This window comes from Xanthomonas sp. LMG 8993 (genome assembly GCF_009835065.2).
Classification (GTDB): Bacteria; Pseudomonadota; Gammaproteobacteria; order Xanthomonadales; family Xanthomonadaceae; genus Xanthomonas; species Xanthomonas arboricola.
Genome location: NZ_QVIF02000010.1, coordinates 56,094 through 113,764, shown reverse-complemented (window position 1 = coordinate 113,764; position 57,671 = coordinate 56,094). Strand labels below are relative to the sequence as shown.

Below are 57,671 nucleotides of genomic sequence, written 5' to 3'. Positions count from 1 at the left end.
CCGTTGATGAAGCTGGCGCGCTCGGAGCACAGGAAGGCAACCGCCGAGGCCACTTCCTCGGGGCGGCCGCGTCGCTTGAGAACCATGCCGGGACGCTCTTCGTCCAGGAACGATTCGATCGCCTGCTCGAACGTGGTTCCGTTTTCGCTGGCGCGCTTTTGCATCATCTTGTCGGTCATCGGGGTTGCGATGAAAGCGGGCGACACCGTATTGACCAGCACGTTGTCCGGTCCGTAGGCCTTGGACAGGCCCTTGGCCAGGCTGAGGATTCCTGCCTTCGATGCGCAGTAGGCCAGCTCGTCCACGTAGGGCTGCACGGCGTCTTCCGAGGCGAACAGCACGATCCGGCCCCATTGATTGCGGCGCATCGCGGGAATGGCCTGGCGGCACATGCGCACTGCGCCCATCAGGTTGATGTCCAGCGTTTCGAGCCAGCCAGCGTCGCTGACCTCCAGGAAGTCGCCGGTTGCGCCGGTGACGCCCGCTGCGTTGATGTAGATGTCGGGGTCGCCCAGTTGTTCACGCACCTGCGTCCAGATGGCGGCGACGTCCTGCTCGCGCGTGACGTCGCCCTCGATGGCAATGATCTGCCCCAGGCCCGATAGCTCGGCCACTGCCTGGTCGAGCGTACCGTCCGGAAGATCGGTGATCGCCACGCGCACGCCAGCTTCGAGCAGCTGCCGCGCAGTCTCCTTGCCCATTCCCGAGTCGCCGCCACTGATGAGGGCGATCCGATTGTTGATTCCGAGATCCATGCTGAACTCCTGGTGGTAGAGAGAGGTGGTGGTAGGCACGCAACTAGCGGGCGAGAAAACGCTCCGCCGTGCGCAGGCCAAGTGCCATCTGTGTCAGCGCGGGATTGGCTGCCAGCGCACTTGGAAAAATCGAGTTGTCGCAGATGTAGAGGTTGGCGATATCGAATGCGCGGCCGTCCGGGTCGACCACGGCCTGCTCCGGATCTGTGCCCATCCGGCAGGTGCCCAGCGTGTGTGCGGAACGGGCGGCAGCGAAAATGCGTTGTGCACCGGCCGCCTCCCAGATTGCGTGCAGCGATGCGCGCGCGTGGGCATCGATCGCGCGTTCATTGGGTCCGTAGCTGAAGTCGATACGCGCTTTGCGCTGGCCGAAGGCATCGCGCTCGTCGGACAGGCTCAGCCGGTTGACGTCCTGCGGCAGGCATTCGCCATTGATGCCGATGCCGGCCAGGCGGTTGTAGCGCGCCATGGTCGATACGAGCTCCCTCCCCCACAGGCCTGCGCCACGTGCCAGGGTGTTGGCCAGGGTGATCGGCTGCACGCCCAGGCTCTGCACCAGATAGCCGCCGATGAAATCGGCATTGGTCGGGCGCAGCATGTCCTCGGTGATCAGCGACGAGGGGTAGCCGCGGTTCATGCGCATGTCCGCATCGAACTCCCCCCACACCTGGGTGGCCACATGCGCCATGAAATTGCGCCCGACCTGACCGCTGGAGTTGGCCAGCCCCAGGTTGAGCAGCAAGCGCGGTGTTTCCACGCCGCCTGCGCACAGGAACAGGCTTGTGCAACGCTGGCGCAGTTCGCGTCCGTCCTGTTGATAGACCACCGCGCTGACCATGCCACGCGCATCGCGCTCGACATCGACGACCCGGCAGCCGGGTCGCAACTGGGCACCGTGCGCGCGCGCCAGCGGTAGCCAGGTGGTATCGACGCTCACCTTGGCGCCATTGCTGCAACCTTGATGACAGGCGCCGCAGTTGTTGCAGGCCGCGCGCATGCCGTAGTCCGGCTGCGCATGCGCTCTGGTCACCAACGCGGCAGGGGCATCGGTGGCGGTGATGCCGAGCGTGCGGCAACCGCGCTCCATCGCGTTGGCCGACGCATTGCGCTGCGGCGGGGCATAGGCGTAGCTGCGCTCGGGATCCCACGGATAGTGCGCCGGCCCGGAGACGCCGATGAACTCCTCCACGCGGCGGATATAGGACAGCAGCTCTTCATGCGCGATCGGCCAGTCCATGCTGCGCTGCCCAGTGTGCGTCGACAGACTCAGATCGCGCTTGTCCGGACGCGGGCAGAAGGCGCCCCAGTGCAGGGTCGAACCACCCAGGCCAGAACCGGAATTGTTGGCGCCGAATGCGGTGGGCGTCTGCCCGCCGCTCAGGCGCTCTTCCATCCAGTAGATGCCGGTGGTCAACTCATCGGGCAGATGGGAGGCGGGGCTGAAGGCCGCACCCGCTTCCAGCACCACCACCGACAGACCTGCCTGTGCAAGCCGTGCGGCCAGCGGGCCGCCGCCTGCACCGCTGCCTACCACCACCACATCGACTGCAGCGTCGTGGATGCCCGGGTTCATCGCAGGCCTTCGGCAGGAAGCTGCCAGGCTTCCTGCCGGTCGGCTGCGGTGTGCTGATAGCCCAGGCTGTCGATACCAACACCGCCAACCGCAAAGCCGTCGTAGCCCAATGCGGCCATCGTGGTGGGAAGGCTGACCCAGGTCCGCACGGCTTCGGCGCGCACATCCTCGAACCAATGCGCCAGCTGCGCTGCATCCAGCCCATGGGCCGAGGAATCGCCAGCCGTCGCGCGCGACACCTCGCGCAGCCAACGGTCCTGGATCTCCGCAGGCAGGCCAGCGAAGCCATTGCTCAGCGCGTCGAGCGTGTCGAGCCCCAGCGGCATCGCCAGCCGATCGGGTGGCAACGCGGCATGGCGCCAACCATCTCCTGCGCCCTCGGCAAGCTGGACGTCGATCCGCCGTGCAATCCCGCGCGCATCCCCTGCCCCATCCAATACACGCGCAACGACTGCGCCGAGTATCTCCAGTTGAGGCTGGCTCAGCACGCCTCGCGCATCTGCGGGTGGGCCGGCATGCCGGCTGAGCAGCAGCTTGCGCATGCGCGGGGCAACCCGGTCTGCATTGAGCAGCCTGACGAAGTCATCGGGCAGGCACGTGTCCATGCTGCGCTCCACATGCGCTGCGATCAGCTGCGCCAGGTGTTGCGGTTGTTCGTAGGGGATCAGGTGCGCGGCATCGGCCACGATGGCGAGACGCGCATCGTGATAATGCGGGGCGTTCAACGCGGTTTGCGCGGCTTCGCCGAGGTCGCCATCCTCACTGCCGGCGAGGATCAACGCCGGCACGTGCATGCAGCCGGCCTGGGCGCTGTAGTCCTCACGACTGGCGTGCGCAAGCCAGGCGATCCATGCTTTTGCACTGGTTCGCAGCACATCGTTTACAGCCGCGTCCCTCACAGGCGCAGGCAAACTCTCCGCACAGTTGTCGTCGATGAACTGCTCGGCTTCTTGCCGGGTGGGATGGCCCTTTTCGAACCACGCCAGCATGGCCTGTCGGCGTGACTCCTCCATCGGCTCTGGCGCTGGCGGCGACGCCGCGACCAGGATCACGCCGGCCAGGCCGGCAAGCCCGGCTACGCCCTCGCGTGCCTGCGCCGCTGCCAGGGTGGCGATCTTTCCGCCCATGCTGTGTCCGATCACAAACCAGCAGGTCGGTTGCCGCCGAATCACCTCATCGACAAACCAGGCAACCAGTGCGGCGGTGTCGATATGCTGCAGCGGCGGCGCGTCTCCAAAGCCGGGAATATCGAGCGCCACACAGTCGAAACGCGCCTCCAGTCGCTCAATCACGCCAGACCACTCGTTGCTGCTGGACCCAAGCGCGTGCAGGAAGAACAGCGTCGGCTTCGCCATGTAACACCTCTCTCCATCAGGCGCGCATGATGACCGGCGCTTTGTCCATGCCTCGTGCAGATGAGTCCGACATCGTGTGATGACGTGAGGCTCGTCGCTTGTCCGGGAACACCACCCATCGCATCCCGATCGGCATGCCTGCAAGGCGGCAGATCAGCGTCACACATGCGGGCTTGTCGCACGCACTATCTGCCAGCGTGCCGTTGCAACTGCATCGGGTTCAGCGGACAAGCATCTGCATCTGCATCGCTCGCCCGATGGCTTCAATGGACCACGACACCTCACACCAGATCGCGATAATCCTGCAGGATCACCATCACCAACTGGCTGCGCGAGCGCACGTCGAGCTTGTTGAACAGCTGCTGGAAGGTGGCCTTGATCGCGCTTTCCGAACTGCCGAGCTGGCGTGCGATTAACTTGTTGGACTGCCCGCGCAGCAGGCCACGCAGCACTTCGCGCTCACGGTCGGTAAAACTGGGCCGGCTTTCCTGGGTGCCCTGGGCGACCAGCGATTGCAGATAACGCTGGTCGATCAGCACACGGCCCATCGCCACCGCATGGATGCTGTCGATCAGTTCATCGGTGGAGACATCCTTGCGGCAGATACCGGACACGCCGAGCCGGATCAAGGCCAGTGCGTCGCGCTCGGGCAGGCCGGCGGTGACGACCAGCGTGGCCGGACGGCGCGCCTGCTCGGCCTGGCGCCGCATGTAGTCCAGCGCGTTGTACTCGCCCATGTCGTAGTCGAGGATGACCACGTCCGGCATCAGCGAGGCGATCTGTACGATGGCCTGCGCCAATGCGCCGGACTGCCCGACCACCTCGAAACGGGCGTCGGCACCGAGCAGGCGCAGCAGGCCCTCGCGGAACAGCGTGTGGTCGTCCAGCAGATAGAGGCGCACCGGTGCGCGCCGCGACTCATCCATCCAGCGCCTCCGCATATGCTGCGTGCGCCAGCGGCAGATGCAGCTCGAAACAGGCGCCTTCGCCGCCGGGCGCGTAACGCAGCAGACCGCCCTGGTTGGCCATCAGCGCACGCGAGATGTACAGCCCCAGCCCGGAGCCGTCGCTGTCGCTGCGGAACGGCTGGAACAGGCGGCCCGGCTCGGCAATGCCGGGCCCGGTGTCGCGCACGCTCAGCACCGCACGCTCCTGCTCCAGGCGCGCACTGACGATCAACTGGCGGCGTTGCGGCGGCAGCGCCTGCACCGCACGCAGCGAATTGCGCGCCAGATTGAGCAGCACCTGCAGCAATGCATGGCGGTCGCCGTGCACCGAGGGGAAGTCGGCCGCGATCTGGATCACCAGTTGGCCCTCGACGTCCTCCCAGTCCGAACGGATGATCACATCCAGCTCGCTGCACAGCGTCTGCAGCCGCGTTTCATGCGCGTCGTCGGGCAGCTGCCGCCGCAGGTTGAAGGACGCCAGCTCCATCAGTGCCGCCACCAGGCTGCGCAATGCGGCCAGATCCGGATCAGCGCCCATCGCAGGATGCCGCGCCAGGTTGGAAGTGACCACGCCCGCGGCCGAACACAGGTTGCGGATCTCGTGCGACACCGCGCCGGCCAGCAGGCGATTGTTCTTCAGCACATCGTCGAAGTGCGCCGATTCGCGCGCGCGCACTTCCTCGCTGGTGTCGACCAGGATCGCGGCCAGGTGACGCTCGGCGCTGTCTTCGTAGACCGAGAACCAGGTGGTGGCCGGGAAGCGGGTACCGTCGCTGCGGCAGCCCCAGGTGCTGGCGGAGGTGCGCATGCCATCCAGGTTGGCGCTCATGCTCAGCGCATCGTCCAGCAGCGGCAGGAACTCGCGCACCGCGCGGCCTTCCAGCCCGCCCTCCTCGGCCATGTCCAGGATCTCGTGCGCGGCGCGGTTAGCTGCCACGATGCGGCCGTCGCCGGCCACGGTCAGCAAGGCCGCCGGGCTGCTCTCGGCAAGCAGCCGCAATTGCCGCTCCAGCCGCCGGCGCAGCCGCTGTTCGGCACGCAGCTGCACGTAATGGGCCAGGATCACCCGGCGGGTGCGGCTGATTTCGGCCACGAGCAACCCGCAGCCGGCATAGGCAATCGTCGCCATGAAAAAGCGCAGTGCCTGTTCGACCGGGGTTTCGTCGGTGACGAACAGGCCGCGCAGCACCGCACAGGCAATCGCCGCGATGACGATGTCGCGTCGCGATAGCACCGTGGCCGCCAGCACCACCGGCAGGATGTACAGCAGCCCCAGCGATACGCCCAGGTGCGAGTACCACTCCGCCCACACCAGAGAGGCCAGCATCGCCAGCGACGCCCATAGCGTCGGGCCGCGATTGAGCTTGACCACCTGTCCGCGCCACTTGAATGGCAGTCTCAGTCTGTCCATTGGCTACCCATGCACCTGCGCTGCAATGCCGCTCCTCTGTTGCGGTGGTTGATGCCACAGCATCGTGGCCAGGGCTGCGGATTTCACCTATCGAAAGATAGGCCGGCCGCATCGTTCGGACGGTGCGCGCACTGTCCAACGCTGGCGCAAGGATGGCAGACACGACCGTGGAGGCTGGGTGTAATGCATCCACCCCACGTCGATACTGCCTCTCCCATGATCACCCGCGATACGTTTCCGTTGCGACGCATCTGGCCCAAGACCTACAAGCGCCTGCTGGTGTTGCTGGCGTTCGACTGCGCCGTGGCCGTGCTCTACACCTTCTTCGGCTGGCAGTGGCTGTCGATCGAAGCCTTGCCGCTGGCCCAGCTCGGCTCGGCGCTCACCATCTTCCTGGCGTTCCGCGCCAATGCGGCCTATGGCCGCTGGTGGGAAGCGCGCCAACTCTGGGGCGCGCTGGTGAACACCTCGCGCGCCATCGCACGCCAGGCCCTGACCGCGCTGGATGTGGACCCGGCCGACCCGCGCCAGGCTGCACTGCGCGACGATATCGTGGTGCACCAGGTCGCCTTCGTGCACGCCTTGCGCTGTCACCTGCGCCGGCAGAACCCGTTCCCCGAGCTGGCCGGGCTGCTCGGCCAGGCACGCGCCGACGACCTGCGCGGCTACGCCAACATCCCCAACGCGCTGACCCTGCGGCTGGGCCAGCAACTGCAGCAGGCGCGCGACTGGGGCATGCTCGACAGCCTGCGCTGGTCGTCGCTGGACGCCAACCTCACCACGCTGGCCAATATCCAGGGCGCCTGCGAACGCATCAAGAACACCCCGCTGCCGCGGCAGTTCTCCTCGCTGCCGCGCACGCTGGTGAACATGTATTGCTGGCTGGTGCCGCTGGGCCTGATCGCCGGCATGGGCCTGGCCATGCCGATCGCCTCGGTGCTGATCAGCTTCACCCTGATCGCCATCGACAGCGCCAGCAGCGCCATCGAAGACCCGTTCGAGAACACCGTGCACGACACCCCGATGACCGCACTGTCGCGCGGCATCGAACTCACCCTGCGCGAGATGCTGGGCCAGCGCGTACCGCTGCGTGAAGTGCGCGCCATCGACGGTTTCATCTACTGACCACGGAGCCAGCCATGCAGACCACCCCCACCCACCTGATCTTTGCCACCAATTTTTCCGAGACCTGCCATGCCGCCATCCCGACCGTGGCGCAACTGGTGGACCGCCTGCGCGCACGCCTGACCATCCTGCACGTGCACGCCAAGGGCAAGCGTGCGCAGGCCCAGCAGTCGCTGGACGCGTTTTTTGCCGAGGCCTCCAATTACCCGGGCTGCGAGCGCGCACTTGCCGGCGGCCCGGCCGCCGCCGGCATCGTCTCATTCTGCCGCAGCCGCGACGACGCGCTGCTGATCATGCCGCCGTCCGAGCGCACCGGCCTGCCGCGCCCGCTGCATGTGTCGCTGCGCGCGCGGGTGCTGCAACGCGTGGCCACGCCCATGCTCACCCTGCCCTATGCCGATGCGATCCCGCGCGATGGCGCTGTCGGCGGTCACGTGGCCTGCTGGATCACCGGCCGCGAAACCAGCCTGGAATCGCTGCGCGATGCCGCCGCCCTGGCGCGTCGCCGCGGCGCCGACCTGCATCTGCTGCACGTCGTGCCGGAAGTCAGCGAAGGCCTGCTGGTGGACAGCCTGTTCAACGACAAGCCGCTGAGCGAAGACGCGGCTGCCAGTTGGCTCGGCGACCTGGTCCAGCAGCTGCCCGACGAGGACCTGCGCGTGCGCATCCACGTGGCCGTCGGCAATCCGCGGCGCGAGATCGCCGGCCTGCTCAAACGCGCCTGCGCCGATGTGCTGGTGGTCGAACACGACGCCGTCGTCCGCCGCGGCGTCTGGCGTTCCTCGCTGCAGTCGGCACTGGCAAAGACGCCGTGTGTGCTGATCTGCCTGCCGCCACCCCACCTGCGCCGCCCGATCCTGGGCGCTGGCGGCGACCACGCCGACGCCGCGCCCGGCCGCAGCCTGGCCAGGCGGCTCTTGCGCGTGTGAGGCAACCGAGTGCTCGGCGCGCGGCTGGCTGGGCATCTGCAGTCGTCAGCTGTGCAAGGGATGGCTTGCCTCATCGCGGCATGCATCCCTGAGCGCGGGGCGGTTCTACCGACGTCACGACGCGGCGGCGCGTGCCCGCACCGGCGTGTTCGAGGACGCGCAACCGCGCCTGCCATCCATGTGTTGATCGGTTCATCGATCAGCACTTTCGCAGCGTTGTCTGCACCTCGGTGGTGGATCTTTCCAGGCGATAACGCGTCCACGCAGGCCGGCGCGCAGGCTGGCGCGCGCAAGCTGGAGGCAGCGCCCTACCCCTTGAGCACAAGCGAGGCGTTCGGATACCTCTCGCACATGAAGTCCACGAAGGCGCGCACCTTCGGGGCAGCCAGGCGCCTGGACGTGTGCAACACCCACAGCGCCGGCTCCGCGCCAGCGATGGTGCCCCACTGCACCAGTTCGCCACGCGCGAGCTGGTTCCAGGCGATCGACTGCGGAATGAGCGCGACGCCACCGCCTGCCATCGCCGCGTCGCGGACCATCAGGAACGAGGAAAACCGCAGTCGTGGAATGGGTTCCAGGACCAGACGTCCGTCATCGAGCGTCCATGTGGTCGGCTGGAAGCTCGACATCACCACAGCGGGCATGGATGTGACCGCGCCGCCGGTCGGCATGGCGATGCCGGGGGCGGCAACGACCACCAGCCGATCCCTGGCGAAGCAGCGCCCGACCAGGCTGCTGTCCGGGCTGGGGTTGATGCGGATCGCCACATCGAACTGCTCTTCCACCAGATCGACCGTGCGGTCCTCGGCCACCACCTCCAGCGTGATCTCCGGATAGGCCGCGCAGAACTCTGCGCCGATGCGCCCCATCGCCAGTTGCGAGAACAGCACCGGCGATGCCACCCGCAAGCGCCCACGCGGGCTCGAGAGCCCCTCGCGTGCGGCTGCCATGGCCTCGGCCACCTCGCTCAACGGCACTTCGGTGCGCTCCATCAGCAGCTGCCCGGCCTCGGTGAGCCTGAGGCCACGTGCGCCGCGCTCGACCAGTCGCACTCCCAGTTGCTCCTCCAGCTCGGCGATGCGACGCGACAGGGTCGCCTTAGATCTGCCGCTGGCACGGCTCGCCTTTCCCAGACCCTGGTTCGCCGCGACCAGCGCGAAATCGATCAATGCATTGAGATCCATGGTGTTCCACATTTGAAACCAGGCGTCTACATCTTGGCGTCTTCGTATTGTGGGTGCAACGGCCTATCGTCTCGTCACCGCAACGCCAAGCGCAGCGGACATGTCGCACTGACGCCTCTTTCATCCATAGCAGGAGATTCACATGAGCATTCTCGTTACCGGTGCCACCGGCACCATCGGTTCTCTGATCACCCAGGGCCTGGCCGACGCAGGCGCCAAGGTCAAGGCACTGGTTCGCCAACCCGGCAAGCGCACTTTCCCGACCGGTGTCACCGAAGTGGTCGCAGACCTCACCGACGTCGCGTCGATGCGCGGCGCGTTGTCGTCGGTGCGCACATTGTTCCTGTTGAATGCGGTCACTCCCGACGAAGTGACGCAGGCGCTGATCGCCTTGAATCTTGCCAAGGAAGCAGGGATCGAGCGCATCGTGTACCTGTCGGTGATCCATGCCGACAGGTTCACCAACGTGCCGCACTTCACCGGCAAGCACACGGTCGAGCGCATGATCGAAAGCCTCGATATTGCTGCCACGATTCTGCGCCCGGCGTATTTCATGCAGAACGAAGCGATGATCCAGCAGACGATTCAACAGTACGCCGTCTACCCGATGCCGATCGGCTCGGCAGGTGTGGCCATGATCGATGCGCGCGACATCGCCGACATCGCGGTTGCCGAGTTGCTGCGCCGCGACCGCGCACCCGCCGCACTTGAGCGTGTCACGCTCGAACTGGTCGGCCCGCATGCAGTGACGGGCCCTTCCGCCGCGAAGGTCTGGAGTGCGGCGCTTGGGCGCGAGATCGCCTACGCGGGCGACGACGTGGCTGCCTTCGAAGCGCAGATGGCCGCCTACGGCCCCTCCTGGCTGGCCTATGACATGCGCCTGATGATGGCCGGCATCCAGACCCACGGCATGCAGGCGGCCGACGGCGCGATAGAAAAGCTGCAGGCCATGCTGGGGCGTCCGCTGCGCACCTACGAAGACTTCGTGCGCGAGGCGACGGCCCGGGCCTGAGCGCAGGTGGCGCGGCAGGCGTGGCGATCACGGGGCAGGATGTCATGCCGCTACATGGCACCTGCGCGTCTGGGGCAGACTATGCAGATGGACACGATTCGGCCGTATCAATCTCGGGACTTCGACGCCTGCATGGCGCTCTTCGATGCGAATGTGCCGGTGTTCTTCAGCGCCGGTGAACGTGCCGACTTCGCCGGCTTCCTGAGCCATCACGCCGCGGCGTGGCACTACCAACTGCTAGAGCGCGGCAACGCTGTCGCTGGCTGCGCCGGCTACGCAATCGGCGGCGATGGCACAACGGCGAGCTTGTGCTGGGGCATGGTCCACCCGCGCCTGCACCGCTGCGGCGTGGGGACGCAGTTGCTCCTGGCCCGGCTTGAAGCATTGCGCCAGATGCCGGATGTCCGGCGTGTCCTGTTGGATACCAGTCAACATACCCGGCTGTTCTACGCCCGCTTCGGCTTTGTGGTGCAGCAAGTGACGGTGGATGGCTATGCGCCCGGACTGGAGCGCTGGGATATGGCACTCGATCTGTAGTGCTAGGTGCCACGTGCAGCAGCGTTCGAGCTGTGCAGTAGCGATCTTGTTCACGGCGTATGGATGCCCGGCGGTCGTGCATACAAACAGCCTCGCCGTACCACCGCTATTTCGGGCTGGTCACCAAGTACCCGCGACCGAACACGACTCTCTGAGCACTTCCTACTGCTGAAGCAACATGCTTATCGCGCTGCGTCCTTGTTCACCTGCGCGCGTGCGAGCGCGCTGGCCGATACCAGCAGATCCGGCAGTTCCTGGCGGAAGGCCTCGGCTTGCCCGGCCTGCAAGATCCCGTGAAAGCTTGCGTTGTCGAACACCGGCCTGCCCTGCAGGAAGAAGCCATCGCGGCCTTGCACGACGAAATGGAAACACGCCTGCCAGCGCGGGTCCGGGCTGGCCGATAACTGCACTACCACCTCGCTGCCGGCTGATGCGGTGCTTGCCGGGGTGACCGTGATCGTTCGCGCGGTGATCTGACTGCTGTTCATGCCGACCATGATCACGCTTGGGACGTGGTGGCGGAGTGAGCCGGTGATGGCACGACATGACATCCGGAGCGGAAGCGCCGACTGACCAACGTATCGAGACACCGGCCAGCGCGCATGCCTGACACCAGCGACGATGGTGCCAACCGTTGCAACCGCGCTGGCACGTTTCTTCCGGCGTGCCGGCAACGTTGCCGACGTCCTTGCGAGTTCGCCTTTGCCGACACTGCGTGCAGACACAAGATGCCGGCCAGGCGACGCAGCGGCAGATCGATGCGCATCGCGCCAGCAACGCTTGCGCTGGACGCTGCATTGCGCGCCGCCGACGACGGAATGATTGGATGGGTCATTCATGCAGCGGCTGCCTGTCAATCGGCACAGACCAGACATCAAGAGCAGCGCGGATGCGAGCAGCGTCTTCAGTATCGTGCTGACGTCGTCGCGCTGCCAGTCGGTTTTTTCCTGACCGGCGTGAATAAAAACGCACGCTAAATACGAGCCGAGATGATTGGTTCAAGTTTCCGATTTTTGCGTCGTTATCACGTTGCCGAGGCATTCACGCGAACATCACGCGACCTGCCGCCGGTGCCACCCACTGGACATCAGGACGACCCGCATGACCGCCTATTTGCAACGCTATAACGTCGGGCGCCGTCTCGGCGTCGCCTTCGGCATCCTGATTCTGTTGTCGGGCCTGCTGGTGGCAACCGGCCTGGTCACCATGGCCAAAGCACGACAGCAATTCGATTTCATCGTGCTTGACCGCATGGCCAAGATCCAGATCGGCAACGGCATGCTGGATGCCAACTCATCGATCCTGATCGCGCTGGGCACCTATGCCATGGCCACCAGCGACGAACTCAACAACGAAGCGCTGGCCACCATCAAGGCGCAGCGCCAGCGCTACAACGACCTGCGGGCCAAGCTCGATACGCTGCCCAGCTCCGAGGAAGGTCGCAAGATTCGCGCCGAGATGGACGCGCGACGCGCCATCTCGGGCAAGATCAACGACCAGGTCATGGCGCTTGCCGCTCAAAACGACAACGCGCCTGCGCAAGCCTTGCTCAGCGAAAAGGCACGCCCGGCGACGATGGCGTGGCAGGACAAGATCCGCGAACTGGTGACCCGTCAGGAAGGCCAGAGCCAGCAAGCCTATGCCGATGCGGTAGCGTCGATGAATCGCGGCAAGCTGCTGATCATCTTCGGTGGCATTGCCGTGGTGGTGATCAGCAGCCTGCTCGCCTGGCTCATCACCCGCAGCCTGACCCAGCCGCTTGCACGCGCCACCAACGCCGCAGAGGCGATTGCCAACGGCCAGCTGGACAACGACGTGGAAAGCGACGCCAAGGATGAAACCGGCCGCCTGTTGCGTGCCATGCGTGGCATGCAGAAGCAGTTGCAATCCTTGCTCGACGCGCAGAGCGACATGGCCAGGCGACACGATGATGGCCAGACCAGTTTCCGCATCGATGCTGCGGCGTTTCCTGGCGACTACGGCCGCATGGCCAAGGACACCAATACGCTGGTGGCGTCGCATCTGGCGGTGCAGACCAACCTGGCACGCATCATGGGGCGCTACGCCATCGGCGACCTCAGCGAGAGCATGGACCGCCTGCCCGGCGAGAAGGCGGTGCTGACGCAGACCATGGACGAGGTAAAGGCCAACCTGTCCGCGATGAACCGCGAGATCAAGCAGCTGGCGCAATCCGCAGCCAACGGCGACTTCAGCGCACGCGGCGATGCCGAGCGTTTCCAGTACGACTTCCATGTGATGGTCGATAGCCTCAACCAGTTGATGGCCACTGCCGACGGCAACCTGCAATCGCTGTCGTCGCTGCTGCGGTCCATCGCCGCAGGCGACCTCACCGCGCGGATGACCGGCGACTTCAAGGGCGTTTTCGCGCAGATGCGTGATGATGCCAACGCCACTGCCGCGCAGCTGGCCGAGATTGTCGGCCGTATCCAGCACTCGGCCGTGTCGATCAATTCTGCCGCCAGCGAAATCGCTGCCGGCAATCAGGACCTGTCGCAGCGTACCGAACAGCAGGCCGCCAACCTGGAAGAAACCGCCGCGTCGATGGAAGAGCTGACCTCCACCGTGCGCCAGAATGCCGAACACGCCCGTCAGGCCAATCAACTGGCAATCGGTGCGGCAGGCGTGGCATCGCAGGGCGGCGAGATCGTGAGCAAGGTGGTGGGCACCATGGCCGGTATCGAGGCCTCGTCCAAGAAGATTGCCGACATCATCTCCGTCATCGACGGGATCTCGTTCCAGACCAACATCCTGGCCTTGAATGCGGCGGTGGAAGCGGCACGTGCCGGCGAACAGGGCCGCGGCTTTGCGGTGGTGGCATCGGAAGTGCGCACGCTGGCCCAGCGCTCCACCGCTGCGGCGAAGGAGATCAAGAGCCTGATCGACGATTCGGTCGAGCGGGTCGCCGAAGGCTCGACCTTGGTGCATACCGCAGGCGCCACGATGGCCGAGATCGTAGCCAGCGTGCAGCGCGTGACCGACATCATGGGCGAGATTTCCGCGGCGTCGCAGGAACAGTCGGCCGGTATCGAGCAGGTCAATACCACCGTGACGCAGATGGACGAAACCACGCAGCAGAACGCCGCACTGGTGGAAGAAGCCACCGCCGCCGCACGCTCGATGGAAGAGCAGGCCGTGCAGCTGACACAGGCGGTATCGGTGTTCAAGATCAGCGAGGGCAGCACGCGCACCACGCGGCCGGCACCGCCGGTTGCGGCCAAGCTCAGCGAGATTGCCGGCCGGCCCGCCGCCGTCAAAAGCTTGCCACGCCAGGCACCTGCAGCGAAACGCGCAGTGGCTGCAGGCACCTCGCACGATGCAAGCGACTGGCAGGAGTTCTGATCTGCGGCATCGCAAACGGCCCGGCTCGTCCGGGCCGTTTGCGTTTGAGCGCTGAGCGCATCTGCAACCGACCCATGCGCCAAAGTGCTCCATTACCGCAGGTACGAGCACGTGCACGAGGCCTTAACCCGCCCGGCCTATGCTGCGCCGGGCTGGACCGCACGCGGCGCTCTGTTGCGCTGAATATCGATCGCCGTTGTCGTCCATGCCTCCGGAAGATCATAGACATCGCAAAGGAGACTGTATGAAGAAGCTGCACACGCTTATGGCTGTCGGTTGCCTGCTGGGTCTGAGTTCGCCTGCATTTGCCGAGATCGCCAATCTGACCAATAGCGCCGATGGCGCCAATCGCGACGCGGGTATCGCGGCGGTAAAGCAGAAATTGCAGGACGCCTGCAAGTCGCGCAACGGTACCGTGGATCTGGATTCGTTCGAGGTGGTGTTCGAGAGGACCAGCAAGAACCCGGACGTCCCAAAGCCCTATTATGTCGACGCGAAAATCAAATGCGATCTGCCCTAAGCGCGGCCAACACAACGCGCCTGGCAGTGCCGAAGCGCGTCCATCGCGCATCGAGCACATAGATCACCACAAGGCCCCGCAGACGCGGGGCTTTGTTTTTGCTGCGGCCGGCCCTGCGCGTCGGGCGGCGCTTGAAGAGCGTCGATCCCTTCCTGTTAGTGAAAAACCGCATTGCGGCACGCTACGCGTTGATCGTCGCTCGCCTGCGCAACTTGGCAGACAGGCGGGCTCGCATCAGCTGCAATACCTGCTGCATTGGCAATGCGGCGGTGAACAGGGTGCATGATCGTACGCCGCTTCTGCCAGCGCGCCTTGGCTGCTGCAGACGCCCCGCCCGCTACCCCAGCTGTGCCCGCGCCGCATCCAGGGTGGTCATGATCTGGATCACTTCATCCAGCGGATGGAGTGGAGATTCCTTGCGCCCTTCCCCGATGTAACGCGCCGCGGCTGTCGCTTGCCACGACAGGCCCCCGTAGCCGCTGATTCCGGTCGGATCCATCCACACTGCGGGCGTGCCGGCGTGGTCGCTGCCGACCAGGCTCAGCGCTGTCGGGTTGTGGAACTCGCCGGCAAGGTCGATGCGGCCCTGGCTGCCGGTGACATAGGCGGTGGAACTGCTGCGGGCCACGATGGAACTGATCAGCGTGGATTGCGCGGTGCCGCCGTGCGACAGCACCATGGTCGAGAAGGCATCCACGCCGGTGTCGGTCAGCGCGCCGGTGGTCGTGATCGCGGTCGGTGCGCCCAGGATCATCGAAGAGAACTGCACCGCATACACGCCCAGGTCCAGCAGCGCGCCGCCGCCGAGCGCAGGATTGCGCTGGCGGTGCGTCGCATCGTCAGGGCCGCGTTGGCTCAGATCGGCGAACACATGGCGAAGCTCGCCCAACGCGCCATCGGCCAGCAGTTTCCGCAGCACCGAGGTATGCGGCAGGTAGCGGCTCCACATGGCTTCCATCAGGAACAGACCGCGCTGCCGCGCCTCCTGCACCAGCACGCGTGCATCGTCGGCGCAGGTGGTCATGGGCTTTTCGATCAACACATGTTTGCCCGCGCGCAGCGCCAGCAAGCCCTGCTGCAGATGTTCGCTGTGCGGGGTGGCGATATAGACGATGTCGACATCGTGGTCTTCGACCAGCGCCTCGTAGCTGTCATAGGCGCGCTGCATCGCCCAGGTGCTCGCAAAGGCCTCGGCACGCGCACGCGTGCGCGAGGCCACTGCGAATGGTCGTTGCCCGGTATGGCGGCGCAGCGCGCTCACGAACGCCGAGGCGATCGCTCCAGGCCCCAGCACTCCCCACCGCAACGCTGGCTCGCCACGCTGCGGCAGGAACAGCTCGGGCTCGGGAAACACTGTGGGCGTCATGCGCTTGGCCTCCTGGATAGCATGTGCGCGCATCCTAGCAAAGCGGGAGCAGCGTTCCCGGTGTGCCCGCCTGCGCAGCGCCATCGTGCGGTGGGAGAAACCGATCACGGCAGGCGTAACTTGCAGCGTCCTCTGTCGCCTGGCCGAAGACATGCCTGCAATCCACGTGCAGACGTTCCGGCGCATCGGCATGGCTGCAGAAGGCGATGCGGCCGTCGGGCCGCACCAGGATCGACGCGCCGGCATGCACCGTCCAATCGGCGGTGGGCGCAGCGCCATCCAGATCCGAGAATGCGCTCGCGTCGTCGGGCTGCGGCAGGGCCGCGGTTGCCTTCTGAATATCGATTTGCGCAGCAAGTTGCAGTGATTTCCTTGCGCTTCTGTTCGCTTCTCACGTCGAGAACCGTTGTCACGCGTCACACCCCTTGCACCTTGCGCTGCTTAGCGTGGCCCGATGAGCGCACGTATTTCATCGCACACCCTTGCCTTTGCATCGCACACGGGCTCAGCCCGCACCGACGGACTCAAGCAGTCGATTGCGGACAAGTGGCTACACATACATCCGACGCTGCCACTTCCCGGGCGTGGTCGCACCCTGGGGCGCTGGCAGACGCTTGCCGATATCGCGGCAGACGACCTGTGCGCGGCCAAGTTCCTGGAAGCGCATTACGACGCGCAAGCCATCTGTGCCGATCTGGGTGTGGACCTCATCACGCCGACCCAGCGTTGGGCGGTGTGGGCGGCCGAGCCGCCTGGCTCGGATATGCGTTTTTCCGGACAAGTGCTTAACGGCACCAAGGCATGGTGTTCGGGTGCCGCCCAAGTGACGCATGCGCTGGTGACGACGCGCCATGCAGGCGCCAGTTGCCTGTTTGCCGTGGCGCTGGATCAGCCCGGCATTCAGATCGACAGCAGTGCGTGGCAGGCAGTCGGCATGCAAGGCATCGAGACGGCCAATGTTCGCTTCTCCGATACGCCAGCGCGGCAGATTGGCGCAGGTGATGCGTACTTGACCCGACCTGGATTCTGGCACGGCGGTGCCGGCATCGCCGCGTGCTGGTTCGGCGCCACCGTTGCGGTTGCCGATGTGCTGCGTGCCTCTGCGCGTGTGAGCAAGGATCCGCATGCCGCCGCGCATCTGGGCGCCATCGATACAGGCCTGGCATCTGCAGCTGCGTTGTTGCGTCAGCTGGCAACGCGCATCGACGCGCAGCCGGAACAGGCACATCTGCGTGGCGTCCTGCAGGTACGCAGCGTGGTCGAAGCGGTGGCGCGCGACACGCTGGATCGGGTTGCGCGTGCGTTGGGGCCAGGCCCGCTGTGCGGCAACCGCGCACATGCGCAGCGTTGCGCCGACCTGTCGGTGTTCATTCGGCAGCATCACGCAGAACGCGACCTGCAGGCGCTGGGCGAGTTATGCCAACAGGAGACATCGCCTTGGAAGATCTAGCCGGGCAGCCCATCGAGGGCACAGGCACGCCGGAAACAGCATGGCGCTCCGCGCCGTACCTGAGCGAGCTGCCACGCGTCACGCTGTCGCAACTGATGCAAGGTAGCCAGCGCCTGGTGGTGGTGGCACCGCACCCGGACGACGAGGTGCTTGGATGTGGCGGGTTGATAGCCGCTGCGCGTGCCGCAGGCGTACCGGTAATGATCGTCGCGCTGACCGATGGGGAGCAGGCCTACCCCGACGAACCCGGCTGGCAGCCGCAGGTGCTGGGCCCGGCGCGGCGCCTTGAACTGGATGCCGCCGTGCAGCAGTTGGGTGTATTGCCTGGCGCATCGACCCACCTCGCACTGGGCGATGGCGCGCTGGCGGCATGCGAAGCGCGCATGGCACAGGTCCTCGGCGATCTGATCACTGCGCATGACACCGTGCTGGTGACCTGGGAGCGCGATGGCCATCCGGATCATGAAGCCGCATCGCGTGCGACCCATGCCGCGTGCAAGGCGCAGTCGGCGCGGCGTCTGCAATATCCGGTATGGGCGTGGCATTGGTCGCGTCCGGAAGATGGGGTATTTGCCGATGGCGCTGCCGTGCGCTTCGATCTATCGCCCGCAGTGCTGAGTGCCAAGCAGCGCGCCATTGCGTGCTTTGCCACCCAGTTGGGCCACTGCACGCCACCCGTTGCAGAGCCGATTCTGCCGCCGCCGGTGCTGGAGCGCTTTGCGCGGCCGTTCGAGGTCTTCATCCGATGACCGCGCTGAGCGTTGAGCACTTTGAGCAGATGTACGCCGATGCAGACCCGTTCGGTTATCGCTCGCGCTGGTACGAGCAGCGCAAGCGCGACATCCTGCTCGGTGCCCTGCCCTATCCGAGGTTCGCGCGTGGCTGGGAATTTGGCTGTTCCAATGGCGAGCTGACCGCGCAGCTGGCGCAGCGCTGTGACACGCTGCTGGCGACGGATCTGTCGCAGCAGGCGGTCGAGCTGGCGAGCGTGCGGCTGCAGGCACTGCCTGCGGTCACGCTGCAGCAGGCCGCGCATCCGTCGGACTGGCCGGAAGAGCTGTTCGACCTGATCGTCTTCAGTGAGGTGGGGTATTACCTGGACGCCGCAGCTTTCGAAAAAACCGTGGCGTTGTTCGCCCGCTCGCTCACCGCCAACGGCTGCCTTGTGGCATGTCACTGGCGGCACGACTTCGATGGCGCGTTGCGCAGCGCCGAGCAGGTCCACAGCGCGCTGAACCAGGCATTGGCGATGGACACGCTGTGCTGTTACCAGGATGCGGACTTCGTGTTGCAGGCCTGGATGTCCGGGCCGTCGATTGCGCAACAGGAGCAGCTGCGATGATCGCGGTCACCATTCCGGCGCATAACGAAGCGGATCTGATCGGCAAGTGCCTGCAGTCCATTCTGGTGGCAGCCGCGCACCCGCATTTGGCGGGAGAGCGCGTGGAAATCCATGTCGCGCTCGACCGCTGCAGTGACGGCACCGGCGCAATTGCACGCGCGCACGGCGCAAGAACCGTCACTACCGCAGGCGGTGTCGGCATTGCCCGTGCAGCGGCGGCATCGGCCGCGATTGCGCGCGGGGCACGCTGGCTTGCGTTTACCGATGCCGACACCTGCGTGCCGCCGGACTGGCTTTCGGCGCAGCTCGATTGCGCGGCGGATGTGTTCTGCGGCGTGGTGGAGGTGACCGACTGGCACGATTTCCGTCCCGAAACACGGCAGGCCTTCCTGGCCAAGGAAATCCGCCGCGACGGGCATCCGCATGTGCATGGCGCCAATCTCGGCATGAGTGTGGCTGCGTACGTGACCGCCGGTGGTTTTTCTGCGCTCAAGTGCAGCGAAGACGTGGCGCTGGTTTCGGCGCTGGAGCGCGCAGGCATGCAGATTGCCCGCCTGGTCAAGCCGGTCGTCAATACCAGCGCTCGCCGTATTGCCCGCGCGAGCGGCGGATTCAGCGATCACCTGGCCCGCCTGGAAATGGCCGTCCTGGCTGGCGAGCCGGTACTGGAGCGTCAGGTCTAGCCATCGGGTACATCGTCAGATGTGTCCAGCAACAAGCACACGTAGTGATGGCCGGTGCTGGAGACGAACGCCCCGCGGAAACATCGCAGATAACCCCGCCACTGCCGTTGCTCAATCGTTTCGGCGCGACAAGCAATCGCGACTTTGGAGCCCGCATTTATTTGCATAAGCGGGCTGTGCATAAACCACCGCGATTGTGCTCTTCCGATTCCAGGCTACCTGCAGATCATTATCCGCGCTGCTTGCAAATCGAAAACATAGCGATCAGGGTGCAATTGCTCCTCGGCTTAATGCAATCGCTTCAAGCCGGCCATTACCGCTACCGAGGTCATGATGGACTCCACGATGTTCCGGCAGATTGGTCGTTATCGATTGACTGCACATACGGTTCCGTTGGACGGCGTCTTCTTCCCGGAGATTCTGGTGTCGTTCGACGATGGGATCACCTTGTATGGGCACAGGCGCGAGATGCGATTCGACACGCAACTTGCCGCGCACCACTATGCCAGACAATGGATGGGCAGATGCACCGTAACGCCGCTAGGTATTCTCGAGAGTATCTAGGCGTCGCCGTCACCGCTGATGTCAGCAACCAGTCGGCTCCGCCGCCGGGAAGCCAAGCGTGAAACAGGCGCCCTGCCCTGGCATCGACTGCACTTCAATATAGCCGTCGGCCTGCCTGACCGCCCCATCCACTTGTGCCAAGCCCAGCCCGGTGCCCTTGCCTGCCGGTTTGGTGGTGAAGTAGGCGTCGAACAGCTGATCGCGGATCTCCGGTGCAATGCCGCTGCCATTGTCCTGGACAGAGAGGGTGACATAATCGCCGGCGCGACGACCGGCAGCATCCACATCTGCTAGCGTCCGCGTCGCCACCGTGATGCAGACCCTGCCACGCACCGCGCAGACATCGCGCGCATTGATCACCAGGTTCAACAAGGCCCGTTCCAGCGTGTGTGGATCCGCCAGTACGGCACTGTCGCAAGTCGTGGTCTCCCACTCGACCGATACCGCAGCGCCTGCCGCCTGTTGAAGCAGGGGCAGCAGGCGCGCGACTAGCGCATTGAGCTCGACGCGTTCGGGAGCATAAGGATGCTTGCGCGCGAAGCCCAGCAGGCGTTGCGCCATGACCGAGCCCTGCTGCAGAGCGGTCTCTGCCATGCGCAAAATCTTCTGATCCGCTTCGCCAAGGGCGCCGCGCGACTGAACCACATCGATGGCAGCGCCCGCAGTTTGCAGCACGTTGTTCAGGTCGTGAACGACACCGGCCAACAGTTGCCCCACAGCCTCACCCTCCTGCGCTCGCTCGGCCACGCGCTTGGCCAGGCGCTGCGCGGCACGTGCAATATCCAGCTCGACCTCGATGCTTGGAGAATGCGCCTCTGCACGTACTTGGTCGTGCGTCGCCGCTGCAGCAGGCTCAACGTGATGGATTGCAGACTCGGTGCGGGCCTGCAGCGTCTGGTTGAGCGTGCGTAGTGCCAGTTGCGACTGCCGGCGTTCGGTGATGTCGCGATTGACCGCCAGCACCCCCTCGATCCGGCCATCCGCGTTACGCAGCGGGCTTGTCGACACCAACCAGCTCTGGAGCTGCCCGTCTGCATTCGTACATTCGGTTTCGAACTGCTGCGACTCGCCGCGCTCGGCAGCAGCGAGCGCCTGCCGCACGCGCGGCCTGAATCGCTTCGGCCATAACGACACCCAGGGCAGACCCACCACAGAGGCGGCATCGACAAACGCCACACGCGCCAGACCATGCGCGTTGACGAACCTGACGCGTCCGTCCAAGGCAATTTCCTTGATGGAATCCAGCGACAGCTCGACGACCTGTCGGTAGCGATGGTCGGGAAAGTCCTGCGTGCTGTTCATGGTTCTCAAATCGATCACGTGTTTTTCGCGTGGGAAACGTAGTGTGATGCATGCATCCTCAGAAAACCTGCTTTATGGGCTCTACAAACGAAAAACTGATTCTTGTCGTCGAGGACGATGCTGACACGCTCGAGTTGGCCACGCTGCTGCTGACCGAGAGCGGTTATGCGGTCGTCACCGCAACCGATGCGCAGGGCGCGCTGGAGCATATCGATAAGCACCCGGCGATTGCGCTGGTTTTTACCGATCTGCAGATGCCGGGGCTATTGGATGGATACGGCCTGATTTCGTATCTGCGCGCGGATGGCAACAATCTGCCGGCGATCCTGACATCGGGTCTGGGGCATTCCCCCAATGGGTTACCCAGCCGGACGACGTTTTTAAGCAAGCCCTACACACGCCGCAGCTTGGTGCAGAATATCGAGGCTTTTGTCGGGCATTAGAGCGGCCAACAGAACTACTGCGCGGCCGTCAGGCGGGCGCGCCCGGTGCTCGGAATCGGCATCACTCCTACGCTTGGGGTTCAGAGTCCCTCGTCCATAGCACCGACGAACGTTGGCTATGTTTTGTCAGCCGCTCTTGGCGTGACGGTCAGCACGCAGCTCACACCTTGCGGCGCATGTGCATGTTTCAGGTGTGGTGATTGCGCCGCGCTGGGTTGGTTGACCAAAACACCCCAGCAGGATCGACAGGCGTCGCGATCAGCTGCTCGACGCTGGATCGCACACCTTGCCAGCCATCAGCGCGCCGCGCGTCGCCAGCCTGCATTGATCGCTTCCTGGCTTGTGCAGAAAAAACGCTCGCCCTTGGCAGGTGAGATGCTGGTCCGCGTGTAATCGCGTTGCCCGGGCATATGGAAGATCTTGCTGCCCTTGCTGGAAATATTGCCCTTGATGGCGCAGTGCGCAGGCGTTTGCGTCTGCACTGCGGCCTGAGCCCGCTGTGCCGATTGCGTGCGCTTGCCGCGTCGGTAATCAGCAGGCATCTGAAAGCTGCCGGCCCAGAGGTTACGCCGTTGTTGCTGCGCGTTGCGCTCGTCGGCAACGAACGCGGTGGCGTACTCGCGGTAGGCCACCGCCCAACCGGATTGCACCATCCAGCGGTTGACCGACTGCCCCTGCACATAGCACTCGGCCACGATCCGTCCATAGCGATCGGTGTCCTTGGGTTGGCAGCGAACCGTCTTGTCGAGCAGGTAGCCATCCAGTGCGGCAGCCGAACGTCGGCCGCAAGGCCATGCGCTGCCAGCGTTGCTGGTGCATTGCTGCGCGCTTTCCGGTGCATCGATACCCCACAGGCGGATACGTTTCTGCGCGACAGTGATGGTGTCGCCATCGGTCACGGTTGCCCGGCCGACCAACTCCGCTGCGATAAGAGGTGAAGCGAAGAGCGCCACGACAACAACTACCGAACATCTGAACAACATCAACAACAAGCCTCGGGTGATCGGCAGAGCGTGGTCCGTCTGTTCTTGCCTTGGTGATTGCGTCTAGCCGATTGGCTCACTAGAGGTCCCTTGCCCTGATGCCTGCGTCGTCCAGGTCGACGCGGGGCCGGCACTGTATGTCAACTGGACGGCGATGCCTATCCCTTGTGCTGGTCCGCCAAGACAGTGCGGCGCTCGGTATTCATCGACGCACATCCCTGACAGTTGCATTCGAGGCCGATCAATCGCGATGCTGATAGACGGCCAACAGAGGCTCGTGCCTTGAAGACCTGCGCCTCTGAAAAGTTGGGTTGTTCCCGATAAGGCCTACAGGTAGCCCTGCCCCGCAGCCCGGTGCAGGTAGCATCAAATACTGCCCGGTTCTTTGCAGAACCGGGTAGACAGGCAGGCTTACTGTGCAGCCGCTTGCGGCGCGACGGGCGCCGCATCCGGCGTCACTCGCCAGATCGTATTGGCCAGGTCGTCCGCGACGATCAATGCACCACGTGGATCGAGCGTGACGCCGACCGGGCGGCCGCGGGTCAGGCCATCGTCGCCATGGAAACCGGAGACGAAGTCGATCGGGTCGCCCGCCGGGCGGCCATCGCGGAACGGCACGAACACCACCTTGTAGCCCACCGGCGGGTCGCGATTCCAGCTGCCGTGCTCACCGACGAACACACCGTCGGCAAACTGCGTTCCCATCGTGGCCGCCGAAAACGCGACACCGAGTGCGGCCACATGCGAGCCCAGCGCGTAATCGGGCACGATGGCCGATGCGACCTTCTGCGGATCCTGCGGCATGACCCGCGTGTCCACGTTCTTGCCCCAGTAGCTGTAGGGCCAGCCGTAGAAGCCGCCTTCACGTACCGAGGTGAGGTAGTCGGGCACCAGATTCGGGCCGATCTCGTCGCGCTCGTTGACCACCGCCCACAGTGCGCCACTGCCGGGCTGGATCGCCAATGCCGTGGGATTGCGCAGCCCGGTGGCATAGCTCTTGTGGGCGCCGGTTGCCGGATCCACCTGCCAGACCTGGGCGCGGTCGACTTCGGCAATCATGCCGCGCTCGGTGATGTTGCTGTTGGAGCCGATCGCGACATACAGATAGCGTCCATCGGCACTGGCGGTCAGGGCCTTGGTCCAGTGATGGTTGATGGCCGACGGCAAGTCGGTGACCTTGCTGGGTGCAGCGCTGGCCTTGGTCTGCCCTTGCTGATAATCAAAACGCACCAGCGCGTCCTGATTTGCCACGTACAGCGCGTTGCCGATCAGCGCCAGGCCATACGGCGCATTGAGCTTGTCGGCAAACACGGTCTTCAGTTCATAGGTGCCGTCGCCATCGGCATCGCGCAACAGCGTCAGCCGGTTGCCGCTCTTGACCGAGGTGTTGCCCTTGGCCTTGATCGCACCGGCAATCACGTCCTTGGGCTTGAGGTTGGGTGCATTGCCGCCGCGGCCTTCGGCGACCAGGATGTCGCCATTGGGCAACACCAGCGTCTGGCGTGGGATGCCCAGACCGGTGGCGATTGCAGTGATGCGGTAACCCGCGGGCACGGTGGGCTTGCGCTCGCCCCAGGCTGCCGGCTCGGCGATGGTCATGTCGGGCAGCAGGCCGCGATCCGGCGCAGGCAGCTCGGGACTGGCGCCGTGTTGTTTGAGCTCGGGCGCCTTGCCGCAGGAAGCGAGTGCGGCGGCGAGAATGGAAACCGACAGGACGGTAACGGCATGACGCTTCATCGGGCACCTCCCACGCGCAGGCTGGATAGCCCCGACCAGGTTGCAACGAGCGCGAATGCGGTCGCAATCGCAGAAAACACCAGTGCCGCCGGCATGATGGCCCAGGCATCGCGTGCATGATGCAGGGCGTCGAAGAAGCCGACAATCCATGCGGCACCGAGCGCAATCACATAGATCAGGTTGCGGCTTCCGCTAACGAAGCCGACGATCGCGCACAGCAAGGCGATGGTGGTCAATACCATCGCGCCGATCAGCAGCCACGCAGCAAAGTTGGCCCACTGGATCTGATGACTGCTCCAGTAAGCGTAGTCGCTCAGCAAGGCACCGAGAAACAGCGGCCACACACCGCCGAGCACGGCTGCATGGAACGGATGGATGGCCCAGGATCGGGCGGGCATGGCAGTTGAATTCATGGCGGACTCATTGGGCGCGTTGGTGAAACGTGCCCCGATGCTGCCAGCTGCCACGTGATGAGCGCGGTGATGCTGGGTCTTCTCTGCGCGATGGGCTGCACGGACAAGCATCGGGACCCCAAACCACTCATCCTGCCGAGCGACCGCTGGACCGCTGCCATGACCCTATTTCATAGAAAGATGTGCGTGCTCCAGGACGCTCTCTACGCTGGGCTCCATCCACCGGAGGAACAGACAGATGAAAACCTTAGCAATCGGCTGGCGCGGAAAAACTTCTCCGGCACCAACTGCGTTTTCGATCGCACAGCAGTACGCATCCAGGATGGCTTGAATTCCAATGCGCGTTCGCAGTGATGAGCGCCATTCATAGGACCATGCAAGTTGGATGGATGGAGCGGCGTTGCATCTGCGTCATGCTCGTTGCCGGCATGTACGGCAAGGAGACGGCGATGAAGAACGCAAGCGTGGTGCGTTCGATTCGACAAGGTCTGCGCGCAGCTGGGGCGCCATCTGCATCGTACGGTCCGGCAGTGGATGCGGCAGTGGATGCTTGGATTCGCGTTGCCTTGCCCCTAGATCGGTGGAGAGATGCGATGCCATGCGCGAGCGCGCTGCGCCGCGCGCTCCCCTCCATGGCTGCGCTGTTGTTGGGCGCAGTTGCCCTGCTCTCTGTTGCCCCCTCCCCCGCGGCAGCACATCCTTCGGAGATCACGTCCATGACGACACACGCCACCTTGTCGCCCAGGCAGCAGGCCATTGCGCCGATTGCCGCGTTTGCGGCCACCGGCGATATCGACCGCTTGAACACCGCATTGGAGGCGGGCCTCGATGCTGGCTTGAGCATCAGCGACTGCAAGGAGGTACTGGTCCAGCTGTATGCATATGCCGGGTTTCCGCGCAGCCTCAATGCACTGGCCGCGCTGATGCAGGTCGTCGATGCACGCAAGCAGCGCGGCATCGCCGATGCGCCGGGACACGAGCCCGGCCCGGTACCGAGCGGCGATGCGCTGCTGGCGCTGGGCACCGCCAACCAGACCCGTCTGGCCGGTGCGCCGGTGACCGGGCCGTTGTTTGCGTTTGCGCCGGCAATCGATCAGTACCTCAAGACGCATCTGTTCGGCGACATCTTTGCCCGCGACAACCTGGATTGGGTGAGCCGTGAACTGGCCACGATCAGCGTGCTCGCCGCCCTGGAAGGCGTGGAGGCGCAACTGCAATCGCATTTGAAGATCGGCTTGAACATCGGCGTGACCGAGGCGCAGCTGCACGAACTGGCCCAGGTGCTGGACAAGCGCGTCGGTGCGGCCGCCGGCACACGCGCCAAGGCGGCACTGGCCAAAGCCAGGGCCCAGTGAGCCTGCGGCGGGGTTCGACAACCGCAGCGCATTCTGCCGGCGCGAATGCGGCTGCCGACGGCAGCACGTCGAAACCGATCGGGCCCCGCTAAAGCGGCGCCGGGCCAGCCGCCAGCCCCGGCCGCCCACCGGCCTGCTTGACGATCAACTGACCGATGTATTGCTCGGCCAGCCTGGTGCCGATCTCCAGCGCGGTCTGCAGCGAGCCGAAGGTGGGCGCGGCCGGCAGCGGTACGGGATGCCCACAGACCTGCAAGGTCTCCAACACGATGCGCCGATGCCCGAGCTGTCGAGCGACCACGCGGTACGGCAGGCCCTGGTCGGTGCCTTCCGTGGACATTCTTTCGGTGCAGTGGGTACTCATCGGGCTCGAGCATAGCTGTGATGCCCAAATTTGGCGGCGCGGCAACTTGAACAATTTATGCAGACGCTAGCGCAGCGCCAGCGGCGCACTCCCGACAGACCGCTGCGGCCTGAACAGGCTCGGCCATGCAGCGATGACACCGATGTCGCACCTTGCGTGGCGCACGCAGCGGCGCCGATAAGAACAGAATCAGAGGAATCGGCTGTAGGGGAACGCCGAATGTTGGTTCTTCCCCCAAAAAGATCGGCTTGAATATTCTCCCAGCATTCAGCTTGATGGCCTGAAGCGAGGACGTGCCTGTCTCGACGTTTCATTCGGCGCACTGAATATCCAGCGTTTCTTCGAGCATGTCCCTTTGCGCATTTCATGCAGGAAAAGCGGGGAATTGGGCACAATGGCAGGGTTCGCTCGATTTTGGTCAATATAAATGCGGTGGATATATTCGTTCTGCAGCAGAAAATTTAATATAACTTCGATGTCACTGCGATAAAACTCATCCGATCAGGCCTGATACAGACGAGTCCGTTAGAGCTGCTAACTTACAGTCGAATCCGCTACACCGTGTGGGCAATTTACCGACATCTTCGACGCATTTCCTGATTACCTGCGATAGTCATCGCATTTAGGATTGCCGCCCCCGGAGATTCGTGACGACTTATTGTCGCGTTCGCTCTGACATTTCCTTGCAGTCGAGCCTGATAAGGCGCTTTTTAATCTGTTTTGGCTATGGATTAAATCGTGAAGTCCTATGCAGGACATTTTTCTCTGAATAGCAACTGTCCGTTCATGTTTTAGAGTTTACCGGTAGCGCCGTTAAACAATCTCGCAAGCACATGGTTCGATGCATCGGCGCATCACCGTGTTATCCGGAGCGCTTATCTGAGGGGACAGATTCGCGGCGGATAAAGTGAATAACGCGTGAAATCCAACGCCACACCGGCTTTTCCCGGTGCTGGAATCGTCTGCGCCAAATTTTAGAATTTTTGCAGTTGCGGCGCGCTAATTACCGGAATCGACCAACCCATGAATCGCTCGCTACTCGCAACCACGATCGCCTCCTGCCTTGTCCTGACTGCCTGTGGCGGCGGTGGCGGCAATGTCCGCAGTGACCCACCGCAGACCACGGTGGTCGCCCCGACGCCGTCCACTCCCCCAGCGCCCACCACGCCCACGCCCACGCCCACGACTCCAACGACTCCAACGACGCCGGACACCACCGCGGCCGACCCGCTGCCGAACACCGCGCCGACGCCGGCACCTGCCCCCGCCCGCTACCAGGGCCTGGCCAGCAACCTGCTGGTGCCGACCAATGCGGATCTGGCACAACAGGCCGGCGCCAAGGGTCAGGGCGTCAAGCTGGCGGTGCTGGACGACAACCTCTATGGCAGCTACGCGCCGATCAGCGGCAAGGTCGATACCTCCAACGATTACACCGACACCCCCGGCACCCCGGAATCCGCATCGAACGCGTTGCGCGGCCACGGCACCGTCGTCTCGGCATTGGTGCTGGGCACCGCCCAGGACGGCTTCGCCGGCGGTGTCGCGCCGGATGCGGACCTGTTCTATGCGCGCATCTGCGCCGAAAACTCCTGCGGTACCCAGCAGACCCGCCGCGCGGCGGTGGACCTGGCGGCAGCCGGCGTGCGCATCGCCAATCTGTCGATCGGCGCCTCGTATGCAGATGCAGCCAGCAGTGCCAATGCCGCACTGGCCTGGAAGTATGCGCTGACCCCGCTGGTGCAGGCCGATGCGCTGATCGTGGCCGCCACCGGCAACGAAGGCGCGGCAGAAGCCTCCTACCCGGCGGCGACGCCGGTGCAGGAAGCCAGTCTGCGCAACAACTGGCTGGCCGTGGGCGCGGTCAACATCGACAGCGCCGGCAATGCCGCCGGCCTGACCAGCTATTCCAACCATTGCGGCGCCGCCGCACAGTGGTGCCTGGTGGCGCCGGGCAGCTACTTCGCACCCGCGCTGGCCGGCACCGAGCTGCAGGGCCAGATCGCCGGCACCTCGTTCTCCACGGCCGCTGTAAGCGGCATCGCGGCGCAGGTGCTGGGCGTGTATCCGTGGATGAGCGCTTCCAACCTGCAGCAGACCCTGCTGACCACCGCCACTGACCTGGGCGACCCCGGCGTGGATGCGCTGTACGGCTTCGGCCTAGTCAATGCGGCCAAGGCGATCAAGGGCCCGGGCCAGTTCGCCAGCAACTGGGCGGCAAATGTGACCTCCGGCTACGACAGCACCTTCAGCAATGACATCTCCGGCGCCGGCGGCCTGACCAAGAACGGCGCCGGCAGGCTCACGCTCAGCGGCAACAACACCTACACCGGCGGCACCAGCGTCAGCGACGGCGTGCTCGCACTGTCCGGCAGCCTGCGTTCGGATGTCATTGTGCTCAACTCGGCCACGTTCGAATCGCGCGGCGGTGTCATCAACGGCGGCTACAGCCTGGCCAACAACACCGGCACCACCGCCATCGAATTGGGCAAGGGCTTGACCGTCACCGGCCAGGCCAGCCTGAAGGGCAACCTGCTGTTGCTGCCGGAAGCGGCTGGCTACAACGTCGGCAGCAGCGAGAAGATCGTCACGGCCGGCACGTTGCAGGGCAGCTTCGACCGGGTGCAGTACGCCAACAACTTCTTCTGGACTGCTTCGCTCGCCTACGACCCCACCACCGTCACCGCCACGTTGACCCGCAATGCCTCCGCTGCCAGCGCGCAGGCGGCCGGTGCGCCGCAGTCGGTGGTCAACGGTGCCACGCAGGCCGATACGCTGGTCAAGGTGCTGGATACGCGTGTGGCCTCCGGCGATACGGATAATCTGGGTGGCCTGATCAGCGCCACCGGCGCGCTGCTGGCCGCCAACGATGCGCAGGTTGCCGCATCGCTGCCGACCCTGGCCGGCCAGGTACACGGCATCGAGCGCACGCTGGGCTTCCAGTCGGCACTCAACGATGCACGCGTGGCGGCCGATCGCCTGCCCTACCTGGCCGACACCACCACGCTGACCACCTGGATGCAGGGCAGCTATCTGGACGGCGAACTGGGCGGCAAGGGTTTCGACTCGGCCGATTACACCCAGCAGGCCACCACCGTCGGTGTGGATCTGCCGATGGGCAACGCTGGCACCATCGTGGGTGCGGCGCTGAGTTCGGGTCAGGACCGTGCGCACATCGATGCGTCGGCCAGTCGCCTGCGCTCGGACCGTTATGCGATGACCGCGTATCTGTATCAACCGATCGGCCAGGCCTATGTGTCGGGGATCGGTTCCTACGGCATGAGCAATGTGGACACCGAACGCACGGTGCAGGCCGGCAGCATCGGCGAGCGCCTGCAGGATCGCCGCCACGACACCAACTGGTCGCTGCGTGCCGAAGTCGGCCTGATGCCGCAGGCAGGGCTGTCGCCGTTCATTGCCGCAGGCGTGGTCAGCCAGACCCAGGATGCCTTCAGCGAAGCCTCGGCCACCGGGCTGGGGTTGAGCGCCAACAGCGACACGTTGCGTGCCGGCTATGGCGAGGTGGGTGTGCGCGGTCATCTGGTGCGCGGCAAGTGGGGCTTCGATGGCTTGATCGCCTACCGTTCGCTGCTCGGCAATCCGAACTCGGACTTCACCGCCTGGTTCACCGGTCTGCCGGAAGCGCGCTTCAACGTGGCCGGCGAGCCGGTGTCCAAGCAGTCGGCGCGTGCGTCGGTGGGCGTGCGCTACCAGCTCAACGATGCCTTCTCCATCTATGGCAATGTGGGCGCCGAGCGCGGTCGTTCCGATGCCAACAGCATCAATGCCAATGTCGGCTTGCGCTGGCAGTTCTGATCGCGACCGGCACCCGACCGCACTTGGTCACTGTAACCACCGATGCCATGCAGCACTGTGCATCAGGCAAAAAAAAGCCCCGGCAATGCCGGGGCTTTTTGGTCTGCGGTGAATCAGAAGCTCCAGCCCCAGGTGACCTGGCCGCCGTATGCGGTCTGGCCATCACCGTTGAGTCCCTGCAACGACAACGCCATGCGGCTGTTGGGCGAGGTGATCAGGCTGACGCCCAGTTCGCCGACCACCGCGTTCTTGGCCAGCGTGACGCTCTGCACCGAGAACTGCGAGCCGCTGCCGACAAAGCCGGCCGACCGCTCCACGGCACGGTCGCCGAACGCATGCCGCCAACCCACCGAGGCGTACACCCCGGCCGCCGCACCCAGCTGCCAACGCCCGCGCACACCCACCGTGCTGGTGGTGTACTCGTCCTTGGCACTGTCCACCGACAGCCCGGCAATGCCGCCGCGCTCGTCGAAGCCATCGGTCTTCAGGTGCGTGTAGTCCGCCGCAACGAAGGGGCTGTACACCGCATTGCCGGTGCGCAGGTTCCAGGCCGCTTCCAGCGACACGGTGACGGCCTTCGCATCGTAGTTGCTGGTCAGCCGCTCTTCGAGCACACCGGGCAGCATCACCCGGCGGCTGCTGTCCACGCTGTAGTCCGCATAGTCGACCGCAGCCTGCATAGCGAACGCGGACCAGTCGGCCTGGGCATAGATGCCGGCATGGGTGCCATCGATGTCGGAACGATCCAAGGATTCGCGCGAGCGGGTTTCGATGTCCTGATTACCGACCGCGACACCGACCACGCTGCGCTCGCCGATGCGCCGTTCTGCACCGGCCATGACGCCGTTGTCCTCGCGCCGCACCGAAGCGGTGTTGGCATCCCCATCGACACGATTGGGCAGGCTACGGCCGGTGATCCAGACCGTGGTGTCGCCTACCTGCGCGTCCTGACTGTCGCCACGCAGATGATTGCCGACGCCACTCAGCAGGAAACGGCTATCCAGCAATGCAGTCGCCGTGCTGGCGTGGCTTTCGCCCGACAGCGAGGCAAACGCCGTGCTGATCGCCTGCGGGTCGTCGGGCAGGCGCACCACTGCCTGGTAGACCGGGCTGGTGGTCGGCAAGCCATCCACCGCAGCTGCGGCAGCCTGCTGGTTTGGCGCGGTGACTGCATCGACCATGGCCACGGTGTTGCGGCCAAACGACACCGACAGCGCCGTGGCACTGGCGCTGACATTCGGCGTGACGAAGGCGTAGTCGGAGACGACGTTGGTAAACCGACCGGTCAGCCCGCCGGCGGCGCTGATGACCGGGATCTCGGTGAACAACGGCAGGTCCGTCGCACGTACCAGTTGCAGGGTGCTGCCAGGTGCCAGCGTGGCCGCCCCGCCCACGCTGATCGGTGTCACCGTGCCGCCCGCACCCGGCGTGACCTGCAGGGTGGAGCCATTTGCAAGCGCGACATTGCCGCCGACGCTGATCGTGCCCGTACTGCCGCCGATCGCCACGGTGCCACCGGAGGTCAGGCCGCCGATGCTGCCGCTGCCGGTGAGCGTGCCGCCCGGGCCCACCGTGACCGGCCCGCCCAACGCGGCGCCCGGATTGGCCGGGTTACCCACGCTCAGGGTGCCCGCGACGATGGTGGTCGGCCCGGTGAAGCCACTGCTGTTTGCGGTGACCAGCAAGGTGCCCACACCATCCTTGAGCAGACTGCCGGTACCCGACAGGATCCCTGCGTAGGTGCCATTGGCGGTCTGCTGGAACACCAGTGCGCCGGCATTGGCGATATTGCCCTGCAAGCTGTCGGTATCGCCAATCAATGTGCCCGCATTGATCGTGGTGCCACCGAGATAGGCGTTGACACCATCCAGCGTCAACGCGCCCGCGCCGTTCTTGATCAACGTACCGCTACCGGTGATGTTGCCGGCAAACGTGCCATCGCCTGCCTGGTCGAACACCAGTGTCGCGTTGTCGACGATGTTGCCCTGCAGGCTGGTGGTGTTGCCGATCAGGCTGCCGCTGGCAATGGTGGTGCCACCGCTGTAGGTATTGGGCGCAACCAGCGTCAACGCACCCGTCCCCTGCTTGACCACACTGCCGGTGCCGCTGACCGCGCCGGCGAACACGCCATCGCTGGCCTGATCGAACACCAACGTGGCGTTGTCGACGATATTGCCCTGCAGGCTGGTGGTGTTGCCGATCAGGCTGCCGGCGCTGATCACGGTACCGCCGGTATAGGTGTTGGGTCCGAGCAGTTGCAGCGCGCCGGTGCCGGCCTTCTGCAGCGAGCCGGTGCCGCTGAGCGTGCCTGCATAGACGCCGCCGGTGTTCTGGTTGAACACCAGTGCCGCGTTGTTGGCGATATCGCCCTGCAGGCTGCTGGTGTCGCCGATCAAGGTACCGGCCGTGATCGTGGTGCCGCCGGTGTACCCGTTCGCACCGTTGAGCACTAGTGCGCCGGCGCCATCCTTGATCACGTTGCCGGTGCCGGTGATCGAGCCGGTGAACACGCCATCGGCCACCTGGTTGAACGCCAGCGTCGCATTGTCGACGATGGCTCCCTGCAGGCTGGCGCTGTCGCCGACCAGGGTGCCGGCGTTGACCGTCGTGCCACCGGTGTAGCTGTTGCTGCCGTCCAGTGTCAGCGTGGAAACCCCATTCTTGATCAATCCACCGGTGCCGGTCACAGCACCGGTCAAGGTGAGATCGTTGCTGCCCGCAAACGCGACTGCACCTGCCAGCTCGACTGCGTTGGTCACTGTCAGTGCCTGATCGGTATCCAACGCGGTTCCGGTCGCGGCGGTCAACGTTCCGGTGCCCAGCGCCTGTGCATCACCCAGCACCAAGCTACCGCTGGCAAGTACGGTACCGCCGCTGTAGTTGCCGGCTTCGGCAAGCGTCAACGCACCCGTCCCCTGCTTGACCACACTGCCGGTGCCGCTGACCGCGCCGGCGAACACACCATCGCTGGCCTGATCGAACACCAGCGTGGCGTTGTCGACGATATTGCCTTGCAGGCTGGTGGTGTTGCCGATCAGGCTGCCGGCGCTGATCACGGTGCCGCCGGTATAGGTGTTGGGCCCGAGCAGTTGCAGCGCGCCGGTGCCGGCCTTCTGCAGGGAGCCGGCGCCGCTGAGCGTGCCGGCATACACGCCGCCGGTGTTCTGGTTGAACACCAGTGCCGCGTTGTTGGCGATATCGCCCTGCAGGCTGGTGGTGTCGCCGATCAAGATACCGGCCGTGATCGTGGTGCCGCCGGTGTACCCGTTCGCACCGTTGAGCGATAGTGCGCCGGCGCCATCCTTGATCACGCTGCCGGTGCCGGTGATCGAGCCGGTGAACACGCCATCGGCCACCTGGTTGAACACCAGCGTCGCGTTGTCGACGATGGCTCCCTGCAGGCTGGCGCTGTCGCCGACCAGCGTGCCGGCGTTGACCGTCGTGCCACCGGTGTAGCTGTTGCTGCCGTCCAGTGTCAGCGTGCCGGTGTTGGTCTTGATCAAGGCGCCACTGCCGCTGATATCGCCGGCAAGCGTGAGGTCTGCCGGATTGTCGACGCTCAGCGCAGCGCCGAGGACGACCGCATTGCCCACAGTTGCGGCAACAGGGTTGGTCAGCACCGCAGCGCCGACCACCGACAGGCTGCCGGTGCCCAGCGCGTTGTTGCTGCCGATCGACAAGGTGCCATCGCTCAGCGCGGTCCCGCCGGCATAGCTGTTGTTGCCACTGAGCGTGAGCGTGGATGCACCGGTCTTGATCACGCTGCCGGCACCGCTGATGGCGCCAGTCAGGGCGAGATCGTTGCTGCCAAGCAGCGTCACCGCACCGTCGAGCACCACCGCATTGCCCACGGCCAATGCCTGGTCGGTATCGAGGCTGGTACCGGCTGCCGCGGTCAGCGTGCCGGTGCCCAGTGCCTGCGCATCGCCCAGCACCAGCGTGCCGCCGCCGAGCGCGGTGCCGCCGGTGTAGGTATTGGCGGCGCTCAGCACCAGCGTGCCGGTGTCGAGTTTCTGCAGCGTGCCAGTGCCGCCGATGCCCACATCGATGGTGCCGGTGACGCCAGGGTCGACACGGATGATGGTGGTGGCCGCATTGGCGCTCAATGCACCGCCGCCGGCATCGCTCAGCACATACCCGTCGCTGATGAACTGCATGCCGGTAATGCCTTGCGTGCCCTGCACGCCTACATTGCCTGCGGTGCCGGCGAACACGGCAAAACTGTTCTGCCAGTCGCTGTTGCTCAGCCCATCGATCGAGGTCCAGTTGGTGGGGCCTGCGGCCCACACGCCTGCGCCGCCATCGATGCTGCCATTGGCAATGGTCTGCGCACCATCCCAGAACTGCACGTTGCTGCCGGGCGCCAGCAGCACCACGTTGATCTGCTGGGCCAGCGCGGTCTGCAACGTCAGCTGGGTGGGATCGATCGTACCTGGCAGCGTGCCGATGCCCAGGCCGTTGTCGGTCAAGCCACCGGTGTAGTCGATCAGGCGGTACACGCCGGTGCCGAAGCCGCCGATGTCGGTGATGTTGAGCGTGCCGTCCAGGGTGAGATCGCCATTGACCGCCAACACGCCGGTCTGGCTGGGGATGCCCAGGAACGCGTCCAGCGTGGCAGTGGGAGCCAGGCTCAGGCTGCCGGTGGTCAACACTGCGCCACTGGTCACCACCAGGCGGCCGCCGTCATTCACCGTGACCGCCGCATCGACCACGCCGCTGCCGCTCAAGCTGGCACCGCTGCCCACGGTCAGGCCACCTGCACTGGCCAGCGTGCCATCCACGTCCAGCGTGCCGGCGGTGACCTGGGTGGTGCCGCCGAGCGCGCTGGTGCCGGTGAGCTGCAAGGTGCCGGTGCCGACCTTGTCCAGATTGCCTGCATCGCTCAGGCTGCCGGCAAACGTACTGCCGACGTTGTTGGCGCCAAGCTGCAGCGTGGTGCCGCCCAGCACCGCGACGTTGCCCTGCCCGGTCACTGCACCCAAGGCCGCATTGCTGCCGAGCGAGAGCCCGGCACCTGCGGCCACATCCACGACGCTGGTGTTGCCCAACGCGCCGGGGGCGGCGGTGGCGAGCACGCCGGCCTGCACCGACACCGGGCCGGTGAACGTGTTGCCGCCGGACAAGGTCAAGGTGCCCAGGCCCGTCTTGGTCAACGCACCCGCGCCACTCAGCACTCCGGTCAGGCCCAGATCGTCCGCGCTGGCAATGGTCAGATCGGCTCCGAGATTGACCGCATTGCCCAGTGCCAGCGCAATCGCGTTGCTCAAGGTGGCATTGCCCAGCACCGACAGGCTGCCGACACCGAGCGCGGTGTTGCTGCCAACCGCCAGGGTGCCTGCGTTCAACACGCTGCCGCCGACGTAGCTGTTGGCGCCGTCGAGCGTGAGCGTGGACGCGCCGTTCTTGATCACACTGCCCGCGCCGCTGATCGGGCCGGACAGGCGCAGGTCGTTGCTGCCGACCAGGTTGAGCGCGCCATCGAGTACCACTGCATTGCCGACCGCCAATGCCTGGTTGCTATCGAGGTTGGTGCCGGTTGCTGCGGTCAGGGTGCCGGTGCCCAACGCCTGCGCGTCGCCCAGCACCAGGGTGCCGCCGCTGAGGGCGGTGCCGCCGGTATAGCTGTTGGCCGCATCGAGCACCAGCGTGCCGGTGTCGAGCTTTTCCACGCCACCGCTGCCGGAAATAGCGACATCGATGCTGGCGGTTGCACCCGGATCCACACGGATCGCGGTCAACGGCGCAGTCACAGCCAATCCACCCGCGCCGGCATCGGTCAGCTGATAGCCATCGGTGACGAACTGCAGGCCGCCGATGCTCTGCGTGCCCACCACGCCGACGGCGGCTGCGTTGCCGGCAAAGACCGCAAAATCGCCTTGCCAGGTGCTGTTGGCGCTGCCGTCCTGGTTGGTCCAGTTGGTCGCCGCCCCCCAGGTCCCTGCACCACCATCGATGGTGCCGTTGGCGGTGGTCTGCGCGCCATCCCAGAACTGCACGATGCTGCCCGGTGCCGTCACCACCAGGTTGAGTTGCTGGCCGATGGCGGTCTGCAGTGCGAGCTGGCTGAGATCCACGCTGCCCGGAAACAGACCGATCGCCAGACCGTTGTTGGTGAGCAGGCCGGTGTAGTCGATCAGCCGGTACACACCCGTGCCGAACCCACCGATGTCGGTAATGTTGAGCGTGCCGTCCAGGGTGAGGTCGCCATTGACCGCGAGCAGCCGCGTATTGCTCGGCGCTGCCAGTGCGACATCCAAAAACGCACCCGGTGCCAGGGTCAGGCCACCCACGCTGAGCGAGGAGCCACTGGTCAATGCAAGCCGGCCACCGTCGGCGATGGTCACATTGCTTCCCACGTTGCCGGTGGTGCCGGTGCCGGTCAGCGTGCCGCCTAGCGCCACGTTCACTGCGCTGGTGCCCAGGGTGCCGATCACATCCAGGGTACCGCCGCTGACCTGGGTGGCACCGCCGATCGCGCTGTTGCCGAGCAGGCGCACCGTGCCGGCGCCGACCTTGTCCAGATTGCCGCCACCGCCGAGGCTGCCGCCAAAATCGCCACCGCCCAACTGCAGCGTGCCGCCGGCATCGGTGTTGACATTGCCGGCGCCGCTGAGCGCGCTGATCAGGCCGCCGTTGCTGAGATTCAGCACCGCACCTGCAGCGACATCGACATTGCTGGCGTTGCCAAGCGACGCAGCGGTGCTCGCAACCAGCGTGCCGGCCTGGATCGCCAGCGGGCCGGTGTAGGTGTTGCTGCCATTCAAGGTCAGGGTGCCGGCACCGGTCTTGATCAAGTCGCCTGTACCGCTGATGCTGCCGCTGACCAGCATGTCCGCACCGTTATCCACGGTGAGCGCTGCGCCAAGCGCGATGTCGTTGCCCAGCGCCACCGCAATCGCATTGCTCAGCGCTGCATTACCGACCACCGACAGGCTGCCGGTGCCGAGTGCGTCGTTGGCGCCGACCGCAATGGTGCCGGCCGTCAACGTGGTGCCACCGCTATAGCTGTTGCCCGCGTTGAGCGACAACGTGGTGGCGCCATTCTTGATCAGGCTGCCGGTGCCGGTGATCGCAGCGTTCAAGCCGAGATCGTTGCTGCCGACCAGCGTGAGCTGATCGTTCAACTGCACCGTATTGCCCAGCGTCAGCGCGGCAGCGGCATCCAGTTCGGCTGGGCCGCCGACCAGCAGCGCACCCACGCCCAGCGCAGCGTCGTTGCCGAGCACCACACGCCCCGCATTCAGCGCAACGCCGCCGCTGAAGGTATTGGCATTGGCCAAGGTCAGCGTGGCAGCGCCTTGCTTGTCGAGACTGCCGCTGCCGCTGACGACGCCATTGAGCGTGATGTCCTGCGTGCCAGGCAAGGTGAGTGCGCCATTCAAGGCAAGCGCATTGCCCAGCGTCACCGCGGTGCTGGCATCCAGTGTGGTGCCCGCGGCGGTGCTCAGCGTGCCCAAGCCCAGTGCCGTGTCGCTGCCGACCACCACTGCGCCGCCCTGCAGTTGCAGTCCGCCCGCCCAGGTGTTGTTGCCATTGAGCGTGAGCGTTTGCGTGCCATTCTTGATCAGGCGACCGGCGCCGTCGACCACGCCATCGAGGGTGAGGTTCTGGCCATCGATGGCGAGTTGGCCGGCGACATTGACCGCGTTCTGCAAGGTCACCGCCGCGCTGGCAGTGAGCTGCGTGCCATCGGCAGCGGTGAGCGCGCCGGTGCCGAGTGCGCTGTCGCTGCCGACCGACAGGATGCCGGTGTCGAGCAAGGTGCCGCCGGTATAGACATTGTTGCCGGTGAGGGTCAACGCACCGGCGCCCTGCTTAAGCAGGCTGCCTGCGCCACTGACGATGCCGGTGACGCCCAGATCGTTGTTGCCGGTGAGCGAAAGCGCACCGTTGAGCACCACAGCGTTGCCGATCGTGGTCGCGGCAGTGGCCTGCAGCTGCGTGCCATCGGCAGCGGTCAGCGCCCCGGTGCCCAGTGCTGCGCCGTCGCCGATCAGCAGCGCGCCTGCATCGAGATCCACGCCACCGGCAAAACTGTTGGGTCCAGCCAGCGTCAATGCAGCATTGCCGTCCTTGACCACGCCACCCACGCCACTGACCGCACCGGTGAGGGTGAGATCCTGGCTGCCGCCGAGCTGCAGGTCCGCTTCCAGCGCCACGTTGTTGGCGAGCACGCGTGCGGCGGTGCTGTCGAGCAGTCCGCCGCCGACGGTCAGGGTGCCAAGACCCAAGGCGGTGTCGCTGCCCAGGATCAGGCTGCCTGCACTCAGGCGGGTGCCGCCGGTGTAGCTATTGTTACCGGCCAGGGTCAGGCTGGCGGGGCCCAGCTTGTCCAGGCTGCCCACGCCGGTGATGGCGCCGGTAAGCGTGAGCGCGTTGCTGCCACCCACGTTGACCAGGCCGGCCAAGGCAATGGCATTGGCCAGCGTGCTGACGGTTGCATTGTTCAGGGTGGTACCGGCTGCTGCGCTGAGCGCGCCAACACCGAGCGCGGTGTCGCTGCCCACCGTCAGTGTGCCGGCGCTGAGCGTGGTGCCGCCGCTGTACAGATTGTTGCCGCTCAGCGTGAGGTCGCCACTGCCGGATTTGATCAGGCTCCCGGTGCCGCTGATCGCGCCACTCAGTGTCAGTGCTTGCGCCCCACTCAGTGTCAGCGCACCTGGAGTCAACGCGATCGCGTTGCTCAGCGAGGTGGCCGCCGTGTTTTGCAGGGCCGCATTGCCGGTGACGTTCAACGCACCCGTGCCCAGCGCGGTGCCGCTGGCCACCTGCAAGGTGCCGGCAGTGAGGTTGGTGCCGCCGGCATAGGTGTTCAGGCCGCCCAGGGTCAAGCTGCCGGTGCCGAGCTTGTTCAACGCACCGGTGCCGCCAATGGCGCCGCTCAGGTTCAAGGCATTGCCGCTGCTGCCCACGCCCAAGCTACCGGTGAGTGCAATCGTGTTGCCCAGGGTTGCCGCAGCGATGGCATCCAGCTCGCCGCCGCTTGCGGTCAGGGTGCCGGTGCCCAGGGCCGCGTTCGAGCCCACCACCAGGCGCCCGGTACTCAAGCTGGTGCCACCGGTGTAGGCGTTGTTACCGGTCAGGGTGAGGTCGCCCGCACCGCTCTTGATCAGGCTGCCGCCACCGTTGATGGCACCGCTCAATGTCAGCGCCTGCGCGCCGGTCCAGTTCAAGGGTCCGCCAAGGCTGATGCCGTTGGCCACCGTCAGTGGCGCACTGCTGCTGAGGTTGGACGCGCCGGTGACGTTCAAGCCGCCGGTTCCCAGTGCCGAGGTACTGCCCAGTTGCAAGGTGCCCGATGCCAGCGTGGTTCCGCCAGCGAAGGTGTTGGCGCCGTTGAGCGCGAGCGTGCCGGTGCCGGTCTTGTTGACACCACCCGCGCCGGCAAGCGTGCCGGTCAGGGTCAGCGCGTTGCCGCTGGCGCCCAGGCCCAGCGTATTGGTCAGGGCAACATTGTTGGCCAGGGTCAGTGGAGCGCTGGTATCCAGCTGCCCACCGGCGGCTGTCACCGTGCCCGCTCCGAGCGCGGTATTGGTTTCGATCCGCAGCGTCCCCGCGCCCAGCGTCGTGCCGCCTGCATAGGTATTGCTGCCGCCCAGGGTGAGCGTGCCGGTGCCGATCTTGTTCAACGCGCCGGCGCCGCTGATGCCGCCGCCAATCCGCAAGGTGTTGGCGCCGCCGATGCCGATGAAATCGTTGAGCACGAACGCGTTCGGCAAGTCGACCGCCGCACTGGAAAGCACGCTGCCGGCTGACACGTTGACGGCGCCTGTTCCCAGTGCGCCATTGGTTCCCACCGTCACTGAGCCGCCGAGCAGGTTGACGCCTCCGCTGAAGGTATTGCTGCCGGTCAGGCCCAACGCACCGCTCCCGGTCTTGGTCAGCGCACCGGTACCGACGATTGGGCTGGCAATGGTCAGGGCATTGGCGCCCTGCAGGGTCAAGCCACCTGCTCCCAAGGTGATGCCGCCGGCAGGCGACAGGCTCAGGCCGGCGGCTGTCGCCTCCAGCGCACCGCCATTGGCGGTGATGGCAGTGCCTAGCTGCGCAGGATTGGCGAACTGCAGTACGCCGCCATTGAGCGCGCTGCTGCCGAAGTTGCTTCCGCCCCCGACCGACCAGGTGCCGCTATTGACGCGCAGGCTGCCGAAATTGATGTATTGCGCGGTGCTGAGCGTCCCGACGCCGGTGCTGCCGCTGCCAGTGCCGGTGGCCGAATTCTGCAGGATCAGCGTATTGGTGCCGCCTGCGCCGCCATCCACCACACCGGTCTGCGCGAAGCTCAGCAAGCCCCCCGGCCCAAGCAGTTCCAGCGCCAGCCCGCCGCCGCTGTTGACGCTGCCGCCAGTCACCGCCGTGAAGCTGTTGGTGCTGCCCGCCCCCATCGACACGCTGCCGTTGATGGTGCCGGCGTTGACGAAGCTGTTGCCGGTGGCCGAACTCTGGAAGCCGACGCGCCCGTTGATGGTGCCGGTGTTGACCGCATTGACGGTACCGCCGCCGCTGACTGCTATCACCGGCGTATCCGCACTCAGCACCGACAGGTTCAACAATGCACGGCTATCGATCAGCCCGGCATTGTTGATCTGCACGACGCCATTGCTGGCCGAGGTGATGCCAAGCGCCATGCCATCGAGATTGAGCAGGTTCGCCCCCAGCAGGCCGCCGGTGCCGTAAATCGCGCCGGTGGCGAGATTATTGGCGGTCACCGTGGTGGAGCTGGCATTGCCCATGCTGACGCCGGTGCTCAACACCGACAACAGGCCGAGCGCCGAGGGATCGATCGTACCGCTGTTGTTGAGCGTGGCATTGGTGCCGGTGAGCGCAATGGCGGTGCCGCCCAGCAGCCCGGCGGTCATCTGCGTGCCTGCCGCAACGTTGATGGTCAGGTTGTTTGCGCTGCTTGCGAAGCTGTTGCTGGTGATTGGCAACCCCGTACAGGTGACGGTGGCGCCCGCCGCTGGAAGTGCAGGTGTGCACGCCCCCCAGGCCAGCATCGGTACGGCGGCTCCCACCGCCAGCACGACCAGGCTCGCCACACTGCGGCGGGTTGCGCCGGGCTTGCGCCGCCGACGTACCAGCTCGTGCGTCACCACCCAATTACCAATCGCCGCGTTCCAGACCAGCGCAAATGCACGATTCATTTTATTCCCCCTGTATCGCCGTGCAGAGACTCACGCACACACACACGCGCTCTCCAACAGCAGAAAGTTGATTTACTGTCGAGTCAGTTTAAAATTTACTGTCGAGTCGGTTTAAAACAGCTTGTGCCGTACCAACCGGTATCGCCTACGGATGAGGACGTTTAATACCATTCCCTGCGAATAATAGTGGGAGATTAATAGGGAAAGCGCCATGCCTGAAACTGTGCCGAATATCACTAACCAAGAAACTATCCATGACACACGCCCAAACTGTCGACTGGTTTACTCGTGCCCGTCAGCGTTATCGCGCTACCTCATGCGGCAGGCGCCACAGATCATGTGCGGCAGAATTCAAATAAAAACATGGCATAATTCAGCGGTAAAGCGGAATATTGCTGGATGAGTCCGAATGATTTAAAGCGATCTGATGCGGCCACCCGAACATTAGCGAGCCGAACCATTTCGACTACAACTTTTGTGTGGAATGTTGCGGTGCAGGAGTAAAAACCTGATCAATGCAGTGCCGTCATTTGATTTAATGAGCCCGCTTTTACCATTAAGACCACCACCAACTGTCGACGCCGCTCATTGATTGCGGTATTTGTGTGCAGCCACTCCGCCCGTCCAGTTTATTGTCGCGCTCGATATCCTGCGATGGAGTTTATTGAAGAGGCCGGCTTATTCGAAAAGTTTTTAGTGCCCGATGATCGTCACCTGTCAACGACCTCGGTTTGTTTGTAGTAGCCAGGCAGTGTGTGATCTTCAACACGGAAACTGACGACATGACGCTCGCTTTGGACAGCAAACGGCAGCAACAGCAGTTCGACTGGTCGGGCGTGCCGATCGACCTGGGTGGCATGGAGCCGCTCGATCAGATCGCGCGTCTGCTGTGCCATGCCCTGGTTGCGCCTGCGGCCGCACTAACCATCGTCGAGGGCGGCCGCGTGCGCGTGCTGGCGGCGCGCGGCATCAGTGCCGCCCATGTCGAGCAGGCCATTGAATTGTGCCGGCATGCGTCTGCGGCGCCCAATGGCGTCACGGAACTGATCGAACCTGCCGCCCTTGCCCCGATCCAACTGGGCGACGCCGCCTTCCCGGGCTTGCCGGCGCGCTTTATTGCCTGCGTCCCGGTCGGTGCACCGCAGACCGGCGTCTCCGGCACCTTGTGCGTGATCGATACGCGCGAGCGTCGCCTGGCCAGCCAGGAACACCAACAGCTGCTGATGTTCGCCAATGTGGCCGCGGCGCAACTGGAACTGCAGTTCGGCGCCGGGCGGCGCGAACCGCACAGCGGCCTGCTCAATGCACGCCAGTTGCAGTCGGACCTGGATGCCCTCGCCTTCGGCAGCCACTGCGTACCGACCATCGCTGCCTTCATCGAGGTCTACGACACCCAGGCAGCCAATGAAGCACGTCAGGCACTGGGCATGCAGCCGCTGGAAGAACTGGTGCGCCACGCCAGCTATGTACTGACGCGCGCGCTGCGCGGCAAGGCCACCGTCTATCACGTGGCACCGATGCGCTTTGCGTTTTTTCTGTTGAATTCCGCGCCCGACGAGATGGAAGACCTGTTGCTCGATCTGCGCGACATGCTGCATGCGCCGATGGACGCGGCCGGCATCCCGATGTCGTTGACCTTTCACGCTGGCGTCGTGCGCTTTGCACCGCAACAACCGGACACCAACGACGTCATGCGCAAGGGGCTGGTGGCACTGGGCGATGCGATCAGCAATCACGCCATCGTATGCTGGTATAGCGCCTCGCACGACGACGCGATCCAGCGTTCGTACCGGTTGGCACTGGATGCCGAAAAGGCGCTGGAAGCAGGCGATTTCCGGCTGGTGTTCCAGCCACGGATCAACCTTGAAGACTTGTCGGTGACCGGCTTCGAGGCACTGTTGCGCTGGCGGCATGCCAGCCTCGGCCCGATCGGTCCGGACGAATTCATCCCCTTGTTCGAAAAGACCGCCTTGATGTGCACCGTCACCAACTGGGTGATCGAAAACGCATTGGTGCAGTTGGCCAGCTGGCGTGCGCAGGGGCTGGACTTCTCCATGTCGATCAATCTGTCTTCGCGCGATTTTGGCAACCGCAATCTCGCCGCAGACGTCATCCATCGCTGCAGGGAGCTGGCCATCCCCACCCAGCGCATCGAGCTGGAGATCACCGAGGGCCGCTGGCTGCGCAGCAATGTGGAGGCCGTGCCACGGCTGCGCGCCCTGCGTGACGCCGGAGTCAATGTCGCCATCGACGACTTCGGCACCGGCTACAGCAACTTCGGCTACCTCACCGAGCTGCCGGTCAACGTGCTCAAGCTCGATCGCTCCCTGGTGACCGGCATCGCCACCAAGACCGGCATGCAGCTGCGCGCCGAGGCGGTGGTACGCCTGGCCAGCGCGCTGGGATATCGCACCGTTGCAGAAGGCATCGAACACGCCGACGAAATCGCGCTGCTGCGCAGTTGGGGATGCGATGAAGCGCAGGGCTATCTGCTGGCCCGGCCGATGGAGGCGGAGCTGGTGGCGGCCTATGTGGCAAGCGCGGTGGCAGAACAGCGCTTGCCGTGATCCGAGCTGCCCGCGTGCAGTCGGCGCGTGCATCGTCCTTGATCGACCCACACTACGCCGCCCTCGCCTCCTGCAGTGATGTGCGTGGCAACGCAGCGCGCACGCTGCGTTGCCACGCGGCCATCAACTCAGATCGTGCAGGTCCTTGTCCAGCGGCGGACCTAGCGTCCAGTCGGAAAACCGCACCTTCAGCCCGGCACGCTCCGGCGTGCAGCACATCGGCCCGACCTGGTACGCGTCGGCGACGGGAAACGGGCAAAGCCTGACCAGTGGCCAGGTCCGGCCATCGGCCGATACCTGCAGACGCAGGACGCCATCGGCAACGGTGGCGCGTATCCAGAAATCCTTGGGGTCGGCCTCGTAAGGGCCGGTCGCCCAATCCGAGACCGGGTTGGTCAACACGCTGCTGAGCATGGCACGGCCATCGCTAAGCTCGATGCCCGCCTTGACCCAGTGCTGCTCGTCCACGCGCACCATGATGCCGGCCTGATCGTAGAGCGACTCGTACTGCGCGCGCACCCGCAACTGCGCAGTGAAGCGCGCTGCGGCGGTGATACCGAGAAAATGCCCGCTATCGCGCGTGAACCCGTAATGCGTCTTGCGCCAGAAGTCGGTGGCCTTGTCGGTAACCACGTCCAAGGTGCCGCCGCTGATTGCGACGGTCCGTGGCCGATTGAGCCAGCTGCCGTCCTGCCACTGCGTGTCCTGCGCCATCGTGTTCTCCGTCTTGGGTTGCCTGGCAAGCACGCCGCCGCTGATGGCCATTCCCATCGCGCCGCCCAGCAGGCGTCTGCGTGCACCGTCTATCGCATCGTGAGTCATTCGGGGTCGTCCATGCGCTTGAAGAACTGCATAGTCTAGCCGTGCGGTGGCTCAGGGCATGCATGCGTGGGCCGTGCTGCAGATGGCTGACATCGCCGCGACGCCAGCGTCGATCTGGCGCCAGTCCATGCTGTCAGCGCTGGGCGAGCGCGTAGTCCAGCGCCGCGCAGATCGCAGCCACCTGCGCGGCGTTGCACTGTGCGGGCGTTGCGCGCGGGCTGTCCGGATACACCTCGGTAGTGGTGCGATAGCGCGCGTCGGTGACGCCCGCGCACAGGCCAAGACGCCGCACCGGGTAGTTGATGACGCCAGGAGCGACCACCGCTGCGCCGATGATCTGGCCGTTCGCGTCGGCAGGTGCGATATGGGTGACCTCGGCGACGGCGGCAATGATTGCCTGCTGAAACTGCGGTTGCGGATCCTCGCTATCGCCCACCAGGTAAAAGCCATCGGGAATGCTGCCGGGCACGAAATCGACGCCGTCACGTGCGGCCAGGGCCGGACGAAATTCGCTCTCGTCGCTGTCGGTGGTTTCGTGCAGATCGATATGCACCAGCATCTGTCCGGCCACTGTGGCGACCAGTTGCATCAAGGCCGCCGACTCGGCGGCCGGGCTGTCCGGCCGAAACGCACGATTGGGGTCGATGGCATCGGCATTCCAGCGCTGGATCCGCTCGTAGCCCCATGGATTGACGCAAGGCACCACCAGCAGATTGAGCTTGCCTGCATAGGCCGCCGCGCGTTGCTGCAGAAACTGCAGCGCGCCCTGCACGCCGCTGGTTTCATAGCCATGCACGCCACCGGTCACCAGCGCGCAGGGCAAAGCGGCGTCCCACGCCACGCTGCGCAGCGCGATCAACGGGTATTGCTCGGATGCCGCCAGGATCGTTCCGTAATGCACGCGCTCATAACTGGCATCCAGTGCATCGATCACTTGCACCACATCGTCAGCATGACTGCGCTGACGTAGCTGGCGTGCGCGCCATGCGGCGCGCTCTGCTGCGCCCCAGGGCTGCCGTGGTGTGCCGATCGGATACGCCATGCGCTGTGTCATTACCGGTGCCGTCCAATGAAAGACGGCCAGCGTAAGCGCTCCGTGCATGGCGGTCCATTCGACGACGAACCCGATGATGGCGACCGCCCGTAAGGTCGAGTCCGGTCAGGGCCGACTTTTCGAATCTGCGCGTCGACAAGTCCCGCGACAACGGGCGCGTCACCCTCGGCAGGCGCAATGTCGTGACGAGGCGGTCGTTGGCTTGACGCTGCGTATGCGATGACACGGCTGCAATGCTTGTCGGTCGCAAGGGCCAACGCAGACGCGCTGCCATGCGGTGGCATCCCGAGCCTTCCATCAATCCCCAGGGAGCGAGGCCGGGCCGCCGATCACGAAAATTCTGCAATGGATGCAAATCCTGCAGTCGCCTGGGTAAGCCCGCCGCGGAATGGGCAGATATTTCCCTGCAATCGATCGCGTGCGCGCGAGGACGAGTGAAAAAACTTCCGAGGTTCTGACGATGCATTGCACATCAACCTCTGCGCCACTGCTTAGCCGAGCAAGGCAAGACGCAGATGCTTCAAAGAACACACACAACTGCAATCGATTGTTCAGGCCGATCTGCTGACGCGGCGGAGGTGTCCGCAAAAACGCCGCAGGCCCTGCACGTGACGTGCAGGGCCTGCGGTCCGCTGCAGCGAGAACGGCGCGCCGGATGCGCGCCGCACGCTCGCCTAGACGGCCTCTTCCTGAGGTTTGGCTTGCTTGGAACGCCCACCCTTGCTGCCGATCCGCGACATATGATCGCGATCGCGGCTCACGGCCTGGCCGCCTTTGCGGCCAGCTTCGCGTGCCTCGTCGCTGGTGAATTCGTGTGCGTTCCCACTGGCATGTGCTGCCTTGCCGCCGCTGCTCGCCAACACGCGGCGCTTTTCAGGATCCAATGCGGCAAAACCGCGCCGGCTACGAGTACTGCTTTGTCCGTCTTCCACTGTGCCTCCTCTCGATGCGTCGATCACGCCACTGGTAGGAGGGGTAACGCAACTATCGTGCCAAGCCGTGCAGCCATGCGAGACGGCGCCAAGCGCCACAATGCAGGAAAAAACAGCTGCGCTCGCTGTGCAAATCTTGCACTCCTGCCACGCGCCGCGTGAGGGTCCGCGTTTTATCCATCGGTAGCGCTACCAATGCGGCCATAACGGCGAACTGACTGTGCAGCCGTCGCCGCTCCACCGGGCATGCAGCATGGGTCTGATCAATCACTGTCCTGCCCTGTCCACTGCTGTCCAATGCGCCAGCAAACCGGAACCGGAAGCGGCAAGCGATGCGGCTACATCTCTCGCCTGTAGCGCGCGCGCATCACGTAGCGACACCCGCACGGGCGTGCTTCGCACACCGCGTTGCCCGTTGAGACGCGCCGACGATGGTGCGCTGATCGCCGCACGCGGCGCTCAGCAGATCGCGCTCACCCCGCTGCCTGCTCCAGCGCCATGCCGAAGCGGTCGTCGCACTGCATTGCTGCCTCGGACAAGGCAGCGCCCACCAGCAGCAAGGTCGGCAAGCCCGGCAGCATGCCGGCGGCGGTAAGTCCCAGCTCGCCCAGGGTGGTCAGCCGGCGTTGCTGCTCGGGCCGGGTGGCGGCCTGCACGATGGCCGCCGGGGTGCTGGCCGGCAGATGCGCCAGCAACGCGGTGGCCAAGGCATCGGCACGCCGCAGGCCCATGTAGATGCCCAGCGTGGTGCCGCTGGCGGCCAGTGCGCCCCAATTCGGCTCGCCGTGATCGTGCGTATGCGCGGTGACGAAGGTGATGCCGTGGCAATGGCTGCGATGGGTCAGCGACACTTTCAGCACGGATGCGGCGGCGAATGCGGCACTGACGCCATTGATGATCTGCACGCCCACTCCGGCGCGGCGCAAGAAGCTGATCTCCTCGCCCGCGCGCCCGAACAGCAGTGCATCGCCGCCTTTGACGCGCACCACGCGCAAGCCCTGCAAGGCGTAGCGCCGCATCAGCCGGCAGATGAAGTCCTGCGGCGTCGAGCGGCAGCCACCGCGCTTGCCGACCCGGATCACCCGCGCCTGCGGTGCGAGTTCGACGATCTGCGGGTTGGCCAGATCGTCCAGCAGAAGCACCTGCGCGGCAGCCAGCGCCTTGACCGCCTTGATGGTGAGCAGATCCAGATCGCCGGGGCCGGCGGACAACAACACCACATCACGCGCGCAGGACGGAATGACTGACATGAGCAGGTCTCGCAATATGTGGAGGTCGGGACAGGCACTCAGGCGTGTCGGGGTTGCCGGCACAGCCGGGTGAGTTGCGGAACACAGGAGCCGCAGACCGTGCCGCAGCCCAGGCGTTGCTTGAGCTGGTGCAGGTCGGCGCCGTCGTCGATGGCGGCATGGATCGCAGCAGTCGACACCTGCATGCAGCTGCAGACGATCGGGTCGCAGGGTGCGCCCTGCGTCTGCGCAAACACGGCCAGCCGCGGGCCGCGCCAGGGCCGGCCTGCCAATGCGCTGTGCAGCAACGCCTGATTCGCCTCGCTGGGCTGCGCCGCGCTGAGCAGCAGGCCGTTGATATGGCTGTGGCCGTCCTGCACGCGCCAGCCCACACGACGCAGCAGCCCGCGGCGCAGGTCGCGGTACTCCAGCACGTCTGCGCCGGCCGGCAACTGCAATGCGGCGATCAGGCGATCGAGCCAATGCGCATCCGGCGCGCGTTCGCAGGCCGCATGCAGGACCGCCCAGTGCCCGCCGGCCTCGGCCAGCGGCTCGGCATGCAGCCGCAGCGATGCATAGCCGCAATCGCGCAACAGCGGCTGCAGTGCCTGTTGCAAGGCCAACGCATCGCCGCGCCGGGCAGCGAGCAGATGCCAGCCGAACACCGCCTTCTCCACCCGCACCGCCGCATGCTTGAGCTCGGGCTGCTGCGAGCGCGCATCCACCGCCGGGCTGCTCACTTGGTTGATGCCGCCGCTGGACAGGTGCTGCCCGCTCCAATGCATCGCGGCGAACACGCTGCCCGAGCGCAGTTCGTCGGACAGTTCCAGCGGCAGCACCAGCGCACCGCGCTTGCTGGCGATCTGCACCAGCTCGCCGGCGACCAGGCCGCGCCGCGCTGCGTCGTCCGGATGCATGCGCAACGCGGGTTCGGGGCTATGCGCAAACGCTGCCGGCACGCGTCCGCTGCGCGACATGCCATGCCATTGATCGCGCAGGCGGCCGGTCAGCAAGCGCATCGGAAAGCGGGCCGAAGTCGGCTCGGCCACCTTGCGATACGGCGTGGCGTGAAAGCGCGCGCGCCCGGTGCCGGTGGCGAACACGCCATCGGTATAGCGCCGCGCCTGCCCGTGTGCGGCACCGGCAGGGAACGGCCACTGCTGCGGCGCGTCATCCAGCAGCGGGTAATCCAGCCCGCCGATGTCCAGATCGCGCCCCACCGTCAACGCGCGATGCTCGTCGAAGATCTGCACGGTGCTGTCGAACCCGAACAGCCCCGCCCCGCTGGCAGGTGCCAGACGCGCTTCGAGCCGGCGTGCGACTTCGCGGGCGATCCACCAGTCCGCGCGCGCCTGGCCCGGCGCGTCCACCGCCTTGCGCACGCGGGTGATGCGGCGCTCGGAATTGGTCACGGTGCCGTCCTTCTCGCCCCAACTGGCGGCCGGCAACAGCACGTCGGCATACGGCACGGTGTCGGTGCCGGAAAACGCGTCCTGCACGATCACCAGTTCGGCCTGTTCCAGTGCGGCGCGAATGCCATCCACCTCCGGCATTGAATGCACGGGGTTGGTGCAGACGATCCACACCGCCTTCAACGTGCCCGCACGCAGACGCTCGAACAACTGCACGGCCGGTGTACCGGCCGTGGCACTCAGACGGCCGGCGGGCAACTGCCACAGACGTTCCAGTTCCGCACGATCGTCGGCATTGCCGATCTCGCGATGCGCCGCCAGCATCGTCGCCATGCCGCCGACCTCGCGCCCGCCCATCGCATTGGGCTGGCCGGTCAGCGAAAACGGCCCTGCGCCCGGCTTGCCGATCTGCCCCGTCGCCAGATGCAGATTGATCAGGGCCAGATTCTTGTCGGTGCCCTGCACGGACTGGTTCAGGCCCATGCAGTACAGCGACAATGCCGCCGGGCTGCGTCCAAACCACTCGGCCGCCTGCACCAGGTCCTCGTGCGAGATACCGCAGATCTCGGCGCTCATGCGCGGGGTGTACTCGCGCAGCATGTGCTTGAGGGCGTCGAAATCCTCGGTGTGCGCTGCAACGAAACGCGCATCCACCAGACCCTCCCAGATCAGGTGGTGCAGCATGCCGTTGAACAGGGCGACGTCGGTCCCGGGTTCGATCGCCAGGTGCAGGTCGGCCATGACCGCGGTGTCGGTGCGACGCGGATCGATCACGATCCAGCGAATGGCGGGATTTTTCGCCCGCGCCTCTTCCAGTCGGCGAAACAGCACCGGATGCGCATACGCCATGTTGCTGCCGGCAAACAGTACCGTCTGTGCCAGCTCCAGATCCTCGTAACAGGTGGGCGGGCCATCGGCGCCCAGCGCCAGCTTGTAGGCGGTGACCGCGCTGGACATGCACAGGCGCGAGTTGGTGTCGATGTTGTTGGTGCCCAGCAGGCCCTTGGCGAGCTTGTTGAAGACGTAATAGTCCTCGGTCAGCAGCTGTCCCGAGAGATAGAACGCCACCGCGTCCGCGCCGTGCTCCTCGACGATCGCCGCCAGCTTGCCGGTGACGTGATCGAGCGCCTGATCCCAGCTCACCGCCGCCCGCGGTGCCTGCCGATGACGACGCAGCTCCGGCGCGAGCACGCGCCCCTGCGTACCGGCGGCGGTCTGCGGTAAGGCCAGGCCCTTGCTGCACAACCGGCCATGATTGGCCGGATGCAGCGGGTCGCCTTCGATGCCGACGATGCGTTCGCCATGCGTGTCGTGCTCGCTGTGGATCAGCACCCCGCAGCCCACCCCGCAGTAGCAGCAGGTCGACCGGGTGATGCGATGCATCGGCGCAGACGTATGCGGCTGTACCGCCGCAGCGATCAAAGGTAGCTGCTGGCCGTCGCTCATGCGGCCGGCTCGGCGACTGCATCCGGCAGCGATACCGGCTGCAACACGATCCATACCGCATCGGCTTCCACCTTGACCGGGTAACGCGGCGCGCAGCCCACATCCGGTGCGCAGGCCTGGCCGCTCTGCAAGGCGATCGCCCAGCCATGCAACGGGCAGGTCACCGTGTCGCCGGCCACGATACCCTGCGACAACGGCCCGCCCTTGTGCGGGCAACGGTCGCGCAACGCAAACACCTGATCGCTGGCGGTGCGGAACAAGGCGATCGGTGCAATGCCCTCGATCTCGAGTACGCGCGCACCCAATGCAGGCAGCTCCTGCAGCGCACACACGCGAATCCACGCGGTCTGCTGCATGCTCATTCCTCCACCGTTGCGGCCGGCGCGGCGATGCGCAAGGGTTGGTACTCCTGCTTCCGTTCGCCGGCGATACGCGCCTTCCACGGGTCGACCAGGCCTTCCAGCGAGTACAGCAGGCGTTCGTACAAGGCACGCCGGTTGGCCGCGTCATCCACCACTTGTGCGCGGATGTAATCCAGCCCCACCCGTGCGATGTAGTGCACGGTGCGATCCAGGTAATACGCCTGCTCGCGATACAGCTGCAGAAACGCACCGGTGTATTCGCGCACTTCCTCGGCGGTGCTCACCTTGACCAGGAAGCGGGCGACCTCGGTCTTGATGCCGCCATTACCGCCAACATGCAGCTCCCACCCCGAATCCACCGCAATGATGCCCACGTCCTTGATGCCGGATTCGGCGCAATTGCGCGGGCAGCCGGACACCGCCAGCTTGACCTTGTGCGGGCTCCACATATTGGCCAGCATGGTTTCCAGGTCGATGCCCATCTGCGTGCTGTTCTGGGTGCCGAAGCGGCAGAACTCGCTGCCCACGCAGGTCTTCACCGTGCGGATCGACTTGCCGTACGCATGCCCGGACTGCATGCCCAGATCGCGCCAGACATCGACCAGATCTTCCTTCTTGACCCCGAGCAGGTCGATGCGCTGGCCACCGGTCACCTTGACCATCGGCACCGCGTATTTGTCGGCAACATCGGCAATACGGCGCAGCTCGCCGGCATTGGTCACCCCGCCCTTCATCTGCGGAATCACCGAGAAGGTACCGTCCTTCTGGATGTTGGCGTGCGCACGCTCGTTGATGAAACGCGATTGCGGATCGTCGATGGCCTCATGCGGCCAGCTCGACAACATGTAGTAGTTGATCGCCGGCCGGCAGGTGGCGCAGCCGTTGGGCGTGCGCCATTCCATGAAGGCATAGGCCTGCGCATGGGTCAGCAGCTTGTGTTCGGCAATGGCGCGCCGCACATCGCCATGGCTCAGATCGGTGCAGGCGCAGACCGCCTTGGTTTTCGGTGTTTCCTGGAAGTTGGAGCCCAGGCAGTTCATCAGGATCTGCTCGACCAGGCCGGTACACGACCCGCAGGAACTGGCGGCCTTGGTGTGCTTCTTCACCTCGTCGACGGTGAACAACCCCTGCTCGCTGATGGCTTTGACGATGGTGCCCTTGCACACGCCGTTGCAGCCGCAGACCTCGTCGCTGTCGGCCATCGCACTGGCGCGATCCTGTCCGCCGGTACCGGCATCGCCCAGCGCGCTTTCGCCGAAGATCAGTTGATCGCGCTGCGCCCGGATCGGCGTGCCGTCCTTGAGCAGCTTGAAGTACCAGCCACCATCGCTGGTGTCGCCGTACAGGCAGGCGCCGACCAGCACGTCGTCGCGGATCACCAGCTTCTTGTAGACCCCGCCGGCCGGGTCGGACAGCACGATCTCCTCGCAGCCATCGCCGCCCATGAAATCGCCGGCGGAAAACAGATCGATCCCGGTGACCTTGAGCTTGGTCGACGCCACCGAACCGCGATAGATGCCGATACCGAACTGCGCCAGGTGATTCGCGCACACCTTGGCCTGCTCGAACAGCGGCGCCACCAGGCCGTAGGCAATGCCACGATGGTTTGCGCACTCGCCCACTGCGTACACGCGTGGGTCGAAGCTCTGCAGGCTGTCGTTGACCACGATGCCGCGCGCGCAGTGGATGCCGGCTTCTTCGGCCAGCCGCGTATTCGGGCGGATGCCCGCTGCCATCACCACCAGATCGGCCGGGATCTCGCTGCCATCGGCGAACTTCACGCCAATCACCTCGCCCTGCGCATTGCCCAGCACTGCACTGGTCGCCGTGCTCAGCCTGAACTCCAGCCCGCGCGCGCGCAGGGCCTGCTGCAGCAGATTGCCGGCTACCGGATCGAGCTGGCGCTCCAGCAACCACCCGGCCAGATGCACCACGGTCACGTCCATCCCGCGCAGCTTCAGGCCATTGGCCGCTTCCAGCCCAAGCAGACCGCCACCGATCACCACCGCGTGCCGCTTGCTGCGCGCGGTCTCGATCATCGTGCGGGTGTCCTGGATATCGCGGTAGCCGATCACGCCCTTCAGCTCGTTACCGGGAATCGGCAACACGAACGGCACCGAACCGGTGGCGATCAACAAGCGGTCGTATTCCGCCTCGGTGCCATCGGCGGCGATCACGCGGCGACGCACCCGATCGATGCGGGTGACTTCCTTGTTCAGATGCAAGCGGATGCCGTTGTCCTGATACCACTGCAACGGATTGAGCACGATATCGTCGAACTCCTGCTCGCCGGCCAACACCGGCGACAGCAGGATGCGGTTGTAGTTGGGATGCGGCTCGGCCCCGAACACGGTGATCTGGTACATGCCCGGCATCAGCTTGAGCAGTTCCTCCACGGTGCGGATGCCGGCCATGCCATTGCCGATGACGACGAGTCTGGGTTGCTTCATTGCCTGGATTCCTGTCGACATGTCAGACCCGCGCCGCGCCGGCGCTGGACCATTCGCTACGCCACTGTGTCTTGACCCCGGCCAGCAACGCCCAACCACCGAGTGCGAACGCAGCGAACAACCACATGCCCATCGCATAACTGCCGGTGTGCTGCTTGAGCACGCCCAGGCCCGCAGCCAGCGCAAACCCGCCGATGCCGCCGGCCATGCCGATCAAGCCGGTCATCACGCCGATGTCCTGCGCAAACCGCTGCGGCACCAGCTGAAACACCGCGCCATTGCCGGCACCCAGACACAACAGGGTCAGTACGAACAAGGCCAGCGTCACCATTGCCCCGCCTGCGCCGAAGCCTGCGATGCCCACCAGCGCAGCCACCAGCAGATAGACGGTGAGCAAGGCGCGCGTGCCACCAATGCGGTCCGCAATCACGCCGCCCAACGGACGCATCACCGAACCCGCCAATACGCAGGCAGCCGTCGCCCACCCTGCAGTGCGCGTATCGAAGCCGAACTGGTCGTGGAAGTAGCCCGGCAATGCACTGGCAAATCCGGAAAAACCGCCAAAGGTCACCGAATAGAAAAACATGAAGCGCCACGCGTCGCAATTAGCCACCAACACGCGGCCATAGTCGGACCAGCGCTTGCGCGCGACCGGTACTGGCGCTTCTTTCGCAATCAGGGCGAATACGACCAGCGTCAGCAGCAGCGGAATGCATGCCAGTCCGAACACGTTCTGGTAACCGAACGCCAACGCCAGCATCGGTGCGAACAACGCCGCCAGCACGGTGCCGGAATTGCCCGCCCCGGCAATCCCCATCGCGGTGCCCTGATGCTCGGGCGGGTACCAGCGCGAGGCCAGCGGCAGCGCAACCGCGAACGAAGCGCCGGCAATGCCGAGCAACACGCCCAGCAACAACACCTGCCCCATGCTGTGCACGCCGAACTGCCAGGCACCAAACAACGAAGCGATCACCGCAACTTGTGCGACAACGCCCGCGCGCTTGGCACCGATACGGTCGGCCAGCATGCCCAGCACCAGCCGCAGCACCGCGCCGCACAGGATCGGCACCGCCACCATCAAGGCACGCTGCTGCGTATCGAGCCCCAGCGACTGCGCAATCGGTACCTGCAGCGGACCGAGCAGATACCACACCATGAAGCTCAGGTCGAAATACAGGAAGGATGCGAACAAGGTGGGCGTGTGCCCGGATCGCCAGAACGAGCGCTGCATAGAGACCTCTTCGAATGCGATGGCCAAAAAAAAACGGCGCCCCTCCGGTAAAACCGGAAGGACGCCGTTGTCCTGGATGCGTGCGGATCGCCGTTGATCCGCTGCATCGTGTTCGTGTTGTGGCAGGCACGCCGTTGCACCTGCACGAAGTGACTACGCAATCAACGTGCCAACTTGCTCACCTGAGCATCGCGACGATACAAGTCATTGAAAAATAGCGTTTTTGATGCAGTGCGTCCGATTTCGCGACAGCCTACCGACACGCCATTGCAGCTCACCAGTCCCGTCTTTCGTGCAGCCTTGCACCAACAGCGTGCACCCTGTATCGCAGGCTCTGTCGCTTGGCATGACTAACAGCGCCCAACAGAGCTACTGCACGGCTGTGCTCGGAAGCCTCATCTAGGACGCGTGCATACCGATCAAATATCTAGGTCAAAAGCCGTGTCAGTCGAGCGCGCGGTGCCCTCGCCGCACGCGGGACACGGCGTGAATCCGTCCGTGCAGGCTCGGTGGCAGCATCCATGCCGCCACACGGTCCCGCAATCGGCGAGGACACCGCACCAGAGATTTTGCTGGTTGCTTTGAGAAGAGCTACGCACACCGACCATCTCGACTGGTCCTTGCCCGCCCACCGTCGCGGGACCTTACGCGGCATGGATGCCGCGTAAGAGCCTACAGGGACGTACTTGCGGCGTGTCCTGCGATGGTGGGCAGGCAAGGGCCCTGCAACCAAGCCGCAGACTACATGCCTCGCGCCGTTGCCGTCGCCTCGGCTTCTGTCCGCAAGATCCAATGCATCCAGCGCACCCCAGCCTGACTTACCGCCTGATGCGCTCGGCATCCGGGCTCAGGGCGTATCGAACAACCGGTTGCTGCGGTGGTCGTCCTCGGGGGAAACCACGCCCACGCGTGCGGCAGCGCGCCGATAGTTGTCCAGTCGATGAATGTCGCGCAGCCGCGCGATGTCGTCTTCCTGGATGTCATGCCAGCCCCAGCGCTGGAACTGGGTCAGGAACCACTCACCGTCCGACAGCCACGGCATGTTGACCGCGCCATCGCCATGGAAGGCCAGCGCTGTCACATCCTTCGCATGTGCCTCGGCTTCGGCATCGGCATCCAGGCAAGCGGCCAGATGCGCGGCCGATACCCCGATATGCTGCGGCTCGGCCAGCCATTGCGCACACTGCGCCCGATTTGCCGGGTCCGCATCCAGCCAGCGACAGGCATCCAGTACGCACGCGGTCAGGCGTTCGCTCAACTCGGGTTGCAGCGCGGCGAATTCGCGTCGGCAGGCCAACACCTTTTCCGGATGGCCAGCCCACAGCTCGCCACTGCGGATTACCCGGCGACCGCTGCCCTGCGCCTGCGCAACCGCAGCCCATGGCTCGCCGGAGCAATAGCCGTCGACCAAGCCACTGGCCAGGGCGTCCGGCATCTGCGGTGGCGGGATGCTGAGCACCTCCACGTCGCGCATCGGGTCCACGCCACGTGCCGCCAGCCAGTAATAGAGCCACAGCGCATGCGTGCCGGTCGGGAAGGTCTGCGCAAACACGGCGCGGCGGCCCAGGCTGGCCAGCGCCTGCGGCAAGTTCTGCCCCTCCTCCAGGGCCTGCGCAAGCGCAGGCGCCAGCGTGATCGCCTGGCCGTTGTGATTGAGCGTCATCAACAGCGCCATCGGGCATTGCGGCCCGGCAATGCCCAGGTCGATCGCATACACCAGGCTGGCCAGCACATGTGCCGCATCGACCTCGCCGGCCAGCAGACGGTCGCGCACGCCGGCCCAGGAGGCCTGCCGCTGCAAGTCCAACTGCAGCCCATGGACGCGATCCAGGCCCAGCCGCTGCGCCGCGACCAGGGGCGCGCAATCGATCAGCGGCATGTAGGCCACGCGCAATACGGGGAGGTCGGCTTGGCTCATGTGTTCATCCCAGCAACTCGGCCATGGCCACGATGCGTCGCGCCACTTCGGCCAGTTTGACGCCCTGCTTCATCGCCTGCTGGCGCAGCGCCGCGTAGGCATCGGCCTCGCTCAGGCCGCGTTTTTCCATCAGCAGGCCCTTGGCGCGATCAATCAGCTTGCGGTCCTGCAGCGCCTGCTGCACATCGTCCAGGCGCTTGCGCATGCTGCTCTCCTGCGCAAACCGCGCAAGCGCCACCTGCACGATCGGCGCCAGCCGCGCCGGCGCCAGGCCATCGACCACATAGGCGGTGACGCCGGCACCGACCGCCGCATGGATCAACGCATCGTCGCCATCGCCGGAAAACATCACCACCGGCCGCGGCGCATGTGCATGCAGCATCGACAGTTGCTCCAGGGTATCGCGCGAGGGCGAGTCGACATCGATCACCACCACATCCGGCTGCTGGCTCTGTACCGCGTGCAGCAATGCACCGACCGAGGCTACATCGTCGAGCACCGTATAACCGGCGCGCGTCAGTGCCTGACGCAGTTCGCCGATCGGCTTTTCGGTATCGTTGACCAGCAAGACACGCATTGGC

40 protein-coding genes and 1 pseudogene (1 of these 41 only partly in view) are annotated in these 57,671 nt (G+C 65.2%); 16 read left to right on the top strand and 25 right to left on the bottom strand.

Features of this window, described 5'->3' with window-relative positions:
- The 5 genes from DYQ94_RS17145 to DYQ94_RS17125 all read right to left on the bottom strand — a co-directional run.
- Nucleotides 1–755, bottom strand: the 5' portion of a protein-coding gene (locus tag DYQ94_RS17145; RefSeq protein ID WP_024939964.1) for an SDR family NAD(P)-dependent oxidoreductase. Its footprint begins 49 nt before the window's first position; 755 of the gene's 804 nt are visible here — the first part of the coding sequence; it begins with the start codon at nucleotides 753–755; its stop codon lies off the left edge, out of view.
- 43 nt (nucleotides 756–798) lie between these two features.
- The gene (locus tag DYQ94_RS17140; RefSeq protein WP_160954722.1) at nucleotides 799–2,328 is read right to left on the bottom strand and encodes a GMC family oxidoreductase; all 1,530 of its coding nucleotides are present in this window, start codon (nucleotides 2,326–2,328) and stop codon (nucleotides 799–801) included.
- On the bottom strand, nucleotides 2,325–3,683 hold the full coding sequence (locus DYQ94_RS17135; protein WP_184429163.1) for an alpha/beta hydrolase: 1,359 nt from the start codon (nucleotides 3,681–3,683) through the stop codon (nucleotides 2,325–2,327). The genes DYQ94_RS17140 and DYQ94_RS17135 overlap by 4 nt, the downstream gene beginning before the upstream one ends.
- 281 nt (nucleotides 3,684–3,964) lie before the next feature.
- On the bottom strand, nucleotides 3,965–4,609 hold the full coding sequence (locus tag DYQ94_RS17130) for a LuxR C-terminal-related transcriptional regulator (RefSeq protein ID WP_065031359.1): 645 nt from the start codon (nucleotides 4,607–4,609) through the stop codon (nucleotides 3,965–3,967).
- A complete protein-coding gene (locus tag DYQ94_RS17125; RefSeq protein WP_160954724.1) occupies nucleotides 4,602–6,041 on the bottom strand; it encodes an ATP-binding protein in 1,440 nt (479 codons plus the stop codon). The genes DYQ94_RS17130 and DYQ94_RS17125 overlap by 8 nt, the downstream gene beginning before the upstream one ends.
- A gap of 216 nt (nucleotides 6,042–6,257) precedes the next feature.
- Here DYQ94_RS17125 and DYQ94_RS17120 point away from each other — a divergent pair, with 216 nt between their 5' ends.
- Nucleotides 6,258–7,166, top strand: coding sequence for a bestrophin family protein (locus DYQ94_RS17120; RefSeq protein WP_024939959.1), 909 nt, complete (start codon nucleotides 6,258–6,260; stop codon nucleotides 7,164–7,166).
- A 14-nt stretch (nucleotides 7,167–7,180) separates the two neighbouring features.
- The gene (locus tag DYQ94_RS17115) at nucleotides 7,181–8,095 is read left to right on the top strand and encodes a universal stress protein (protein ID WP_046342773.1); all 915 of its coding nucleotides are present in this window, start codon (nucleotides 7,181–7,183) and stop codon (nucleotides 8,093–8,095) included.
- Nucleotides 8,096–8,403: 308 nt separating this feature from the next.
- Here DYQ94_RS17115 and DYQ94_RS17110 read toward each other — a convergent pair whose 3' ends face one another.
- Nucleotides 8,404–9,279, bottom strand: a complete 876-nt coding sequence (locus tag DYQ94_RS17110) for a LysR family transcriptional regulator (RefSeq protein WP_160954725.1) — start codon at nucleotides 9,277–9,279, stop codon at nucleotides 8,404–8,406.
- 142 nt (nucleotides 9,280–9,421) lie between these two features.
- On the opposite strand from DYQ94_RS17110, the gene DYQ94_RS17105 reads away from it, so the two are divergent.
- Both DYQ94_RS17105 and DYQ94_RS17100 read left to right on the top strand, forming a co-directional pair.
- Nucleotides 9,422–10,291, top strand: a complete 870-nt coding sequence (locus DYQ94_RS17105; protein ID WP_160954726.1) for an NmrA family NAD(P)-binding protein — start codon at nucleotides 9,422–9,424, stop codon at nucleotides 10,289–10,291.
- Between the two features lie 87 nt (nucleotides 10,292–10,378).
- Nucleotides 10,379–10,828 carry a GNAT family N-acetyltransferase gene (locus DYQ94_RS17100; protein ID WP_260286628.1) on the top strand — a complete coding sequence of 150 codons (450 nt, stop codon included), beginning with the start codon at nucleotides 10,379–10,381 and terminating at the stop codon, nucleotides 10,826–10,828.
- 182 nt (nucleotides 10,829–11,010) lie between these two features.
- Here the strand turns inward: DYQ94_RS17100 and DYQ94_RS17095 are convergent, their stop codons facing one another.
- A complete protein-coding gene (locus tag DYQ94_RS17095) occupies nucleotides 11,011–11,316 on the bottom strand; it encodes a hypothetical protein (protein WP_065031404.1) in 306 nt (101 codons plus the stop codon).
- Nucleotides 11,317–11,929: 613 nt separating this feature from the next.
- On the opposite strand from DYQ94_RS17095, the gene DYQ94_RS17090 reads away from it, so the two are divergent.
- Both DYQ94_RS17090 and DYQ94_RS17085 read left to right on the top strand, forming a co-directional pair.
- On the top strand, nucleotides 11,930–14,188 hold the full coding sequence (locus DYQ94_RS17090) for a methyl-accepting chemotaxis protein (RefSeq protein ID WP_160954727.1): 2,259 nt from the start codon (nucleotides 11,930–11,932) through the stop codon (nucleotides 14,186–14,188).
- Nucleotides 14,189–14,432: 244 nt separating this feature from the next.
- On the top strand, nucleotides 14,433–14,708 hold the full coding sequence (locus tag DYQ94_RS17085) for a hypothetical protein (protein WP_024939953.1): 276 nt from the start codon (nucleotides 14,433–14,435) through the stop codon (nucleotides 14,706–14,708).
- A 337-nt stretch (nucleotides 14,709–15,045) separates the two neighbouring features.
- Here the strand turns inward: DYQ94_RS17085 and DYQ94_RS17080 are convergent, their stop codons facing one another.
- The gene (locus DYQ94_RS17080) at nucleotides 15,046–16,074 is read right to left on the bottom strand and encodes a Gfo/Idh/MocA family protein (RefSeq protein ID WP_126966738.1); all 1,029 of its coding nucleotides are present in this window, start codon (nucleotides 16,072–16,074) and stop codon (nucleotides 15,046–15,048) included.
- Nucleotides 16,075–16,225: 151 nt separating this feature from the next.
- On the opposite strand from DYQ94_RS17080, the gene DYQ94_RS17075 reads away from it, so the two are divergent.
- From DYQ94_RS17075 to DYQ94_RS17055, 5 genes are all read left to right on the top strand, one after another.
- Complete coding sequence (locus DYQ94_RS17075; protein ID WP_024939951.1) at nucleotides 16,226–16,441, top strand: hypothetical protein; 216 nt, start codon at nucleotides 16,226–16,228, stop codon at nucleotides 16,439–16,441.
- Nucleotides 16,442–16,528: 87 nt separating this feature from the next.
- On the top strand, nucleotides 16,529–17,524 hold the full coding sequence (locus tag DYQ94_RS17070; protein ID WP_184429139.1) for an acyl-CoA dehydrogenase family protein: 996 nt from the start codon (nucleotides 16,529–16,531) through the stop codon (nucleotides 17,522–17,524).
- A complete protein-coding gene (locus DYQ94_RS17065; protein ID WP_126966737.1) occupies nucleotides 17,512–18,273 on the top strand; it encodes a PIG-L deacetylase family protein in 762 nt (253 codons plus the stop codon). Before DYQ94_RS17070 ends, DYQ94_RS17065 begins: the two co-directional genes overlap by 13 nt.
- Complete coding sequence (locus tag DYQ94_RS17060) at nucleotides 18,270–18,866, top strand: class I SAM-dependent DNA methyltransferase (protein WP_126966736.1); 597 nt, start codon at nucleotides 18,270–18,272, stop codon at nucleotides 18,864–18,866. The genes DYQ94_RS17065 and DYQ94_RS17060 overlap by 4 nt, the downstream gene beginning before the upstream one ends.
- Nucleotides 18,863–19,549, top strand: coding sequence for a glycosyltransferase family 2 protein (locus tag DYQ94_RS17055; RefSeq protein WP_102252124.1), 687 nt, complete (start codon nucleotides 18,863–18,865; stop codon nucleotides 19,547–19,549). Before DYQ94_RS17060 ends, DYQ94_RS17055 begins: the two co-directional genes overlap by 4 nt.
- A 585-nt stretch (nucleotides 19,550–20,134) precedes the next feature.
- On the opposite strand, the gene DYQ94_RS17050 is transcribed toward DYQ94_RS17055, so the two are convergent.
- Nucleotides 20,135–21,415 (bottom strand): two-component system sensor histidine kinase NtrB, encoded by a 1,281-nt coding sequence (locus tag DYQ94_RS17050; RefSeq protein WP_126966735.1) that lies wholly within the window; start codon nucleotides 21,413–21,415, stop codon nucleotides 20,135–20,137.
- Between the two features lie 50 nt (nucleotides 21,416–21,465).
- Here DYQ94_RS17050 and DYQ94_RS17045 point away from each other — a divergent pair, with 50 nt between their 5' ends.
- On the top strand, nucleotides 21,466–21,858 hold the full coding sequence (locus DYQ94_RS17045; RefSeq protein ID WP_372358761.1) for a response regulator: 393 nt from the start codon (nucleotides 21,466–21,468) through the stop codon (nucleotides 21,856–21,858).
- A 296-nt stretch (nucleotides 21,859–22,154) separates the two neighbouring features.
- Here DYQ94_RS17045 and DYQ94_RS17040 read toward each other — a convergent pair whose 3' ends face one another.
- The 3 genes from DYQ94_RS17040 to DYQ94_RS17030 form a co-directional block, all read right to left on the bottom strand.
- Nucleotides 22,155–22,841, bottom strand: a complete 687-nt coding sequence (locus DYQ94_RS17040; RefSeq protein ID WP_102256752.1) for a thermonuclease family protein — start codon at nucleotides 22,839–22,841, stop codon at nucleotides 22,155–22,157.
- Nucleotides 22,842–23,252: 411 nt separating this feature from the next.
- Nucleotides 23,253–24,578 (bottom strand): PQQ-dependent sugar dehydrogenase, encoded by a 1,326-nt coding sequence (locus DYQ94_RS17035; RefSeq protein ID WP_102256753.1) that lies wholly within the window; start codon nucleotides 24,576–24,578, stop codon nucleotides 23,253–23,255.
- Nucleotides 24,575–24,991: a hypothetical protein gene (locus tag DYQ94_RS17030; protein ID WP_160954743.1), complete on the bottom strand. Its 417-nt coding sequence runs from the start codon at nucleotides 24,989–24,991 to the stop codon at nucleotides 24,575–24,577. The genes DYQ94_RS17035 and DYQ94_RS17030 overlap by 4 nt, the downstream gene beginning before the upstream one ends.
- A gap of 57 nt (nucleotides 24,992–25,048) precedes the next feature.
- Between DYQ94_RS17030 and DYQ94_RS17025 the strand changes: the two genes are divergently transcribed.
- Together DYQ94_RS17025 and DYQ94_RS17020 are read left to right on the top strand one after the other, a co-directional pair.
- A complete protein-coding gene (locus tag DYQ94_RS17025) occupies nucleotides 25,049–25,345 on the top strand; it encodes a hypothetical protein (RefSeq protein ID WP_126966734.1) in 297 nt (98 codons plus the stop codon).
- 362 nt (nucleotides 25,346–25,707) lie between these two features.
- The gene (locus DYQ94_RS17020; RefSeq protein ID WP_102581659.1) at nucleotides 25,708–26,346 is read left to right on the top strand and encodes a carboxymuconolactone decarboxylase family protein; all 639 of its coding nucleotides are present in this window, start codon (nucleotides 25,708–25,710) and stop codon (nucleotides 26,344–26,346) included.
- 88 nt (nucleotides 26,347–26,434) lie between these two features.
- Here DYQ94_RS17020 and DYQ94_RS17015 read toward each other — a convergent pair whose 3' ends face one another.
- Entirely contained in the window at nucleotides 26,435–26,710 is a 276-nt protein-coding gene (locus tag DYQ94_RS17015; RefSeq protein ID WP_024940668.1) for a hypothetical protein, read from the bottom strand.
- Between the two features lie 1,023 nt (nucleotides 26,711–27,733).
- Between DYQ94_RS17015 and DYQ94_RS17010 the strand changes: the two genes are divergently transcribed.
- Entirely contained in the window at nucleotides 27,734–30,523 is a 2,790-nt protein-coding gene (locus tag DYQ94_RS17010) for a S8 family serine peptidase (RefSeq protein WP_160954728.1), read from the top strand.
- 113 nt (nucleotides 30,524–30,636) lie between these two features.
- On the opposite strand, the gene DYQ94_RS17005 is transcribed toward DYQ94_RS17010, so the two are convergent.
- Nucleotides 30,637–33,834 carry an autotransporter-associated beta strand repeat-containing protein gene (locus DYQ94_RS17005; protein ID WP_505414913.1) on the bottom strand — a complete coding sequence of 1,066 codons (3,198 nt, stop codon included), beginning with the start codon at nucleotides 33,832–33,834 and terminating at the stop codon, nucleotides 30,637–30,639.
- A gap of 117 nt (nucleotides 33,835–33,951) precedes the next feature.
- Nucleotides 33,952–41,667 (bottom strand): annotated as a pseudogene (locus DYQ94_RS17000) (autotransporter-associated beta strand repeat-containing protein); the annotation flags it as partial.
- 755 nt (nucleotides 41,668–42,422) lie between these two features.
- Here DYQ94_RS17000 and DYQ94_RS16995 point away from each other — a divergent pair.
- Entirely contained in the window at nucleotides 42,423–44,234 is a 1,812-nt protein-coding gene (locus DYQ94_RS16995) for an EAL domain-containing protein (RefSeq protein WP_160954730.1), read from the top strand.
- Between the two features lie 123 nt (nucleotides 44,235–44,357).
- Here DYQ94_RS16995 and DYQ94_RS16990 read toward each other — a convergent pair whose 3' ends face one another.
- From DYQ94_RS16990 to DYQ94_RS16945, 10 genes are all read right to left on the bottom strand, one after another.
- Entirely contained in the window at nucleotides 44,358–45,056 is a 699-nt protein-coding gene (locus tag DYQ94_RS16990) for a DUF1349 domain-containing protein (RefSeq protein ID WP_160954731.1), read from the bottom strand.
- A gap of 133 nt (nucleotides 45,057–45,189) precedes the next feature.
- Nucleotides 45,190–46,110, bottom strand: coding sequence for a M14 family metallopeptidase (locus DYQ94_RS16985; RefSeq protein WP_160954732.1), 921 nt, complete (start codon nucleotides 46,108–46,110; stop codon nucleotides 45,190–45,192).
- A 674-nt stretch (nucleotides 46,111–46,784) separates the two neighbouring features.
- Nucleotides 46,785–47,042, bottom strand: coding sequence for a KGG domain-containing protein (locus DYQ94_RS16980; protein ID WP_024940389.1), 258 nt, complete (start codon nucleotides 47,040–47,042; stop codon nucleotides 46,785–46,787).
- A 473-nt stretch (nucleotides 47,043–47,515) separates the two neighbouring features.
- On the bottom strand, nucleotides 47,516–48,262 hold the full coding sequence (gene cobA, locus DYQ94_RS16975) for a uroporphyrinogen-III C-methyltransferase (protein ID WP_184429165.1): 747 nt from the start codon (nucleotides 48,260–48,262) through the stop codon (nucleotides 47,516–47,518).
- Between the two features lie 68 nt (nucleotides 48,263–48,330).
- Nucleotides 48,331–51,066 carry a nitrate reductase gene (locus DYQ94_RS16970; RefSeq protein ID WP_160954744.1) on the bottom strand — a complete coding sequence of 912 codons (2,736 nt, stop codon included), beginning with the start codon at nucleotides 51,064–51,066 and terminating at the stop codon, nucleotides 48,331–48,333.
- A 59-nt stretch (nucleotides 51,067–51,125) separates the two neighbouring features.
- On the bottom strand, nucleotides 51,126–51,491 hold the full coding sequence (gene nirD / locus DYQ94_RS16965) for a nitrite reductase small subunit NirD (RefSeq protein WP_081008620.1): 366 nt from the start codon (nucleotides 51,489–51,491) through the stop codon (nucleotides 51,126–51,128).
- The gene (nirB, locus tag DYQ94_RS16960; protein WP_228911806.1) at nucleotides 51,488–53,905 is read right to left on the bottom strand and encodes a nitrite reductase large subunit NirB; all 2,418 of its coding nucleotides are present in this window, start codon (nucleotides 53,903–53,905) and stop codon (nucleotides 51,488–51,490) included. Before nirB ends, nirD begins: the two co-directional genes overlap by 4 nt.
- Nucleotides 53,906–53,963: 58 nt before the next feature.
- Nucleotides 53,964–55,133, bottom strand: a complete 1,170-nt coding sequence (locus DYQ94_RS16955) for a nitrate/nitrite transporter (protein WP_184429168.1) — start codon at nucleotides 55,131–55,133, stop codon at nucleotides 53,964–53,966.
- 886 nt (nucleotides 55,134–56,019) lie between these two features.
- Nucleotides 56,020–57,090 carry a CmpA/NrtA family ABC transporter substrate-binding protein gene (locus DYQ94_RS16950; protein ID WP_160954735.1) on the bottom strand — a complete coding sequence of 357 codons (1,071 nt, stop codon included), beginning with the start codon at nucleotides 57,088–57,090 and terminating at the stop codon, nucleotides 56,020–56,022.
- A 4-nt stretch (nucleotides 57,091–57,094) separates the two neighbouring features.
- Nucleotides 57,095–57,667 carry an ANTAR domain-containing response regulator gene (locus DYQ94_RS16945; protein WP_024940396.1) on the bottom strand — a complete coding sequence of 191 codons (573 nt, stop codon included), beginning with the start codon at nucleotides 57,665–57,667 and terminating at the stop codon, nucleotides 57,095–57,097.
- Nucleotides 57,668–57,671 lie beyond the last annotated feature (4 nt).

Bases quoted from the DNA above. Each gene is read 5' to 3' on its own strand.
- DYQ94_RS17140 (WP_160954722.1), bottom strand. From the start codon at position 2,328: ATGAACCCGGGCATCCACGACGCTGCAGTCGATGTGGTGGTGGTAGGC.
- DYQ94_RS17135 (WP_184429163.1), bottom strand. From the start codon at position 3,683: ATGGCGAAGCCGACGCTGTTCTTCCTGCACGCGCTTGGGTCCAGCAGC.
- DYQ94_RS17130 (WP_065031359.1), bottom strand. From the start codon at position 4,609: ATGGATGAGTCGCGGCGCGCACCGGTGCGCCTCTATCTGCTGGACGAC.
- DYQ94_RS17125 (WP_160954724.1), bottom strand. From the start codon at position 6,041: ATGGACAGACTGAGACTGCCATTCAAGTGGCGCGGACAGGTGGTCAAG.
- DYQ94_RS17120 (WP_024939959.1), top strand. From the start codon at position 6,258: ATGATCACCCGCGATACGTTTCCGTTGCGACGCATCTGGCCCAAGACC.
- DYQ94_RS17115 (WP_046342773.1), top strand. From the start codon at position 7,181: ATGCAGACCACCCCCACCCACCTGATCTTTGCCACCAATTTTTCCGAG.
- DYQ94_RS17110 (WP_160954725.1), bottom strand. From the start codon at position 9,279: ATGGATCTCAATGCATTGATCGATTTCGCGCTGGTCGCGGCGAACCAG.
- DYQ94_RS17105 (WP_160954726.1), top strand. From the start codon at position 9,422: ATGAGCATTCTCGTTACCGGTGCCACCGGCACCATCGGTTCTCTGATC.
- DYQ94_RS17100 (WP_260286628.1), top strand. From the start codon at position 10,379: ATGGACACGATTCGGCCGTATCAATCTCGGGACTTCGACGCCTGCATG.
- DYQ94_RS17095 (WP_065031404.1), bottom strand. From the start codon at position 11,316: ATGAACAGCAGTCAGATCACCGCGCGAACGATCACGGTCACCCCGGCA.
- DYQ94_RS17090 (WP_160954727.1), top strand. From the start codon at position 11,930: ATGACCGCCTATTTGCAACGCTATAACGTCGGGCGCCGTCTCGGCGTC.
- DYQ94_RS17085 (WP_024939953.1), top strand. From the start codon at position 14,433: ATGAAGAAGCTGCACACGCTTATGGCTGTCGGTTGCCTGCTGGGTCTG.
- DYQ94_RS17080 (WP_126966738.1), bottom strand. From the start codon at position 16,074: ATGACGCCCACAGTGTTTCCCGAGCCCGAGCTGTTCCTGCCGCAGCGT.
- DYQ94_RS17075 (WP_024939951.1), top strand. From the start codon at position 16,226: ATGCCTGCAATCCACGTGCAGACGTTCCGGCGCATCGGCATGGCTGCA.
- DYQ94_RS17070 (WP_184429139.1), top strand. From the start codon at position 16,529: ATGAGCGCACGTATTTCATCGCACACCCTTGCCTTTGCATCGCACACG.
- DYQ94_RS17060 (WP_126966736.1), top strand. From the start codon at position 18,270: ATGACCGCGCTGAGCGTTGAGCACTTTGAGCAGATGTACGCCGATGCA.
- DYQ94_RS17055 (WP_102252124.1), top strand. From the start codon at position 18,863: ATGATCGCGGTCACCATTCCGGCGCATAACGAAGCGGATCTGATCGGC.
- DYQ94_RS17050 (WP_126966735.1), bottom strand. From the start codon at position 21,415: ATGAACAGCACGCAGGACTTTCCCGACCATCGCTACCGACAGGTCGTC.
- DYQ94_RS17045 (WP_372358761.1), top strand. From the start codon at position 21,466: ATGCATCCTCAGAAAACCTGCTTTATGGGCTCTACAAACGAAAAACTG.
- DYQ94_RS17040 (WP_102256752.1), bottom strand. From the start codon at position 22,841: ATGTTGTTCAGATGTTCGGTAGTTGTTGTCGTGGCGCTCTTCGCTTCA.
- DYQ94_RS17035 (WP_102256753.1), bottom strand. From the start codon at position 24,578: ATGAAGCGTCATGCCGTTACCGTCCTGTCGGTTTCCATTCTCGCCGCC.
- DYQ94_RS17030 (WP_160954743.1), bottom strand. From the start codon at position 24,991: ATGAATTCAACTGCCATGCCCGCCCGATCCTGGGCCATCCATCCGTTC.
- DYQ94_RS17025 (WP_126966734.1), top strand. From the start codon at position 25,049: ATGAGCGCGGTGATGCTGGGTCTTCTCTGCGCGATGGGCTGCACGGAC.
- DYQ94_RS17020 (WP_102581659.1), top strand. From the start codon at position 25,708: ATGACGACACACGCCACCTTGTCGCCCAGGCAGCAGGCCATTGCGCCG.
- DYQ94_RS17015 (WP_024940668.1), bottom strand. From the start codon at position 26,710: ATGAGTACCCACTGCACCGAAAGAATGTCCACGGAAGGCACCGACCAG.
- DYQ94_RS17010 (WP_160954728.1), top strand. From the start codon at position 27,734: ATGAATCGCTCGCTACTCGCAACCACGATCGCCTCCTGCCTTGTCCTG.
- DYQ94_RS16990 (WP_160954731.1), bottom strand. From the start codon at position 45,056: ATGACTCACGATGCGATAGACGGTGCACGCAGACGCCTGCTGGGCGGC.
- DYQ94_RS16985 (WP_160954732.1), bottom strand. From the start codon at position 46,110: ATGACACAGCGCATGGCGTATCCGATCGGCACACCACGGCAGCCCTGG.
- DYQ94_RS16970 (WP_160954744.1), bottom strand. From the start codon at position 51,066: ATGCATCGCATCACCCGGTCGACCTGCTGCTACTGCGGGGTGGGCTGC.
- nirD (WP_081008620.1), bottom strand. From the start codon at position 51,491: ATGAGCATGCAGCAGACCGCGTGGATTCGCGTGTGTGCGCTGCAGGAG.
- nirB (WP_228911806.1), bottom strand. From the start codon at position 53,905: ATGGCCGGCATCCGCACCGTGGAGGAACTGCTCAAGCTGATGCCGGGC.
- DYQ94_RS16950 (WP_160954735.1), bottom strand. From the start codon at position 57,090: ATGAGCCAAGCCGACCTCCCCGTATTGCGCGTGGCCTACATGCCGCTG.
- DYQ94_RS16945 (WP_024940396.1), bottom strand. From the start codon at position 57,667: ATGCGTGTCTTGCTGGTCAACGATACCGAAAAGCCGATCGGCGAACTG.